This is a genomic window from Prochlorococcus marinus XMU1419, from assembly GCF_017695955.1.
GTDB lineage: Bacteria > Cyanobacteriota > Cyanobacteriia > PCC-6307 > Cyanobiaceae > Prochlorococcus_A > Prochlorococcus_A marinus_AD.
Genome location: NZ_JAAORO010000001.1, coordinates 115,344 through 172,139 on the forward strand (window position 1 = coordinate 115,344; position 56,796 = coordinate 172,139).

Sequence of the window (56,796 nt, forward strand, 5' to 3'; positions counted from 1 at the left end):
AAACAATGGTTAGAATATTTTGAACAGATTAAGTTGTTAACTATTGGACCTCAGACAACAAAAATATGTAACAAGATTTTTGGAAGAGTTGATAGTCAGGCACAAAAATATACTTTTGAAGGACTGCTAGATCTGGCAATTAATATTTTTAGTTAGAAAAATTTTTTGAATAGTTCTTTTCAACTAAATCCTTGAACCTATCAATATTGGCCTGTAATTCGTTTGTAACCATTTTGCCCAAGATATTTTCTTCCATAAAACGCGCAATCATTTTAGGGAGCTCATAAGTTATTGCTAAATTTACCGTTGTGATTTGATCAGCTTTACTTTCGAAAACTACTGATCCCTCAGTTGGTAAGCCCCCTATAGATTTCCATTTAAGTTTGCTTTTTTCGACCCTTTCTGTAATTTGAGCTTTCCATTTAAACCTAAAGCCATTTGCAGCCAAAGTCCATTCTGTTAAATCTGGTAATGTATTAGTCTCTTCATCAACTGTTTTTACAGATTCAATCCAGCTCATCCAAAGTGACATTGAGTCTAAATCGCTCCATGTATCCCAAACATTTTCAAGAGGCGCATTAACTACTGTTATTACGTCATGTTTTAGCCAAGTACCCATCAATTAACTCACAGCAAGATTTTTTGCTAATTCTGCTTTCTTTTCTAAAATTGCAGCAGCTGCTAAATGACCACTCATTGTAGCTCCCTCCATAGAGTCTATGTAATCTTGTTTTGTATAACTACCAGCCAAGAAGAAATTAGATATAGATGTTTTTTGATTAGGTCTGAAAGGTTCCATACCGGGAGCTTCTCTATAGAGTGATTGCGGAATTTGTACTACATTACTCCAAAGCAATTTAAGGTTTTTTGAGGATGGGAATAAACGGCGAACCTCTTTATCTATTTCTTTTGTGATTCTTTCTGTGGATCTTCCAATCCATTTATCGCCAGGAGTTAAAACACATTGCAGGAGAGATCCCATATCTTTTCTTCTGTAATCTGCTGGACTTGCTAGTGCTAAATCAGCAAAACAACTGAAAGAGGCATCAGCAGAATAAAGAAGGTTATCTAGTCCAATTGGTTCGTTTCCAGTATTATCTTTTTGTAATTCAGTAACCCAACCGTCATACCTTAATTGGATTGTGGCAACAGCAACAGCTCTAAGTTTTTTTAAACCTTCAAATTCTTTAAATTGGTACCATTCTTTTGGAATTATTTTTTTTATTCCAGGAACATCACAGGCAGCTAAAAATTTATCTGCAAACACTGCCTTAATGCCTTCAGGAGAAGATATTTTTAATTGATTAACTGAATAAGAGGAAGATTCCTTTTCATAAATGATTTCTTCTACCTTATGGTTAAGATATATTTTTGCCCCTTTATTTTTAATGTAGTCGACAATAGGTTGAGTTAACCACTTATGTGGAGAACCTTTTAAAAGATTCAGTTTTGAGGCTTCTGTTTTTGAGGCAAACATCATGAAGATAGTTAGCATACATCTTGCTGAAATATCTTTACAATTAATAAAACCTAAAGCATATGCGATAGGATCCCACATTCTTTCTAAGCTTTTTTCACTTCCACCATGGTTTAAAAACCATTCTTTAAAACTAATTTTATCTAGATCTCTAATTATTTTCATTGCGCCTTCATAATCTATCAATCCTCTAACAATTGGGCTTGTCCCTAAAGCTAAGGCGTTTCTGAATTTATCTATCAAAGTAAGTTGTTCGGTGGTAAAAAAAGCTTTTAGTCCATTAAATGGAGCACCTAATGGGAATCTAAAATCTAAAGACTTCAAATTCCCACCATTATTGATAAATAGATGAGTATGATCTTTCGGAAGTAAATTGTCTAAAGCTCCCACTTTTTTCATTAATTTAAAAAGATTTGCGTAATTGTAAAAAAATACATGTAAACCCATTTCAATGTGGTTGCCATCCTTATCTTCCCAACTTCCTACTTTACCTCCCCAAAATGACCTGCTCTCGTAAATTTCTACTTCGTGCCCTTCATCAACTAAATTGACTGCTGCTGTAAGACCAGCTAAGCCTGAACCAACTATTGCAATTTTCACTTTTTCTTAAAATTATAACAAATCAAGTTTGGATAATGTTTGTTCTATGCATCCTATCGATTAAGTTTTTATATTATAGATAGTACAAATCCTTTGTTTATGGAAAATGTAGAAGTTAAACAAGAAATAAAAAATTCTGACGATGGCAAAGGTATCTTAATTACGAACAATGCTATAGAACAAATTTCAAATTTATTGAAGGGCCAAAGTGATAAAAAAGCACTAAGGGTAGGAGTAAGATCAGGCGGTTGTAGTGGGATGAGTTATACGATGGATTTTATAGGAACTAATGAAATAAATCCCGATGATAAAGTTTATGATTATTCATTAAAAGCTGATCAAAGCTTTCAAGTAGTTTGTGATCCCAAAAGTCTCTTATATATTTACGGAATGCAATTAGATTTTAGTAAGGAATTAATTGGAGGGGGCTTTAATTTTGTAAATCCCAATGCTTCCCAAACTTGCGGTTGTGGAAGCTCCTTTGCAGTTTAATAAATAATGAATAACGAAATTAATCCTATCGAAGAGGATTTTAATGCAGCTCTATCAAGATATAAAGCAGGGCAAGATTTAATTCCAATCGTTCGAGATTTTCAAAAAATTATACAGCAAATTCCAAATCATTTTGCTGCCTGGACTTGTTTATCATGGCTCCAATTACTTTTAAAAAATAATGAAGAAGCTTTGTCAGCTGCCAGACAAGCTGTTCGATTAAATCAGCAAGATCCACAAGCAAGAATGAATTTGTCTTTAGCTCTTTTGGCAACCAATAATAAAGGTGTTAGGGATCATATTGAGTTAATAAAAAAAATGTCTATTATGATGCCAGATGTGAAAAGTGAGTTGAAAGAATCTGTTGAAGACGGATTAAGTAGATATCCAGATTGGCCTGAGTTAACCAAAGTTAAAAAATGGTTGGAATTTTAAATTCTCCGAAATTTTGTCATCAGAAATGACTGAGAAAAACAATCAAAACAATTTAAAACAAATTATCGATAATTTGTTATTAATAAATTTATTTACAGTAATTTTTTTTGCAATATTTTTTGTATTTGCAATAATTATGCAATTAAATGGGATATTTATTTTTATAAATTTTATTCAGATAGTTTGGAACCCTCTTATAGTCCCATTGATAACAATTCTTATTATTAGTGCTTTAGTAAACGGAATTAACTCTTGGTGGAGGCGTAAATTGCTTTCTCAAGAAAAGGATATTTAAAAGCATAATTTTTGAGTTTACTGCTTATTACTTTTTGTCCCTCTAATACAACTTTTGCTCCATCTCCTAACAATATTTTTAAAACAGCTCCAGGCACTGGAAGTAAATTTGGTCTATTTAGACATTTTCCTAAAGTCTGAGAAAAGTCTTTCATTAATACTGGATTTGGTGCAACAGCATTAAATACTCCCGAATACTTTTTATCAATTAATGCTTGATTAATTAATGCACATAAATCAGTTCTATGAATCCAACTCATCCATTGCTTACCATCTCCAATTGGACCACCTAATCCAACTTTAAATATAGGGAGCATTTTTCCTAATGCTCCTCCATCTGCTTCTAGAACAATCCCAATTCTAAAAATAACTAATCTTGAGAAAAATGGTTTTTCAGCAGCGACTGCTTCCCATTTTTTGCAAAGATTAGCTAAAAAGTCTTTTCCTCCAATACTATTTTCAGAGAATTCACCAGAAAAACTTGTACCGTAATAACCTATTGCTGATCCATTTATAATGACTTTTGGGTTGATTTTGAAATTTTTTAGGGTCTTCATCATAAATTTCGTGGTATTAATACGACTATTTTCAATCTCCTTTTTTTGTGAATCAGTCCATTTTTTTTCTGCTATTGGTTCTCCCATCAAGTTAATAATGCCATCTGTCTCTCTTAAAATATTTAGAAGATTTTCGTTATTCCAGTTTTTTTCTTTTGATAAATCTATTTGAAAAAATTTAAACTTATTGAAATCTAAATCTATATTTAATTTATTTATGGGTTTTCTACTTACAATGTACATTTCGTGATTTTCATTAAGTAGTGATGGTACTAATTCTTTACCAATAAATCCAGTGCAACCAAGTAGTAAAAGACGCATATCATTTAGATGTTTGTAATTTAAGGCTATTAAATTTTTGAGACGTTTGTAATTATTATTCCGGTACAAATTTTTTTAAATATTTTTCAAACAAGTTTTTGTATAATATATTTCAAATTGCTTTGATCAATTTATTATGACAGATTCTATTCCAAAGGTACCTCTCAAGAAAGGAAGCTTAGTTTTTGTTGATAAAGAAAATTATATAAAAAGTATCGAGGCGCTAGCCAGTGATAATGATCTACCTAATTATGTCTTTGAAGGTCCTGGAGAGATTCTTTCAGTCAAAGACGAATATGCTCAGATTCGATGGCGCAGACCTGTTCCAGATGTTTGGTTGAAATTAGATCAACTTAAAGAATATACTCAATAAAATTTTATATCTAAAATTTTTACTTCTTTTTCTCTTTAGACATTTTTGATTGGATTCTTTTTGCTTCTTTGATCATTTCTTTACCATCAAATAAGTACTTATCCACGTATCCTTGTGTATATCTATCAAATTCTGACAGTGCATCTTTAACTTGTGAAAAACAGTGATAAAGATCGAGGCCTAAAGCTGAAATTGATTTTGGAACTATTTTTTTGTTATAAATTTTTTCAACTTTTTCTATTTTCTTTTGCGAAAGACTTACGTAACTGCAAAAACTTTCCATTAATTGGTCATCATATGGATCCGCAGATAGTTCTTTTATTTCGTTGTTCAAAGGTTTAATTATTTGACTAATTAATCTATTGATTGGAGTGTAAATTTCTTTAATCCATGTTTCAACTTCTTTGTCTTTAATTGAAGAATTATTTTTTTTTGAATTAAATTTCTCTTCCCAATTTTCATTTAATGAATCAAATGATGAACTGGAAGAGAAAAAACTGCTATCGTATTGTTTTTTTTTGATAGGGTCATTTAGAGTTTCCCATGCATTTTGTATTGCAAGAAATCTTTCTTTCTTGCCTCCTGCATCAGGATGATGTGTCTTAACTAAAGAGCGATATGAAGATTTAATTTCACTTCTGGTTGCATTTTTTTTGAGACCTAATTCTTCATAAAAATTTTTTTCCATTTTTATAAATTATGCATTAAAGATAACCATCTTTTCTAGCTTGAATTGAGGTATTAGTTTCAAACATTGCTGTTGATAAATATCTTTCTCCAAAACTTGGAAGAATAACTATCAATCTTTTGTTCATTAGTTCTTTTCTTTTAGCGATTTTTATCGTTGCTGCTAAAGCTGCACCGCTGCTGATGCCAGATAAAAGACCTTCCAATCGAGCTAATAAACGCCCATAATAAAATGCTTCATCGTCATCTATTTTAATAATTTCATCAATAAATTTAGTATCAAGTACTTTCGGAACAAAACCTGCTCCTATTCCTTGAATCGAATGAGAGCCTGCGTTTTCTCCGGAAATCACAGCACTTTTTTTGGGCTCTACAGCATAAATTTTGCAATTTGGATTAACTTTTTTCAAAAAACGCGCACAACCAGTAATTGTTCCTCCTGTCCCTACTCCAGTAACTAGTCCATCTAAATTGTTATTTGATTGGGACCATATTTCTTGCGCCGTTGTTCTTTCATGAATATCAGGATTAGCAAAGTTTTCAAACTGATTAAATTGATAGCTATATGGAATGGTTGAAGACAACTCATTAGCTAAATCTAAAGCTCCTTTCATTCCATCTTTACCTGGTGTTAGCTGTAATTCAGCTCCATATGCTCTCAACATTGCCCTTCTCTCAATACTCATTGTATCCGGCATAGTTAATATCAATTTATAGCCTTTTGCTGCAGCAACCATTGCTAATGCGATGCCAGTATTTCCACTTGTTGCTTCAATTAACGTTGTTTTATCCGGTGTTATCAATCCTTCTTCTTCAGCTTTACTTAACATTGAATAAGCTATCCGATCTTTAACGGACGCTGATGGATTGAAACTTTCTAGCTTGGCTATTATTTCTGGATAACAATCAAAATACTTTCTGATTCGATTTAATTGAACTAACGGGGTATTTCCAACTAGAGAAGTTATATCATTTGCTATTTCCATGATATGACTTTTAAAAATGCAAAATTAATCTCCTAATATCCATATTAATTGCATTTAAAGATCTTTTATATAATTTTCTCAAAAGAATTTAATTTAAATAACTTCTTGCGTAAAAATATTTATTATTATAGAGTTAATTTTTGTAATGATTATGTATTCGCTGGAATTAAGTCTGAGATATTCACCTTTTCCACTTTCAATTCAGAAGAAAGAATTGGATGATGTTAAACGAATTTATGATGAAATAAAAAGTTCTATGAATGAAACTTTAGAATCCTCAAACTTGATCGAATTGAGGTGTGACAAAGTGCAAGATAAATTAATTGCTGTAAGAGCTAAAGAAATCATTTCTGTTCAGATATATGAAAAATCGTCAGTTGCAGGAGGAGCTAAAAAACCAGGATTTTCTCTCAACATAGATTGATAGAATTAATGCGCGATCCCCTTGAAAATGAAATACCTCATGTTAATTTCAAAGATGTTTCTTTTTCATATCCTGGAAAAAAAGAAAATTTAATTTTTAAATGTAACTTCTCAATAAAAAAACCTGGATTTTGGATGGTCGTAGGTAAAAACGGGAGTGGAAAAAGTACTCTTTTAAAATTAATTAATGGAATGATCGAACCCCAAAAAGGTATCATTTTTTCTAAAGCAAATATTGGCATGGTGTTTCAAAACCCTGATCATCAAATATTGATGCCAAATTGCAGGAGTGAACTTCTGATAAATATTAATCAAAATATAAGTCAAAATGAAATTAATAAAAAAATTGAATATGTGCTTAATCAGGTAGGAATGACTGGTTTTGAAAAAAGACCAGTTCATACTTTGAGCGGTGGACAAAAACAACGCTTAACTATTGCATGCGCTCTTATTAGTAATAGAAATTTTATTCTTTTAGATGAGCCTACAGCGTTACTCGATCAAACCAGCCAATTAAAAGTTTTACAAACTATTAAAAAACTTACAAGTAACCATAAAAAACCTTTATCAGCTTTGTGGATTACTCATCGTTATGAAGAATTAACTTATGCTGATGCAGTAGCAGAATTGAAAAATGGTTTTTTATCTAGCTGGCAAGAACCATCAAAATTTCAATATAATTAATTCTTGTACTTGTCATAAGGTACTTTAAAGAGCTAAATTCACTTTATATTCCTCGGTAGCTCAGCGGTAGAGCGATCGACTGTTAATCGATTGGTCGCAGGTTCGAATCCCGCCCGGGGAGTTTATAATTTTCAAAAAATTTTCTAAAGTTACCCCATAAAGGTGACTTTTTTATTTTTTAATCTTTTTTGTAAAATAGTGAATAGCCGAAGATATAATCAAGAAATTTGATACAATATTAAGAACAGTATATAGAACATCAAAGTTAATTTAATAATCCCCTATAAACCGTTATTAAGAATTATAAAAAAAATTTTATTAGAACAGTAATTAGAACAGTAATTAGAACATCTACTAACTTCTCGATACAAGCAAAAAAGTTCTTTGATTGAATTTCATATTTTTTAAAATTAGGACATATTTTTTTGTATCGTTTGACTTACTACACTTTTCAGGAAATTCTAGTCATCCCACATATCCTTTTTCTCTTGATCGAAATTATTCCTTTCAAGTAATTCTATTCTTTGTTTCTGAGAATCTATTTCTGTTTCAATTACGTTTTTGTCATCAATATATTTTGTTTGTATTTCTAAAATAATCATTTCAAATTGTTCTCCAAAAAAACCTGACATTTCTCTCCATGCTTCCATTTCCTCTTCTTTGTCAATAGTATCGTTGATCTGATGAGAAATAATTTCTAGTACGTATTGTTTAAGTTCTTGATGACTCATCGATTCAACTTTTTTTTGAATATAAAGTTCTTTAAGATTCTCTAGTTGTTTTTTTGATAAATCAGAATAGATAATCTGCTTCTTTTTCATAGACATTTAAATTTTTTTCAATATAGTCAAAATTATTATTTTAAACATTCTGGATAAATAAACTAAATTAATTCCTATTTAACAATTGAAAAACTCCATTCAATTTAATTTTTATGTATCTTACATTGGCAATTTGAATTGGATAATCTTTCAGATTTAAACAGTATTTGTTTCTAATAATCCTTTGATTATTAAGAAAAAGTAAATAGAATCGAAAGAAATTCTAAAATTTCCACTTTTTTAAAATTTGGAATTTCTATCTAATCCCTTGCTATAACAAAGTTATTTGATAAATCTAATTGATAAAATTGTTTACACTAATTCAGCAATCTTTATAAATTCTTGAGAGAATCATAATACTAAAACTTAATTTTAATTTAATAGTTTATAAATATGAAAATTTCAATCCTCTTAATTGAAGACGATCGTGATATGCGTGATTTGGTGGCTAGGCATCTAGAACATTCTGGTTTCGATGTCCAAAAAGCTGAAGATGGAATTAAAGGACAAGCATTAGCTCTTCAATATTCACCAGATTTAATACTCTTAGATTTAATGCTACCTAGTGTTGATGGATTAACTTTATGCCAGAGACTAAGAAGAGATGAAAGAACATCAAATATACCAATTTTGATGATAACTGCATTAGGCGGTCTTAAAGATAAAGTTACTGGGTTTAATTCTGGAGCAGATGATTACATTACTAAACCATTCGACCTAGAAGAATTACATGTACGTATAAAAGCTTTATTAAGAAGGACCAATAGAGCGCAATTGAATTCAAGTAATCAGCAAGAAATATTAAATTATGGCCCTTTAACTCTTGTTCCGGAAAGATTTGAAGCTATCTGGTTTGAATCTCCTGTTAGGTTAACTCATCTTGAATTTGAGCTGCTACATTGTCTCTTGCAGAGGCATGGTCAAACTGTATCGCCAGCATTAATACTAAAAGAGGTTTGGGGATACGAACCTGATGATGATATTGAGACAATAAGGGTTCATATTAGACACTTACGCACTAAGCTTGAACCTGATCCACGTAAACCTATTTATATAAAAACTGTATATGGTGCTGGGTATTGTCTTGAGTTACCTATTGGTTCTCAAGTGGAAACTGCTAAGCAAGAATTTATTCAAGCAAAAAATCCTGATTTGATAAATTCTGCAGTGGATTAACCTCGTGTATTTTCCATTGAAATTTTTAAAAAAGTAATCTCCCATGCCAGTCTTGGTTGAATATTTTTTCTTAAGAGGATCTTTAAATTTTCAAGTTTTTTAATTAAACCGATATTTTTCGTTTTTCTCCACCAAATAGTTTGAATTAAATTTACTAAACAAATCTGTTGAAAAATTTCTAACTTTTCAGATATTGATTTAGATATTTCTAATATTTCCAAACTATTTTTTATTGGAGAATCCATTTTACTTATTATTTCATTTGAAAAATCATTCAAAATTTGAATATTTTGCAATAATTGATTTGGAGATCCATTTGCAGAGTTTATTAAATCTTCAAATTTTAATTTTGTATGAATATTTAATTTAGAATTATCTAGATATTCTTTCAAAATAGACTTTATTTGTATACCAGAAAAAGATCGAAATCTGACGATTTGACACCTTGAGATGATCGTATCTAAGAGAAGGTTTAATTTAGACGTTAGTAAAATGAAAATGCCATTATTAGGTTCTTCTAAGGTTTTTAAAAGGCAATTTGAGGCAGCTTCGTTTAAGAGGTGTGCATCAATAATTAAAACAATTTTTTTTTCTGAGTTTATTGATTTTTGACTAAGAAAAGTTTTGATATTCCGTATTTGAGCAATTTTAATAATTTCAGACCCACTTTTTATTGTTTTTTCAAGATCGGAACTTCCTGAATTTTTAGATTTATAAAGAGAATCAGGTTCAACAATTAAAAAATCAGGATGGTTATTGTTTGTAATTTTCTCTTCAACATTTTCTTTTGGCGAAGACTGTTTGAAAATCTCTTTTATAAATTGCAGAGCAGTTTGTTTCTTTCCTAATCCTTCTGCACCATAAAATATATATCCATTAGCAAATGTTTTGTTTTTAATTATGTTGTTAAGACAGATATCGACTTCTTCATGCAAGAAAAAATTATTTTTTTTAATCTCAATCATTTGTTATCAGAAAAATGGTTTAGCAAAGTCTCTTTAATTTGATTAGAAATAGTTTTAATATTTTGTGAAGCAGATATTACTTTCCAGTTTTTTTGTTTGGCAATTAGTTTGAAGCCTTCATTTACTTTTTCTAAAAATCTCATACCTTCTGATTCTATTCTGTCTGGGATTTCATTTTTTCTTCGGAATATGCTCTCTTCTGGAGAAATTTCTAAAAAGAAAGTGAGATCAGGATATTCTCCTTGACATACAATAGATTCAATATTTTGAATTATTTCTAAATTTATATTTCTTCCATACCCTTGATAAGCCAGGGTCGAATCGGAAAATCTATCACTTATTACCCAATCATTGTTATTTAATGCAGGTGAAATAATTTTGGAAACGTGTTCAGCTCTATCCGCTGAATAAAGCAATAATTCCGCAAGAGATGAAGGCTTGTTTTTTTCATTATTATCAAGGATCAGTCCTCTAAGTTTTTTCCCTAAAAGACTGCCTCCCGGCTCTCTAGTTGTGATTAATTTAGACCCTTTCTTTATTAGACCACTATTAGGAAGCCATTTAGATAGTTCATCTATTTGGGTTGTTTTACCACATCCATCAATACCCTCAATAACGATAAATTTTCCTTTCATTTAATCCAAAGATAAAGCATTAATTACAACTGTAATTGAGCTAACAGCCATTAATAATGCTGCTAATGAGGGAGTAAGAAGAATACCGTATTTAGGGAACAAAATGCCGGCGGCTAAAGGTATAGCTAGTAAGTTGTAACCAAAAGCCCATGTTAGATTTTGCTTGATTTTTCTTATGGTTTTTTTTGCAAGATTTAAGGCGTAGGGTAATCCATTTAGTTGATCTCCCATCAATACTACATCTGCATTTGCCTTAGCTATTTGAGTACCTGATCCTACTGCAATTCCTAAGTCTGAGCATGCTAAGGCTGGGACATCATTAATACCATCACCAATCATTGCTACTTTACTATTAATTTTTAAATTTTCTATAGTCTTAAGTTTCATTTCAGGAAGAAGATCCCATTTTACTTCTGTTTCTTTACAACCAATTTTTTTTGCTAAAGCTAAAACTGTTTGTTTCCTATCTCCACTTAAAATATTAATTTTAAATTTGTTTTCTCTTAAATTTTGTACTGTTTTAATTGAATCATCTCTGAGTAAATCTCCTAGGAAGATAAAGCCTAATAACTTATCTTTGATACTTACTCCAATAATAGTGTTCGTTTTTGTCTCTTCATTTTCAATAACTTTTTTTGCATCACTATCAATAATTGTTCCTTTACTTAAAAGCCATTCAATATTTCCAATATTAATAAGTCCATCAATTGACTCTAGTTCTCCAGAAATACCTCGACCTGAATAAGTAAAAATTTTTTTTATGGGAAATAAACTTAAATTTTGTTTTTTTGCCTCCTGAATTAAGGCATTTGCGATTGGATGTCTGCTTTCCTTTTCTAAACTGGCAGCTATTCTCAATAAGAATGAATTATCATAATTATATTTGTAACCAACAATGAAAGGCTTACCTTTTGTCAATGTACCTGTCTTGTCAAAAATAATGTGATTAATTTTTGAAGCCATCTCAATTTTGTCTCCGCCTTTAAATAAAACTCCTTTTTTTGCTGCTTTACCTGATGCGACAGTTATTACAGTTGGGGTGGCTAAACCTAATGCACATGGACAAGCTATTACTAAAACGGCAATTGATAATTGAATGGCTAAACTAAGGAAATTGTCAGCATTACTACCAAGCGAACTATGAAGTGTATGGTTTGAGTGAGTGAAGAATTGATGATTATGACTTAATAAATCTGGCCAAATTTTTCTTGCACACATCCACCAAAAGAAGAAAGTTAAAGTAGCAAAAATAAGTACAAAGTAAGTAAATTTGCCTGCAATTTCATCTGCAATTCTTTGGATCCGAGGTTTTCTAGCGTTTACAGACTCAATAAGGTTTACAAGTTTTGCAAGAGAAGAATCCCCTCCGACCTTTTGAACTTTAAGTCTAAGAGTTGAATTAAGATTTAAAGATCCACTAGATAGATTTTCGCCTTCTTTTATCTCGATAGGTTTGGATTCTCCAGTAATATGTGAAACATCAACATATGAATTACCTTGAATAACAATGCAGTCAGCAGGTACTCTATCTCCTGCTAAAACTTGAATCTCTTGATCAGGTCTTAAAGTGTTAACTCTTATTGATTTGATTTGATTATCTTCAGTGTAGATATTTGCCATTTCAGGTTGAAGATCTAATAACTCTCCAATGGATGAACCAGTTTGGTATCTTGCTCTTTCCTCTAAGAAACGCCCAATCAATATAAAACCTAAAAGCATAACTGGTTCATTAAAAAAACAAGGAAAACCAGTAGCAGGAAATATTAGGGATAGAAGACTCGTTGTATATGAGCTAGTTACTCCAAGAGCTACTAAAGAATCCATATCCGGACGATTCTTAATGAATGATTTAAATCCATTAATAATTATTACTCTGCCAGGAAATAATAGAGCTAATGTTGCTAATGAAGCGTGAAAAAATATATTACCTAATATTGGAGAATTTATATATCTTCCTTCTGCTAGATGACCTAAACCTGAAAATAATAAAAGCAATAAAGCAAAAGTTAATTTTTTCCATTGATTATTCCACTTCTTTTTTTTTTCTAATTCTGTCTTATTTATTTTTTTTGAAAAATCATTTATGTAAATCTTTGATGGGAATCCATTCTCTTTTAGATTTTTGAGAACTGTTTCTATTTTTATATGATTCTGGGTAATTTCAAAATATGCACTTTCAGTTAGTAAGTTAACAGAGACATTTTCAATACCATCGGAATTATTTAATATTTTTTCAACAGTACTCACACAACCTCCACACTTCATCCCTTTAATGCTTAATTGAATACTTTCCATATTTTTCACGAATGAAGCAAATTAATACTTGACCTTTTTTTTAACTATAATAATAAATGTAATAGACTTTTTAAATAGTTATTTTTTAAATTACTATATTAATTTTATTAGTTTTAGCGCGGTGCCTAGTAATCAAAACAGAGACAATTTTATCGACAAAGCTTTTACTGTAATTGCTGAATCAATAGTAAAAATAATGCCTATTGCAGAGAAAGAAAAAAAAGCATATATCTATTATAGAGATGGCCTAGCTGCTCAAAATAATGGGGATTATTCTGAAGCATTAGAGTATTACAAAGAGAGTTTACTACTTGAAGAAAATAAAATTGATAGGGGTGAGACTCTAAAAAATATGGCAATAATATATATGAGTAATGGTGAAGAGGATCTGTCTATTGAAACTTATGAAAAAGCATTATTAGAAAATCCCAAACAGCCATCATGCCTTAAAAATATAGGTTTGATTTATGAAAAAAGGGGAAGATATGCAGAGCAAAATGGAGATTTAGATCAGAGAGATATTTGGTTTGATAAAGCTGCCGAAGTCTGGTCTAAAGCAGTGAGATTATATCCAGGAGGTTATCTAGATATTGAGAATTGGTTGAAAAACTCAGGAAGAAGTTCAATCGATATGTACCTCTAATTTTTTTAACCTGATAAAGAATAGTCGACTGCTTCTTTAATATTGGATATCTCTTTGATATTTATTAAATTTTGAAAATTATTATTTAGTTCATCATCTAGTTTTGGCACTACGATATTTTTGATCCCTAGTCTTACGGCTTCCTCTATCTTTGTTCGAAGGTTATTCGATTTTCTAACCTGACCGCTCAAACCCAATTCCCCAATAAATGAGCTATCTGCCAGAGGAGGAATATTTTTCAAACTTGATAAAATTGATATTGCTACACCTAGGTCAGATGAGGGATCATTTATCTCAAAACCACCACCAGTAGCTATATAACAATCAAATTCAGATAATTTTATACCTACGTGTTTTTCAATAACAGCTAGAATTTGATGTAATCTATTTGTGCTAATTCCAGTTGTAGTTCGTCTTGGGTTACTATAGAAAGTTTTATTGACTAGTGCTTGTATATCAACTGCTAATGGTCGAGTGCCCTCATTTGTAATCGTAGTTGTTACACCTGAAATATTTTCTTTATTTGTAAAAATTGAACTTGGGTTTTTAATCTCTCGTAAGCCCTCTTCAAGCATTTCAAAAATCCCAATTTCAAAGGTTGATCCAAATCGATTCTTTATACTTCTTAGTAATCTATGAGAGGAAATATTATCTCCTTCAAAGTTTATTACTGTATCAACTAAATGCTCTAGAGTTTTAGGACCAGCTAAAGCACCATCTTTGGTTACATGGCCAATTATTAGAAGAGCGATATTATTGTCTTTGGCGAGATTTTGCAATTCAGATGAACATGCTCTAACTTGAGAAACCGATCCTGGTGAACTCTCCATTTCATGATTATGGATGGCTTGAATACTATCAATAATTGCGTAACTCGGATTTATACGTTTGATCTCTTCAATAATTAGGGATAAATTAGTTTCTGCAAAAATTTTCAAATCAATACTGCTTTGATTTAATCTTTCCCATCTAATTTTTACTTGTTCTAAAGATTCTTCTGCAGTTATGTATAAAACTCTCTCATTGAGAGATATTTTTCCTGCTGATTGAAGAACTAATGTGCTTTTACCTATACCTGGTTCACCTCCAAGTAAAACAACAGATCCGGGTACTATTCCACCTCCAAGAACTCGATCAAATTCTTTAAAACCACTTGTAAATCTTGATATTTTTTTTGATGAAATTTCATTAAACGGTATAGATTTCTTAATACTTTTAATATCTTGATGTCTAGATCTCTTGCTTTTAATTTCTTCTACAATGGAATTCCATGAGTTGCAATTTAGACATTTTCCAAAGTATTGAGAAGTTTCAGTACCGCAATTTTGACAAATAAAGGTCGAAAAGTTGCTAGACATTTAGTTTCTCAATAATGTAATTGAACTGGAATGTTTGGGATATTGCCCCTCTACAAGTTAGATTAGGATAATAATAAATTCTCTTACTGATTAGCTAATAGAAACATATGGCTTTATCTAGTCAAACCAAAGAAACAATACTGGTCGCTGATGACGAGGCAAGTATTAGAAGAATTCTGGAGACACGTCTTTCCATGATTGGCTACAAAGTTGTAACTGCAAGTGATGGTAAAGAGGCACTTAAGTTATTTAAAGATTATGAACCCGATTTAGTTGTGCTTGACGTAATGATGCCAAAGTTAGATGGATATGGAGTTTGTCAAGAATTAAGGAAAGATTCTGATGTTCCAATCGTTATGTTGACTGCATTAGGAGATGTTGCAGATAGGATAACAGGATTAGAATTAGGAGCAGACGATTATGTAGTTAAACCATTTAGTCCAAAGGAACTAGAGGCTAGAATTAGGTGTGTTCTAAGAAGAATTGACAAAGAACAAATGCCTGGGATGCCTAATTCAGGTTTAATTTTAGTCACAGATATAAAGATTGATACAAATAGGAGACAAGTGTTTAAAAGTGATGAGAGAATTAGACTAACTGGTATGGAATTTAGTCTTTTAGAGCTTTTGGTTAGTAGGTCAGGAGAGCCATTTAGTAGAGGAGAGATATTGAAAGAGGTTTGGGGATACACACCCGAAAGACACGTAGATACAAGAGTAGTTGATGTACATATATCGAGATTAAGGTCAAAACTGGAGGCTGATCCAGCAAATCCTGAATTGATATTAACAGCAAGAGGTACAGGATATCTTTTTCAGCGTATTGTTGATATTGCACCTTTTGATGGGAAGTAGATGGGGAAAGAAACTTTACCTAAAATTAACAAGTCCAGAGCTATCAGAAGATTAGTTATTTGGTATAAAAGAAACTCAGCCGTAACTTCAATAGTAGATACTGCTGCTAGTTCTGCCGCAACGGCTAGTAATGTTGCTAGTAATGTTGCAGGAAATGTTGCAGGAAATGTATTTTCAAGCGCTGAATCTGTTGTGAATACTGCTAGCAGTGTGGTTTCAAATGCCAGTTCATTGGCCAAGAATACATTGCAGCCATTAGTTTTTGATCCATTAAAAAGGTTGCAAAATAGCGATAATATTTTAGATAAAGAAGGGGAGTCGCAATCAAATAGGATTTGGATAGCAGTCGATGGCATGGGTGGAGACTATGCTCCAGGTCCAATCCTCGAGGGTTGTCTCGAAGCGATAAGTAGATTTCCAATAAATATAAAGTTTGTTGGCAATATTGAAAAAGTTAAAAATTCAGCAGAAAAAATTGGTTTAGAAGAATTAGTTGAAAAAGAAATAAAAAATAATCGTCTTGAATTAATTGATAGTGGAGAACCTATCGGAATGAATGAAGAGGCTACAGCGGTTAGAAAAAGGAAAAACGCGAGTATAAATGTTGCTATGGATTTAGTAAGAAAAAATAAAGCACAAGCTGTTTATTCAGCTGGTAATTCAGGAGCAATGATGGCTTCAGCCATATTTAGAATTGGTAGATTGAAAGGGATTGATAGACCTGCTATAGGGGCATTATTTCCAACAAGGGATCAAACTCGTCCCGTATTAGTTTTAGATGTTGGAGCTAATACCGACTGTAAACCAACTTATCTTCATCAGTTTGCACTTTTAGGTAATATTTATGCAAAAGATGTCTTGCAAGTGAAAAAACCAAGAATTGGCCTTTTAAATATTGGAGAAGAAGAATGCAAAGGTAATGATTTATCCTTAAAAACATATGAATTATTATCTGCTGAAAAAAGTTTTGATTTTGGAGGTAATTGTGAAGGTCGAGATGTTTTGTCAGGTAATTTTGATGTAGTAGTATGTGATGGGTTTACCGGGAATATATTATTAAAATTTCTTGAATCAGTGGGAGGCGTATTATTAGATATCTTACGATCAGAGCTTCCAAGAGGGAGGCGGGGAAAAGTTGGTTCAGCTTTTTTAAAAAGTAATTTACTCAGAATAAAGAAAAGATTAGATCACGCTGAACATGGTGGTGCCTTATTACTCGGGGTAAACGGTATTTGCGTAATAGGCCATGGTAGCAGTAAGTCTTTATCAGTAGTTAGTGCTCTTCGCTTGGCTCACTCGGCAGTGAACCATAACGTGATGGAAAATTTAAATCAACTTCAAAAGCTTCAAGTTTTAAATTCTTAAAACATATTGCGTCAAATTTATGTTTGACTTATATAAGTAACAAAAAAAATTCTTTTGGAAGGAATCAAGCTTAATCAGATTGGAGTTTCATTTAAAGGAAGTGGAAGTTATGTACCTGATCAAATATTGACCAATCAAAAAATTAGCCAAAAAGTAGATACTAGTGATGAGTGGATCAAATCCAGAACTGGCATTGCTGAGAGAAGAATTTCTAGTTCAGGAGATAATGTCACTGAAATGGGCTATAAAGCAGCAAAAACTGCGATATCAATGGCTAATTGGGACATTGAAACTATTGATTTAATTATCTTAGCTACCTCTACTCCACATGATTTATTTGGTTCAGCACCGTCTATTCAAGCTAAATTGGGTGCCAATAATGCTGTGGCTTTCGATTTAACTGCAGCATGTAGTGGTTTTTTATTCGCTTTAATAACAGCCTCACAATTCTTAAAAGGGGGTAGCTTCAAAAGGGCACTTGTTATAGGAGCAGATCAATTGTCAAGCTTTGTTGATTGGAATGATAGAAGAAGTTGTATTCTCTTTGGAGATGGTGCTGGTGCATTAGCAATTGAAGCAATAAGTGAATTTGATAATTTTATTGGTTTTGATATGCAAACTGATGGAGAAAGAGGTTCTTTTCTTAATCTTCCATCAAAAAATAAAATGGATTCCATAATTGATAATGTTAATTTTTTAAGTGGAGGTTTTTCTCCAATTCAGATGAACGGTCAGGAAGTTTATAAATTTGCAGTTAGAGAAGTCCCCTTAATTCTTGATAAGTTATTTAGAAAAACAAATATCAGTTCTGATGAAATTGATTGGCTTGTGTTGCATCAAGCTAATCAAAGAATATTGGATTCTGTAGGAGAAAGGTTAAAAATTTCTAGAAAAAAAATTCTTAGTAATTTAGAAAATTATGGAAATACTTCAGCAGCAACAATTCCACTAATGATGGATGAGGCCATAAGAAATAATAAAATTAAACAAAATGATATTATTGCTACAAGTGGATTTGGGGCTGGGTTAAGTTGGGGTGCAGCCCTCATTAAATGGGGTTAAACACGAAATAGGATCATTATGACAGTTGCATGGGTATTCCCTGGACAAGGTTCACAAAAAATTGGAATGGCAAAACAAATTGAAAATTTGCCAGGCACAAAGGAAAGATTTAGTTATGCCTCTGAAATATTTGAGAGAAATTTATTTGAAATTTGTGAGTTAAATGTTGAACCAATAAATCCTCTTAGTGATTTAAATAATACAAGCAATACACAAATTTGTCTTTTTTTAGTTGAGTCAATTTTATTAGATGCCTTAAAGAATAATGGTTTAAAACCAAATTATGTTGCTGGGCACAGTTTAGGAGAAATTACGGCACTATATTGCGCAGATGTTTTTTCATTCCAAGATTGTGTATCACTAATAAAAGTAAGATCTCAATTAATGTTGAACGCTGTGAAAGGATCTATGGCTGCAGTAATTGGGTTTGATAGAAATCAACTTGATTTATTAGTAAAAAAAATTGATGATGTTGTTATTGCTAACGATAATAGCTCTTCTCAAGTTGTTTTATCAGGATCTGATGAAGCATTAGATAATTTATCTAGAGAAATTTCTTGCAAAAAATTTCTGAAGTTAAATGTCTCAGGTGCATTTCATTCACCATTTATGAATGAGCCTTCAGCACAATTTTCTGAGTACTTAAAGCAGATTAAATTTAAAAATCCCTCTTTTCCAGTAATAAGTAATTATGAACCTTCGCTTTGTAGCGATCCGAATGAACTTAAAATTAGATTAGAAAATCAAATGTGTAATGGGGTTCGGTGGCGAGAAACAATGGATTTAATGGCAAAAGATACTGATCTTCATATTGTTGAAATTGGCCCCTCAAATGTACTTAGCGGTTTAGGGAAAAGACATCTTAAGGATGTAAAAATTTCTCAAGTTTCATCTTCTGATCAAATAAATTATTAATTTGAATGAAAAATGATATTTATCAAAAATTAATCTATCAATTGGTTAGTAAACTTATTGTTTTACCTGTTTATAAATTTCTATTTCGAGGACATTTAATAGGTAGAGAAAATATTCCGCAAAAAGATTCTTTTATAATGGTCTCTAATCATGGTTCTTTACTGGATCCTCCTTTATTAGGACATGCTCTTGGACGTAATATATCATTTATGGCTAAAGCAGAGCTTTTTAAAATACCTTTTCTTGGATTTATTATTAAAGCTTGTGGAGCTTATCCTGTAAAGAGGGGAATTGCAGATAAAAATACCATCCAAATAGCATGTAAAAAATTATCAAATAACAATTGTATTGGCATTTTTATTGATGGTACTCGCCAAAAAAATGGGCAAGTTAATAAGCCAAAACAAGGCGCTGCATTATTAGCTTTTAAAAATCAAAAATTATTATTGCCAGTTGCAATAGTAAATTCACATAGATTAATACGATTTAAATTCTTCATTCCTTGCTTTTCAAAAATAGTTATTAAAGTGGGAAAACCTGTACAGCCGCCTCAAAACTCATCAAAAGATGTTTTAAAATCTGTAACCATGAACCTTCAAGATAATATAAATAATTTGATTGGATGAATAATTAGTTGAAAGGAGAAATAGGATAAAGTGGAGAAACTTTTTGCCATGAATTTACATTTGCGTTTAAAAAATTTTTATTCGATAAATCTAATAATTTTGTTAAATCTTTTTCTTCATCATGATTTGCTTCAAAAAAAAGTTCTTTACTTTCTAATTCTTTAATAAGTTTCGGTAAAACCGTTTCTCGAATGACTAAATCTGCATTGTTTTCGTTATGAAAAATCTCATATTTGCCTGCAATAAATCCCTCTCGATTTAATTTTTTGTAAATCCAGAATGATTTTTTGTTAGCAAGAATATTATTTTTTAATGCAATTCTTTTTGCCATTATTTCAAATGAACTAAAACTGTCTAATGGACAATTTAATTGTTGCGAAATTGTTCTTGCTAAAACGACGATAAGTCTTGAGGCATTAAAATTTGCCGGCCCTACACTGACAGCTATCTTATTTACTTTTTGTAAGTTTTCTATTGAAATAAATTTATTAAAATCAACTATTAAGTTGTTGCATAAGTTCTTATCAAATTCTTTGATGAATAATTGATCAGATGCATGATTATCGTTCTTTCTGTATCCAAATCCAAAAGAATTATCTGTGCTGTGTATCGCTAATGTAGGTATGTTATGTCTTCGTTTGGGATTGTTCGTCATGTATTACTTTTAAGTAGGCAATTTCATGCCTGGATAGTATTTAGACCATTTACCAAATTCGTTCGTAAAACTTTCACAAGATTGGACATCCCAATCAGTTTTGTAAGTGCCATTCTTATCTTTAATTATACTGACATGGATGAATGGCTTTTTTGCTTTAAAATCAGGTATATCGCAAATATGATCAACACCATGATTATTTTCGACATCATGATAAGTAATACATCTATCTACCCATTTACAGTTGATGCAAATGCACATACTGAATAAATAAAATGAAAAATAATATTCTCACCGATCATACACTAATAATTGAAAAATTAGAAAGAAGTATAAAATTCTATAATTTGGATCCTATTGTATCTTTTTTACCTAAGGGATCATATTTAGTTGGTGGTTATATAAGAAATATTATTTTAGGAAGAGTAACGGAAAAGGTTGATGTTGATATTGTTGTACCTTTAAATGCTATTAAAATTGGAAAAAAAATTGCAGAAAATCATAAATTAAAATTCGTAATTTTAGATAAAAAAAGAGAAGTGGTAAGAATTATTTTTAATCATATTTCAATTGATATTGCAAATCAGAGTTCTTCTACTATCCAAGGAGATTTGTCCAGCAGGGACTTTTCAATTAATTCAATTGCTTTCTTATTTGATAAAAAGTGTTTATTTGACCCATTAAATGGCCTAAAAGACCTAGAACTTTCATTGCTGAAAACTTATTCAGAAATAAATTTGCTTAATGACCCTTTAAGAATATTGAGATGTTTTCGATTCGTTGCGGAGTTGAATTTTAAGATTGATTTAAAATTAGTAACTTTTATAAAAAAAAATAAAGCAAAATTATGTCTTGTTGCTCGAGAGAGGATAAATTATGAAATACAAAAAATATTAAATGGGGCAAATGCTCTTGAAGCCTTAATATTGGTAAAAAAAATGAACATATTTGAATCTGATTATTTATATAAAGATTCTTTTTTTTTGGATTTAGAGGAAATTGATTATGAGTGCCTTAATCAAGATGAAAAAGATAAATTCTTACCACTATTCTTTGTTGGCCAGATTTTAGATGTTGTATCTTTAGAGAAACTTAAATTTAATAGAGCTGAAATAACAAAAACTAAATTATTGAGAAAGTGGCATGTTTTTTTGAAGAAAAAAAATGTTTCTAAGTTAAATGAATTAGATAGGTTTAAATTACATCAAGAATTAGAAATGTTTCTTCCATCTTTTATTTTTTACTTACCTCAAGATTTACGCCTTGATTGGCTTAGTAGATGGCGTGACAAGGATGACAAATTATTTCATCCCTCAAATTATCTTAATGGTGATGTTATAAAAAAAATTTTTAAAATAAATGATGGTCCTATATTAGGAGAGCTTTTGCAATATCTCTCAAAGGAACTCGCATATAAAAGATTGAATAATTTTGATGAAGCTATTTATAAAGCAAAGCAATGGATTGAACAAAATGCGCCAAAATGTGATTAAATACACATAGCTTAGTTTTGTTTAGAAGTTCAGACTTCAAAATCATTTTTAAAAAATTTATGAGCATTCGTATCTACATTGGTAACTTACCACAAGAATTTAATCCAAAAGAATTTGATTCAATTATAAAATCAGTTTCTGACTCGATAAGATTTAAAGCAGTTCTAGATAAGGAAACTAAAGAATGCAGAGGCTTTGGTTTCGCAACAACGAACAATGAAGAGAATGCTAGTTTACTAATTCAAAAATTAAATGGTTTTGAATTTAATGGTTCAAAATTAAGAGTTGAGCTTTCAGAGAAGAAAGATTCTGCTTCAAATAAAAAAAATAGTGGAAGCTTCAATAAGAATAAGAAGAGGAAAGACTTTAAGAAAATTGTTCATAGTGATGCACCTAATCTTCAAGCGCCTGATCCAAGATGGGCTGGAGAATTATCTAAATTAAAAGATTTGTTGGCTAATCAAAAAACACCTGCTTAGTTATTTAATTCGAGAAATTAAAAAAGATATAGGAATTTCAAAAGCTTTTACTGAATTTTTTACAAAAGCTCTGTTGTTAAAAACATCATAATCTAACCTTTCAATAGAGTCTAATATTCCTCTGTAGAGACGTAAAGATGTCCATACTGGCCATCTTGCATCTGAACTTAACCATTTTATTCCATCTTCAGACTTTTGGAACCAATCGCGAGCTCTTATTAATTGAAAGTTCATAAGTGCCTTCCACTGATTGTTTATTTCCCCTTTTAAAAGTTCTTCCTCAGAATAGTTAAATTTTTCAATATCCTCTTGTGGGATATAAATCCTACCTCTTTGTCTATCTTCTCCTACATCTCGTAAGATATTCGTTAATTGATTTGCTATACCCAAAGCTATGGCTGCATCTGATGGGTCGGGCTTGGCACTCCATGGCGCAGAAGTATAAGCGCTATCAATCCCCATAACATTTTGCGTCATTAAACCAACAGTCCCTGCTACTCTATAGCAATAAAGTTTTAATTCTTCAAAATTTTTGTATCTGAATTTATTGAGATCCATCCTTTGACCCTCTATCATATCCAGGTAAGGTTTAATACTTTGTGGATAATTTTTGATCGTATCTAATAAAACTGCATCTAATTCGGATTTAGTATTGCCCCTGAATACATTCTTTGTATTTTCTTCCCATGCATCTAAATTATCTGAAAGTTCCTCTTTGGACTTAGTTGAAGCTTCTAAGCTATCCATTATTTCATCAGTTCTTCTACACCATACGTAAATAGCCCAAATGGCTTTTCTTTTTTTTAGTGGCAGTAGCAGAGTGCCCAAGTAGAAAGTTTTAGCCCATTCTTGGGTTTCTTTACGGCAGATCTCATATGCTTGATCTAGTTGAGAAATTGAATTTTTCAAAAAGTTTTAACTAAATTTAAAATTACTGGAATGTTTCTAAGAAACATTTTGAGGGATTTTGGAATGCTCTTTGTGAATTGATTCCGCGCATAATTTACCACTTAAAACAGCTCCTTCCATAGATGCTAAATATTTTTGCATTGTATAGTCGCCAGCTAAGAAGAAATTTTTAATGGGGGATTTTTGGCTTGGTCTAAACTCTTGGCATCCAGGAACTGCCTTGTATACAGATCTTGGAGTTTTGACTACTTTATATTTTCTTAATTTAGTTTTGTCATCCCCCATGAAATGTGTTGGGAATAACTTTTTAAGTTCTTCCATAGTGGCATCAACAATATCTTGATCACTTTTATTTATCCACTCTTTTGCAGGAGCAAAAACTAATTCTAGCATTGATCTATTAGGATCTTCATATTCTTTACATGTAATACTCATATCTGCATAAACACTAAGAAGTGGTGATCTGCTAAACAGTAAATGGTCAATATCTGTTAATTTTTTGTCAAACCATAAGTGGATATTAATAACTGGTACACCATTTAACCCATCTAATTTTGAAAAAGTGTCTAGACCTTTCCATTGTTTAGGAATTATTAATTTGAAAAGATCAACAGGCATTGCGCTAACATAGGCGTCAGCTGTTATTTCTTTCTTTTCTTTTTCATTTAATGAGGCAACAGTAAAACTTTTAACAGTACTATCTTCATTTAGATTAATTTCCCTTAATGGACTATTCATGTGCACTTCACCACCGCGAGCTGTAATATAATCAACCATTGGTTGGCAGAGTCTTTCTGGAGGAGCTCCGTCAAGGAATGCCATTTTCGAGCCATTTTTTTCTTGTAAGAATCTATTTAAAGCTGTCAATAAAACGGTAGATGATATTTCATCAGGCCCTATGAAATTTAAAGCTTTACTCATTGCTATAAAAACTTCATCGTTAACTCTTTCAGGAATATTGTGTTCTTTTAGCCAATCTGTCCATGATTTTGTATCACATTTTTCTAAGTACTTTTGACCTCTCAACATTGCAGGTACTAAACCCAATCCAAAGAGGATTTTTTCATTCCATGAAAGCATATCATTATTACTTAATATTGCCGAAACTCCATTTGCGGGAGCTGGAATATCGGGGAAGTCAAATCTACTGTATGTCCCTGGCTCTGATGGCTGATTAAAAATCATTGAATGGCTTTTCCATTGAAGTCTATCTTCAATATCTAATTCTTTAAATAGTTGCAACATATTAGGGTAAGCTCCAAAAAATATATGTAAACCGGTTTCGTACCAGTCTCCATCTTCATCTTTCCAAGCAGCAACTTTACCCCCTAGAACATCTCTAGCCTCTAAAACAATTGGAATGTGACCATTATCTACTAGATATTTGGCACAGGATAAACCTGCTAAACCGGCACCAGCAATTACAACACGCATTATAAAATCAAGAAATAAATAAACACTTACTAATAAGCTACATTAAAGTTAGAACATTATATTTTTTTTCGTTGATTATTTTGTAAAATTATGGAAAAAATGCTTTTAAAATCAACTACTCGACATGTAAGGATTTTTACTGCAAAAGTTGTTGATGAAGAATTACAGTTTCACCCCAACAAACTTACACTTGATTTAGATCCCGATAACGAGTTTATTTGGAGTGAAGATGCTTTAAAAAAAGTTAATGAAAGATTTAGTGAATTAGTTAAAGAAAGATCAGGAAAGAATTTAGATGATTACGAACTTAGGAAAATAGGTTCAGAATTAGAGGGTTTAATTAAATATTTGCTTCAAAATGGGCAATTGAGTTATAACCCTGATTGTAAAGTAATGAACTACTCAATGGGTTTACCAAAGACAAATAAAGTATTGTGAAAAGACCACCCTCAAATAGAAGGCCTCGGAGCGGCTCAAATAGAAGTTATTACTCTTCAAATCCAAGAGAAAATGATTCTTATCGACTAAGAAATAATAGTTTGCCTTCTTCTTCTGAACAAAAGATCAACTTTAATACTGGAACTATTGCCGTTCTAGCAGGGGTATTAATTCTTGGAGTTGGTATTGGGAGCGCAATTACTAGTACAACTGATGGCGGACAGGGAAATATTGCTAGTCAACAACAATTAGATATGGCTGTTCCAGATCCTGAATTTTGCAGGCAATGGGGCGCAAGTGCATTTGTTATTGACGTTGAAATGTATACAACACTTAATCCATCCACAAGTTTTGTTACTCAACCAGCTCTACAACCAGGATGTGTAATTCGAAGGGAGAATTGGACAGTTTTGCAAAAACAAGGAGCGATTAGTAATGAAGACGTAAGAGAATGTAAGCAAAGAATGAATACTTTTGCTTATATTGGATCTATACGCGATAAACCGATAGTTAAGTGTGTTTATCAAACTGATGTCAACGAAAATAAATTTATAATAAAAGGTGATGGACAAGCCGAAGATGGAGGAGTGGGAATTAATAAAGAGGCGATTCAGTTCTGATTAAATTTATATTTGCCTTAATGGGCTCTCTAAACTAGCAAATTGAGGTAATATATTTTTTTTAAAAACCTCTGATGCCCTAGAAGTATATCTTGATGGATTTGTAATTAATTTTAGTTCTCTTTTTACTTCTAAGTCAGCAACAAATGCTTTGTGGATTGTTCCGGCCGCCAATTCTCTTTCAATAGAAACAACAGGTAAAAACGAAGCCCCTAGACCTGACTGAACTGCATTCTTTATCGCTTCAAGAGAGTTAAGTTCCATTTCTATTTTTAATCTTTGAATGTCTAGTCCAGAATCTTGAAGAAGTTTATCAACAACTTTCCTTGTTGTAGATTGAGTGTCTAATGTTACGAAGTTTAATTTGTATAAGTCTTCTTTTAAAAGTTCTTTTTTGTTAGATAGTTTATGTTTAGAGGGTAAAACTAGTGCTAATTCATCTGTTGCATATGGAATAACTTGTAGCAAATTTTCTAAATCACTTGGCAATTGTCCTCCAATAATGGCTAAGTCAATTTGTCCATTAGCAACACTCCATCCGGTTCTCCTAGTGCTATGAACTTGAAGTTGAACAGACACATCAGGATATTTTTGTCTAAAAAGCCCTATCATCCTTGGCATTAAATAAGTTCCAGTTGTTTGACTGGCTCCAATGATAAGAGTCCCGCCTTTTAAACTATTCAAATCTTCAATAGCTTTACAAGCTTCGTCGCATTGATTCAATATTCGTTCACAATATTCAAGCAGAAGTCTTCCTGCTTCAGTTAATAAAGCTTTTCTACCACCTCTATCGAAAATTGTAATCTCAAGTTGTTTTTCTAAATTTTGTATTTGTAAACTCACTGCAGGTTGAGTGACATAAAGTAGATCAGCAGCTTTTTTAAAGCTTCCTTGTGCTGCGATAGCTTTTAATATTCTTAATTGGTCGAGTGTAAATGGTAATTCTGGCATCTATTGTGCCTGCTATTATTTATAATTCTAATGCTTAGAAGTATTCTTGTTAAGAACAAAATTATTTGAATAGCCGAAACCTATGGAGACACATAAAACATCTGTAGAAATATTATTGTTGATTTTAATTTTTGCAGTAATTCATAGTGGCGGAGCTGCTTTAAGAATTAAAGCAGAATCAATTATAGGACCAAGATTATGGCGGTTATGCTTTGTTTTTTTTAGTTTGCCATCAGCAATTGTTTTAATTAGTTACTTTCTAGTACACAGATATGACGGAATAAGACTATGGAATTTTCAAGGGAATAGTTTTGTTTTTGTAATAGTTTGGTTTTTAACGGCAATAAGTTTTTTATTTTTATATCCCGCTACTTATAATTTGTTAGAAATTCCCTCAGTTTTAAAACCTAAAGTGAGAATTTATGGGACAGGAATAATGAGAATTACAAGACATCCGCAAGCTTTTGGTCAGATAATTTGGTGTTTTGCACATACTTTATGGATTGGGACAACATTCACATTAATAACTTCTTTTGGATTAATTTTGCACCATCTTTTCGCAATATGGCATGGCGATAGGAGATTAGCTAAAAGGTTTGGAGAGGAATTTGAAAAGTTTAAAAAAAATACTTCCATCATCCCATTTATGGCAATAATTGAAGGGAGGCAAGAATTAAAAATTAAAGAATTTTTTAGGCCATCTCAGCTTGGTATACTAATTGCAATAGGCTTACTTTGGTGGTCCCATCAATATATAAATATTGCTGTTCAAACATTTAATTCATCATTTTTGTCTGAATTTTTCAATTGACAGTCTAAAATCGTAAATATAAGTTTTAAAAAGATGCCTCAAGCCTCAGAAATTGCCTGGTTAATTCCCGTTTTTCCACTTATTGGGGCGGTTATTTCTGGTTTGGGACTAATAAGTATCAATAAGAAAATTAATAATTCTAGAGAAATAGTTTCTATAGGTCTTATTTCTTTTGTTGGGATTTCGGCAGTAATCAGTTATAAGGCTCTGATTGAGCAAATTAATGGTTATCAATCTGTTGAAAAATTATTCGTATGGGCTAATGCTGGAGATTTCACGATTCCAATGGGTTTTGTTCTTGATCCCTTGGGTAGTGTAATGCTTGCATTGGTAGCTACCATAACTTTGCTAGTGATGATTTATTCTCATGGTTATATGTCTCACGATAAAGGTTATGTAAGGTTTTTTACTTATTTAGCTTTATTTAGTAGTTCAATGATGGGATTAATAATTAGCCCAAATTTGTTAGAAATTTATGTTTTTTGGGAATTGGTGGGTATGTGTTCTTACTTATTAGTTGGTTTTTGGTACGACAGAGATGGAGCAGCACATGCGGCTCAAAAAGCATTTGTTGTTAATAGAGTTGGAGATTTTGGATTATTACTAGGAATTCTTGGTCTATTTTGGGCAACAAATAGTTTTGATTTTAATGAAATAGCAACTAGTATTTCCCAATCAGTATCTGATAATTCAATACCTATATGGGCTGCTTTACTTCTTTGTTTTTTAGTTTTTTTAGGGCCAATGGCAAAATCTGCCCAGTTCCCTCTACACGTGTGGTTACCTGATGCAATGGAGGGACCTACGCCAATTTCTGCACTTATTCATGCAGCTACAATGGTTGCCGCTGGAATATTTCTAGTTGCTAGACTTCAACCTTTGTATTCAATATTTCCCTCTATTCAGTTCATCATTGCTTTAGTTGGTACAATTACTTGTTTTTTAGGAGCTTCCATAGCTTTAACCCAGATGGATTTAAAAAAGGGGTTAGCTTACAGCACTGTTTCTCAGCTTGGTTACATGATGCTTGCAATGGGTTGTGGAGCTCCAATTGCTGGAATTTTTCATTTGGTTACTCATGCTTGCTTCAAAGCAATGTTATTTTTAGGATCTGGCTCTGTAATTCATGCAATGGAAGAAGTTGTAGGTCATCAGCCAGTACTTGCACAAGATATGAGATTGATGGGCGGTTTGAGAAAAAAAATGCCTTACACATCTATGACATTTTTAATAGGTTGCATAGCAATTAGCGGGATTCCTCCTCTAGCAGGGTTTTGGAGTAAAGACGAGATACTAGGAAATGCGTTTATATCATTTCCAGCTTTTTGGTTTGTAGGCCTTCTAACGGCCGGCATGACCGCCTTCTATATGTTTAGACTTTATTTCTTAACGTTTGAAGGTGATTTCAGAGGGGAGAATAAAGAACTACAAAGAGAGCTTTTAATAGCTTCAAAGGTCAATCTAGATAAAGATAACGAAGAAGAGCATGAAGAGCATGGTTCCATCCATGAGTCTCCCTGGTCAATGACATTCCCATTAGTATTTTTAGCTGTACCCTCTGTAATTATTGGCTTTATGGGACTCCCATGGGATAGTAAATTTGCAACTTTGCTAGATCCTGAAGAAGCGGAGATTGCGGCAAAAGCTTTTGAATTGAAAGAATTTTTGCCTTTAGCAATAAGTTCAGTCCTTATCGCATCAGCTGGAATCATTATTGCTTTTCAAGCATATTTCGTTAAAAAAATAAATTTGTCAATTTTATTTGCAGAAAGGTTTCCAACTGTTAATCAATTTTTATCAAATAAATGGTATTTAGATGACATCAATGAAAAACTTTTTGTTAAGGGCAGTAGAAAGCTAGCTAAAGAAGTTTTGGAAGTTGATTCTAAGGTTGTTGATGGCGTCGTAAATCTTACTGGACTTGTAACCCTTGGTAGTGGAGAAGGCTTAAAATATTTTGAGACGGGTAGAGCTCAATTTTATGCTCTTATTGTTTTTGGAGGGGTGATTTTATTAGTTGCTATATTTGGCCTTCAATCTCCTCAAGTAACTTAATTACAATTGTGTGTCTTCACTGTCTATTGGGTGAAAAAATACAGATAATTTCTAGACTTTATTTAAGATAAATTTCTTATTAAATTGAGTACTTATTTTTCTGCACATCTTGCTACACAAATGTTAGGAACTCTTGGAGCTGGGTTGTCCACTTTTCCTTGGCTATCAGCTTCAATTTTGTTCCCAATTGGTAGTGCCTTCGTGATACCCTTTTTCCCAGATAAAGGAAATGGTAAAGAGGTTAGATGGTTTGCATTGTCTATTGCATTAATAACTTTTTTGATAACTGTAGGTTCTTATATTAATGGTTTTGATATTAGTAATGAAAATGTTCAACTTAAAGAAAATATAAATTGGCTTCCTGATTTAGGGCTTACTTGGTCAGTTGGTGCTGACGGTATTTCTATGCCGCTAATATTATTAACTAGTTTTATAACTGCTTTAGCGGTTTTAGCTGCATGGCCAGTCAAATTTAAACCAAAGTTATTTTTCTTTTTAATATTAGTAATGGATGGTGGGCAGATCGCTGTATTTGCTGTACAAGATATGCTTTTATTCTTTCTAACTTGGGAGCTTGAATTAATACCCGTATACTTACTATTAGCAATATGGGGCGGAAAAAATAGACAATATGCAGCAACAAAATTCATTATTTATACAGCTGGCAGTTCTATATTTATTCTTCTAGCTGCATTGGCAATGGGTTTTTATGGTGCAGAAATTCCTAACTTTGAGTTTTCGCATTTGGCAGCTCAGGATTTTAGTCAAAAATTTCAAATACTTTGTTATGTGGGTCTCTTAATTGCATTTGGGGTAAAACTTCCAATAGTGCCTCTTCATACTTGGCTGCCAGACGCTCATGGAGAGGCTACAGCTCCAGTTCATATGCTTCTGGCTGGAATTTTATTGAAGATGGGAGGATATGCTCTTTTAAGATTTAATGCACAATTGTTACCCATTGCTCATGCTCAATTTGCCCCCTTGTTAATAGTACTGGGTGTAGTAAACATAATTTATGCTGCACTAACTTCTTTTGCGCAAAGAAATCTCAAAAGAAAAATTGCATACAGCTCTATTAGTCACATGGGTTTCGTTCTTATTGGAATAGGAAGTTTTAGTAGCCTTGGAACAAGCGGTGCAATGCTTCAAATGGTAAGCCATGGATTGATCGGTGCTAGTTTATTTTTTCTCGTTGGAGCCACGTATGACAGAACAAAGACTCTTAAACTTGATGAAATGAGTGGTGTAGGACAAAAAATGAGAATCATGTTTGCCCTTTGGACTGCTTGTTCCCTCGCCTCACTTGCTTTGCCAGGCATGAGTGGATTTGTTTCCGAATTAATGGTTTTCACAGGATTTGTTACTGATGAGGTTTATACGCTTCCCTTTAGAGTAGTTATGGCATCTTTAGCTGCTATAGGCGTAATACTTACTCCTATTTATCTACTCTCAATGCTAAGAGAAATTTTCTTCGGTAAAGAAAATCCTAAATTAACCGAAGAACGAAAACTTATCGATGCAGAGCCTAGGGAAGTTTATATTATTGCTTGTTTACTATTACCGATAATCGGAATAGGTTTATACCCAAGATTAGTTACTGAAAGTTATCTTGCATCTATTAATAATTTAGTCGCTAGAGATTTAACTGCAGTTAAATCTTCTATGAAAACAAATATTTTCTCAGGAACTAAAAAAAGTCAAATCTTAAAAGCACCAACAATATAATTTCTTAAATTAATGCAATATTGTTTGGCATCAAATAAATAAGGAGATATCTTATGAGTAGATTTTGTTCATCTTAAAATAACCTATTCAAATCCCATAGATAAGCAACAATTAGGTCCTAGATTACTGATTAAGTTTCTTCAAGACGCTGCTGGGAAAGGTGATCTTGATCCGTGGGATATTGATGTAATAAGCGTAATTGATAGTTTTCTAGAGCAATATTCACATTCTTTTCAAAACAATTTAAATAGTTATGGTTCATATCATAAGGATTTATCTGAGACAAGCGAAGCATTTTTTGCCGCTTCTGTTCTAGTTAATTTAAAGGCTCAAGTTTTGGAATCTGATGTTTTTAAAGAAAATTCGTCAGATTTTGATGATGATTTTGGTGTGGATGATCAAGATTGGATTGATCAAGAATTTGATATCCCAAAATACCCGGAAAAATATTTAAGGAGAAGATCGATAGCACAACCAATTCTTAAAAGAACTACAACATTGGGTGAATTGGTAAGTCAATTAGAATCGATTGCTGAAGTTATAGAAACCCAAGATCTTCTTCTAATGAAGAGAAAAAGAAATAAAAAATATTCTGATAGGGCTTTAATTTCTCAAGTGAAATCGCTAGCACATCGCGAGAAACTACCAGAAACCACTAAAGCATTAGGAAAATTTATTGATGGGTGGGAAAAAGCATTGCAGTGGACTGATTTTGAATATTTAGTTAAAAAATGGCAAACAGTTGTAAAAAATGATTTAGATAAAGATCGTCTTGGAGTTTTTTGGGCCTTGTTATTTTTATCATCAGAAAACAAAATTGAAATTAAACAAATTAATTCCTTATACGGCCCAATTCATATCAAAAGGATAATTCCTGATGGAGGGTTAGCTCAATTGCCTATAGAAAATCTCGAAGTAACAAATTCCTCTTCCACAGCTGCTTAGCAGCTTAATAGCAATAACGTATAATCTTTAAAAAGAGGTTTTGAATTCATGAAGGCAATGATACTTGCGGCGGGAAAAGGTACACGTGTTCAGCCCATCACTCATATCATTCCAAAACCAATGATACCGATTTTACAAAAACCTGTCATGGAGTTTCTTTTAGAGCTTCTGAAAGAGCATGGTTTTAAAGAAATAATGGTTAATGTTTCTCATCTTGCTGAAGAAATTGAAAATTACTTTAGGGATGGTCAAAGATTTGGTGTGGAGATTGCATATAGCTTTGAAGGTAGAATTGAAGATGGAGAATTAATAGGAGATGCTTTAGGTTCAGCAGGTGGATTAAAAAAAATTCAAGATTTTCAAAAATTCTTTGATGAAACTTTTGTTGTACTTTGTGGCGATGCTTTAGTAGATTTAGATCTAACTGAAGCAGTTAAGAAACATAAAGAAAAGGGAGCAATTGCAAGTTTAATAACCAAACAAGTGACTAGAGATCAAGTATCAAGTTATGGCGTAGTTGTCTCAGATGAAAATGGTCGAATAAAGGCGTTTCAAGAAAAACCATCTGTTGATAAAGCTTTAGGAGACTCTATAAATACAGGGATTTATCTTTTTGAACCTGAAATTTTTAATTACATACCATCAGCTGAAAAATTTGATATTGGTGCTGATCTCTTCCCTAAACTTGTTGAAATGGATTTACCATTTTTTGCACTACCAATGGACTTCGAATGGGTAGATATCGGGAAAGTCCCTGATTATTGGAGCGCTATTCGTAATGTGTTACAAGGAAAGGTTAGACAAGTAGAGATACCTGGGAAAGAAATTAAACCTGGAGTTTTTACTGGATTAAATGTTGCTGCTAATTGGGACGCAGTTGATATTACTGGGCCTGTATATATAGGTGGGATGACAAGAATAGAAGATGGAGCAACAATTATAGGACCTACAATGATTGGTCCGAGTTGTTGTATTTGTGAAGGTGCAACTATTGATAATTCAATTATTTTTGATTATTCAAAAATTGGTAAGGGAGTTCGACTCGTAGATAAATTAGTATTTGGTCGTTACTGTGTTGGCAAAAATGGAGATCACTTTGATTTGCAAGATGCATCTTTGGATTGGTTAATAACAGATTCTAGAAGATCTGATATGACTGAGCCCTCTCCCCAGCAGAAGGCAATGGCAGAATTATTAGGGACTGATTTGATTAATATTCCAGATTAATATTAGCTCTTTCAAGAATCTCAGGGATTAAATTTTCCGCTTTAATTGCCATTAAATGAATACCATTTGCGATATTAATGAAATCTCGGGCTTGTTCTGAAGCAATTTGTATCCCTTCATCTAGGGGGTTTTTAGCATCTTTAAGACGATTTAAAATATTTTCAGGAATGTTTGCTCCAGGGACGTATTTGTTTATGAATAAAGCATTCTTATAAGATTTTAGAAGGAAAACACCAGCAATTACAGGTATTTCAAGAGGATTAGCAATTTTTTCACAAAAATCTATTAAATTTTCTTTTTCCATAACCATTTGAGTTTGTATGAATCGAGCTCCAGCCTCCTTTTTCTTTCTAATTCTGTTGTTTAAACTTTTTTTATTTCTGCAACTTGGATCTGCTGCTGCTCCTGGGAATATAAATGTTTTTTTGTCAGAAAGTTCTCCAAAAGTAGGGTCAATTCCTTTATTGAAATCTTGAATTTGTTTAAGCAATCTAACTGACTCAAACTCATGCACTGCTTTAGTGTTTTGTTGATCCCCGCTTTTTACAGAATCACCTGTAATGCATAAGATGTTTTTAATTCCTAAAGCATTTGCCCCGAGAATGTCTGATTGTAAAGCAATTTTATTACGATCTCTGCAAGATATTTGCATCACAGGTTCTATCCCATTTTCCAGTAATAGTTTGGACATTGCCAAGCTGCACATTCTCATTACAGCCCTGCTTCCATCTGTAATGTTAACAGCATGTACCTTATCCTTTAAAAGTTGTGCTATCTTAAGAGATCTTACGGGGCTTCCACCTCTGGGCGGCATTAACTCTGCCGTTATTACCTTAGATTTTTTTTCTAAAGTCTTCTGAAGTTTTGATTTCAATTGCTTTTTTCCCGACTTGGTTAACAAGTATAATGAGATTGCTAAACTTAATTAATATAAAAAAGGAACTGTTTAAATGCAAATGGTTGATGAAGAAGTAAACAACATTGATATGATGGGTCTCTCAACAAGAGAGATGGAAATCATTGATCTCGTAGCTGACGGGCTAACAAATCAAGAAATTGCAGTAAAACTTACTATTAGCAAAAGAACTGTTGATAATCATGTAAGTAATATGTTTACAAAAACGGGTTCTAAAAATAGAGTAGCACTTTTAAATTGGGCAATGGATAATGGAAAGATCTGTAGAGATGGATTTAACTGTTGTTCTCTTCCTGACTCTGATCAAGATTAGTACTTAATTTTCTTTTTGTATCATTAGCTAAATCCATTAAACAATAATTTGTAGAACCTAATTCGAAAAGTTCAGCATATGCAATGCAAGCATCTTTGTCTGAGTCAACAAATCTCAATATTCCTTCTTTGTCGTAAAGACCATACATTTGAAGAAAATAATATTAAACATAAAGAAAATATAAAGGAATTGTGGTTACTTTGACTAGCTATTTTTGAGAGTTGTCAAATACCTCTAATTCCATTTTGAAAAAGGTTTATTAGCAAGACTTAAATTGGAGTAACGTATCAGTCCAGTAATTTCCTTGGATATAAAAGATGGAAGACTTAAATCTTCCTCTTCATTGGTAAGTTCGATTTCGGCAATTTCCAGTGGATAATTATCGTCTTTAAAACAATCTATAATCCAAGATTTTTTTTCAATTTCTAAAAAGAATCTTTCTTTCTTTATTACATTTTTAATATTTGACATTATTGTTTCTCCGTCTTTTCGTGGGATTGTGTATTCAAATTCATAATTAGTAAAACTTTCAATATGTTTTTTTAGTGCTATTTTAAATTCTTTACCTGTAAACCTTATCCTGATAATCCAACCATCTAGATCTTTTGATAGATAACCTTGTTCAATAAAAATTTTTTTAGTTATAAACTTTTTCCAATTATCATTTTTTATAAGAAAACGTCTTTCTATTTCAAGGACCATTTAATTTTTTGGACTTTTCAGAGATAAATCGCCTTTCCAATCAAGTTTTTTTATTAAAGTATTGTAATAGCTAGTGCTTTTTTTAAACCTTATTATTTTGCAGGGTGATTTACCTTTTTTAATCTCACAATAATAGGTTTCCTTAATGGTCATACATTTTGAACCGTCTCTCCACAATTTAATTTCACCTTGGCTTTTGTTTATTGGTTTAATAATTACTTTACTAGTATTGGGTATAACTATTGGTCTACTTGCTAAACTCATTGGGCATATAGGATTAATTATCATTGCATCTACACTAGGGTGAACTATTGGACCACCTGCAGCCATTGAGTATGCTGTTGAACCAGTAGATGAAGATATGATCAATCCATCACCTTTGTATTCATTCACTTTCTCGTTATTTATCTCAATTTGTATTTGATTGGTGGGAGAAATATCCTCTTCAACAGATTTAAAATAAAAATCATTTAAGGCATCGTAGCTTTTTATAATTTTCTTCTCTGACCGTGTCCCGCTTACACAAACATTACAATTTAATCTATTTCGTAAGTCAATAATATATTCTTCGTTTTCAAGGATTTCGATAAAAGATTTGTCAAATAAAAAATCTTTTTCTTGAGTAAGAAACCCTAAATTACCACCAATATTAATGCTTAATAAAGGAATATCATAATCTCCTAATGCATTCGCACATTTTAGGAAGGTCCCATCCCCACCAAGAACTAAGCCAATATCTGGTTGTGATTCTGAATTATAAAGATATTTTTCAATTTCATCTTTATGAAAATCACTTTCAATTCTGTTTGATCTGATATTTTTGCTTTTTAGAACTTCTTCACAGAATTTGGCAGCTTCTAGAGCTATAGAACTATTTGAACGATATACAATAAGCACTAATGAAAGTTTCATTTAATGCTTTTACCATTTTAATAAATTAAAACTTTCCATATCTACAGTCACCCTATTCCTATAAAGAGATAATAATATAGCTAGTCCAACTGCTGCTTCTGCTGCAGCAACAGTAATCACAAAGATAGTAAAAACTTGTCCTTGAATTAAATTATTATCAATATAGGAGGAAAAAGTCATTAAGTTTATATTTACCGCATTGAGCATTAATTCAATGCTCATGAGAACTCTAACTGCATTCCTGCTATTTAATAATCCCCAAATACCAATGCAAAATAATGCTGAGGATACTATCAAAAAAGATTGAATAGGAATTGATTCTAAATTCATCATAAGGAAGTTGAAAATTTAATTTTTATTTGTAAGTAATGGTTCTGATGATTTTTCAATCAACTCTTGATCAACAGGTAATCCTGTCGAAATATCTTTGCTCATTACATCTCTTCTAGCTAAAACTATAGCCCCAATCATTGCCATTAAAAGTAAAACTGAAGCTACTTCAAATGGGAGTAAATAATCACTAAATAGATGTTCACCAATTCTGATAGTTGATTCTTCTCCTATAGAGGTTTGAGGACTAGATAAGCTCCATACATCGGTCAAATCAACTCTTATAAGGAGGCTAAGTAGGGTTAAACATATCGATGTTGATATTATTCTTCTCGATTTGATGTCATTGATGGGCTTTAAATCTTCTTTTTTATTGACAAGCATTATTGCAAAGATTATTAAAACATTAACTGCACCCACATAAACTAAAACTTGCGCTGCGGCAACAAAACTTGCATTTAAAAGAAGATATAATCCTGCCACACTCATAAAAACTCCTCCTAGAAGAAAGGCAGAATAAACAATACTTTCGAGCAACACAACACCAAGTGCTCCAATAAGGATAACTAAAGAAAGAACTGTAAAACAAATAATTTGAGTTGTTATTGCAATAGACATAAATTAATAGAAATTAATTGTTTGGACTAGAAACTTTATCTTTATTTTCGTTGGATTCAGGTCTCATCCAATCATAGACTTCTTCAGGTAATTTACCAACTCTAGTATCTGAAGCTGGGATTTCATGAGGGTCCATGACACCTTTAGGAAGATATGCAAGTTCTCTTAGAGGTTTGACTGAGGGATCTGTTGTGACGTTTGTGGGTAATCTACCAAGTGCAATATTGTCAAAATTAAGATTGTGCCTGTCAAAAGTAGCTAATTCATACTCTTCGGTCATTGATAGACAATTGGTCGGACAATATTCAACACAATTTCCGCAGAATATACAAACTCCAAAGTCAATAGAATAATTTCTAAGTTCCTTTTTTTTGGTTTCTTTATTCATTACCCAATCAACTACGGGTAGATTTATGGGGCATACTCTCACGCAAACTTCACAAGCAATACATTTATCGAATTCATAATGTATTCTTCCTCTATACCTTTCAGAAGGTATTAATTTTTCATATGGATATTGAACAGTTACAGGTCTTCTTCGAAGATGATCAAAAGTTACTGATAAGCCATTATATAAATATTTACCAGCATTTAATGCTTCTTTAATATAGCTATTTATTTGTTGAAGGAAATTTTTCATTTTGAAGAATTCACTTAATAATTTTATTTTAGTGGATTAATTTTAAATTTAAGTATTTTTACTTAAAATCTAACCACCAAAGAATTGCGGAAAAGTAAGTTTTAATCCTGCAGTTATCAAAAGATTAGCAAGAGAAATTGGAAGAAGAAACTTCCATCCTAGATCTAATAGTTGATCTATTCTTACTCTGGGAGTTGTCCAACGTAATAATATTGCAATGAAAACTAAAAGATATGCCTTCAAAACTGTCATTACGATTCCAATCGATGCAGTAAAAACTTGTATGAGGGGTGCATTAATGGGCAAATTTAGAAACTTCGCTATTAACTCAACTGGAATAGGAAAACCCCATCCTCCCAAATAAAGTATTGATACTAATAAAGCTGAAAGGATTAAATTAATGTAACTGCCAAGGTAGAACAATGCGAATTTCATTCCTGCATATTCAGTTTGATATCCTGCAACTAATTCTTCTTCAGCTTCAGGTAAGTCAAATGGAAGTCTTTCACATTCTGCAAGAGCGCAAATCCAAAAAATTATAAAACCAACTGGTTGTCTCCAAATATTCCAACTTAATATTCCAGCACCACTTTGTTGGTTGACAATATCAATAGTACTTAGAGAATTTGTCATTAGTACGATAGCCAATACAGATAGAGCTAGAGGTATTTCATAACTTATTGATTGAGCTGCTGCTCTTAATCCTCCTAATAATGAGTATTTATTGTTTGATGCATATCCGCTCATAAGAAGTCCAATTGGCTGGATACTGCTTAAAGCGATCCATAGGAAAATTCCAATACCAACGTTACTTATCAAAAGGTTTTTTCCAAAAGGAACAATTAGCCATGAGAGAATAACTGGGACAAGAACTAATATAGGCCCTGCAGTAAAGAGGACTCCATCTGCTTTAGCAGGAATAATATCCTCTTTGACAAGTAATTTAAGACCATCTGCAATTGGTTGGAGGACGCCAAGCGCTCCTGCATATTCAGGACCTATTCTTTGTTGAGCAGCAGCTGATATTTTTCTTTCAAGCCAAACTGTTACTAAAACGCCAACAACTGCCGCTACTAAAACCAAAAGCATAGGTAGAGGAAGCCAAATTAAATGAGCAATTTCACTAGAAAAACCAAAACCTTTTAAAAGTTCATTAAAACTATATTCGAGATCTAATCCGTATTCCAAAATTTTTTGTTATTTACTTAATAGATTAACTCTTCACAAACAATATGTGTGTTTTTTTATGAAAAGCTGCAAATATTATTCTCTATTTTCTAGGTTGATCCAATTTCTTGGTTCTGAACCTGTATAGATTTGTGACGGTCTGAAAATTCTATTTGCTCCAAGTTGCTCTCTCCAATGAGCTAACCAACCTGCCACTCTAGATATGGCAAAAATAGGAGTAAATAAATCACGAGGAATACCAAGTTTTCTATAAACAAGACCAGAATAAAAGTCCACGTTAGGGAATATACCCTTAGGTCCAAGTCTTGGGATTGCCTCTGCCTCCAGTGATTTAGCCACTTCATACATTTCATCTGCTCCAAATCTAATAAAAAGCTCTTCTGCAAGTTTTTGAAGAATTATTGCTCTTGGGTCTTTAACTTTATATTCTCTATGGCCGAAGCCCATTATCTTACTTTTATTTTTTATCGCGTTATCTAAAAAAGACCCGGCATTTTCTGGGGTTTTAATCTCTTCTAACATTGCGATCACATCCTCATTTGCTCCTCCATGCAGTGGGCCAGCGAGGGTCCCTACTGCAGAGGCGATGACAGCATATGGGTCTGTAAGAGTGCTCGCAGTTACTCGAGCGCTAAATGTACTTGCGTTTAAACTATGTTCGGCATGTAGAATTAGACACCTATCAAAAACTTTAGCAGCTATAGGATCTTGTTCTTTTTCGGTCAGCATGTAAAGAAAATTTGATGAGTAGGTTAAATCATCTCGTGGTTGAATGGGATCTTGTCCTTTTCTTATAAGTTGAAACGCAGCAATCATAGTAGGTATTTTTGCTATTAGTCTTATTACAGCGTTGTAAATGTAATTAGGATCATCTATTGCTCTACGTGAATAGAAAAGCCCCAAAGAAGCGGCACTAGATTGAAGAGCGTCCATAGGATGACCCGTTGCGGGAAAACATTTCATCATATCTCTGACTCTAAAACTTAACCTTCGATGCATTTGAACTTCTTGTTCAAAATCTCTCAGTTGAATAGCTGTAGGCAATTCACCCCAAATCAATAGGTAAGCAGTTTCTAAAAAACTGCTTTTTTTGCATAGTTCTTCAATGGAGTAGCCTCTGTACAATAATTTACCTTTATTGCCGTCAATATCACAGATAGATGAATTAGTAACTGGGACACCCTCTAATCCTGGTTTTAAAATTAGTTTGTTGCTATCCAAATCCTTAATTCGATACTAAATAGTTATAGATTAAAGATAGTCAAATAATTTTTAATTAACCACAAGTTATTAACTTCACAAAAATTTCAATTGATTGTCTTTCAAAGTTTTTTTAATGAATTTATTAAAGTATTTTTAATATTGTTTCTGTATAAAGAATTGGATTTTTTTCAGGAATAGATTGCCTAATGATTTCTATAGATTCATCATTAGAAATTTTTAAAATATTTTTAATGAGAAAATTAAGATCTTGCAAATCAGTAAAATTTTTAATTGTATTAGAATTTTCATCTTTGATGTCAACTTTTGCATAAAGAAAAGTAGATCTATCTTTGTTACTTTTTAGGTTTAAAAATTTTTTTGAGATTGATTCTAGTTTTTTACCATTTATTAAATGGTTACTTATGATTTGTAAATCTTTTGATTCTATTGAAAAGATATTTTCATAAGTTAATTCTTTTATAATATTTTCTTTTTCTTCAAGAATATCTTTAGAATAAATCGAGTAGATGTCTTCATTTTGTTTCAAAGTATATTTATTAAAATCTTTTAGTTTTTTCAAAGCACTGAAATCAAATTGATCTTCATTATTTTTTTCAAATGCAATAAGCCAATCTTTTTTTGAATTGAGAATTAAGATGTTTTGATTTGCATTATGATTAAGATCTTCAAAAAAACTTTGTTCAAAATCATTTATTAAAGGTTTAATGAATTTGTCAAAACTTTTTACATTGCTAAAAATTGAAACTTCAGGATTATCTTTATTATTATTATCTTGATTTATTAGCTTATCGTAAGTAAAAATATCAAGATTTTTTTTATTATTAAGCAAATATGATTTTAAAAACAAATGTTTATTTTTTAAATCAAATGTTGTAGCTATAATATCTTCATTATTCTCAGTAAAAATTTCTTTATTAAAAAATATGCTTTCCGGAAATTTTTTCGTAAATAATAGATTTTTTTCGTTTTTTAGTCCAGAAAGTTCTCCTTCATATTCAAATTTTTTTTCTTTAAAATGATAACTTGAGTTAATACTATTTTTGATTAAGTTTTTATCTGATGAAGCAATTACATAATTATCTTCGGTCCGATATATAAAGTTAAGGAAATTCATTTTATCTTCTCTATTAATTGAAATTAATTCATCAACTTGATCAATTTTATTAGGCAAATGTAATAAATCATCTATTGTTTTTTCTGGCTTAATTTTAAAAACAATCAAAATATCATCTTTAAGTTTTTTATTGTTCTCAAAAGTTGAGATTATAAGTTCATTATCATAAATATCTTCAAATTTGTTTTTACCTAGATCTATACCTAAGTAATCGAATATAGAATCTTTTATTAAAAAAAAGTTATCTTGATTTTTTGAATTTTTATCTTTTTCATTATTGTTAATAATATCAAAACTATCTAAATTTGAAATAAATAATAATTTATTTTTTTCAGGAATATACTTTAGGATATTTAGTTGCTCAATATTTGTACTTTGTTCTTTATTTTTATTAGCAGAAATTTTTTTAAAACCAAAAAAAAGTAATAAAGAAAATAATAGTATTATTGCTATTATTCTAAGTTTCATTATCAATGTTTATTTTTATTTTTAACAATAAATTTCCCACTGCAACTTAATTTATTAAATTGTAAATAACAAATAATTTATCCTCTCAATTGGGAAATTATCCAAAATCTATAAATGCCTCTAATCTCAATGATTGGTTGAATTCTGAGAAAGAAGATCCAGTTTTGATTGATGTAAGAGAACAGTCAGAGCTTGAACTAGCTCGTTTCTCAAGAAAATTTATACATATACCAATAAGTAAAGTCACATCTGAATACGTTAAAGAAATATTTGCTGATTTATTAGACAGAGAAATTGTTGTAAGCTGTCATGCAGGAATAAGAAGTTATAATTTTTGTCAATGGTGCTTAGATAATAATATTGTGAGCGAAATATGGAATTTGGAAGAGGGTATTGATGGATGGAGTAGATATATTGACCCATCAATTCCAAGGTATTGATTAAATATCTAATGAAGATGCAACAGTATTAACATCTTTGTCACCTCTTCCTGAGCAATTGATAACTATATGAGTATCTTTTTCAAGAGTCGGGCATAATTTATCCAGCCATGCAAAGGCATGGGCAGTTTCAAGTGCCGGAATAATTCCTTCAAGTTCACTAACAAGTCTCAAAGCATCTAAAGCCTCTTGATCTGTGACTGATCCATATTCAGCTCTACCTATATCTTTTAAATGGCTATGTTCAGGCCCTACTCCTGGGTAATCTAAACCTGCACTTATTGAGTGAGCTTCTTGTACTTGACCATTATTATCTTGTAAAAGAAGACTCATTGATCCATGCAAAATTCCAACTGATCCTTTAGTGATAGTTGCGGCATGTTTGTCAGTATCAACTCCGCTTCCAGCAGCTTCAACACCAATTAGTCGTACAGATGTTTCTTTCACGAAAGGATGAAAAAGGCCCATTGCATTTGATCCACCACCTACACAAGCAAGTAAAATATCCGGCAAAGTCCCAAATGATTCCAGACATTGATTTTTAGTTTCTTCTCCAATAACTGCATGAAAATCTCTCACAATCTTCGGGAAAGGGTGCGGACCTGCAACTGATCCTAAAATGTAGTGTGTCGTTTCTACATTAGAAACCCAATCTCTAATGGCTTCACTAGTAGCATCTTTAAGTGTTGCAGTTCCCGAATTTACAACTTTAACTTCAGCTCCTAGAAGTTTCATTCTGAAGACGTTAAGTGATTGTCTTTTTATGTCTTCAGCACCCATATAAATAATACATTTCAAGCCAAATCTCGCACAAACAGTAGCCGTAGCAACTCCATGCTGACCCGCTCCAGTTTCTGCAATTATTCTTTTTTTGCCCATTCTTATTGCTAATAAAGCTTGTCCAAGGGCATTATTAATTTTGTGAGCACCAGTATGATTTAAATCTTCTCTTTTGAGCCATATTCTTGGAGTAGCTTGTTTAGTTTTGTAATGTTCAGTAAGTCTTTTGGCTTCATAAAGTGGAGTTTCTCTTCCTACATAAGTCTTAAGAAGATGATTTAATTCTTCTACAAAAAGTTTATCGTTCCATGCATTTGATGCAGCTGTTTCAAGTTCAAAAAGAGCAGGCATTAGAGTTTCAGGAACATATTGACCACCATATTTTCCAAATCTCCCCTCTTTGGAGGGTTGATTTAAATCGTCATTTTTATAGTTTTGATCTTCGCGAGAAAATGTACTTACCACTTTTTCTATAGAATAAGTATTAACTAACTATAGATTATATTTAAAATAATGGGAAAAAAGAATTGGATCGAATTTGATAATCAAGAAAAAAAGTCTGTAGAAACAGCTAAGCTTGATACTCTTAATAAAAGATCAAAAATAAATATTTCAAAACAAAAAAAAGGTAAAAAGGGCAAGACTATAACTTTAATTGGAGGTTTAGGAACTCAAGATGAAATTTTATTAAAAGAATTACTAAAAAAAATTAAAGTTTTTTGTGGTACGGGAGGAACATTAGTTGATAAAAATATCCAGTTACAGGGTGATATGGTATCGAAATCAATTGACTTTCTTCGTAAAGAGGGTTTTCATAATTTATGAAACAAGGGTTAGGATAGGTTTTTAATTTTGATGATCCAAAAAATGAAAGAACAAGATCAAACAAAGTCAACCAATATAAAGTGGCACAATTTAACTATTGATAGAGAAAAGTTGGAGAAAATGAGAGGTCATAAAGGTATGGTTATCTGGTTTACAGGTTTATCTGGTTCTGGTAAGAGTACTTTGGCAAACGCTTTAAATGAAGTACTACACTTAGATGGCTTTTCGACCTATGTTTTGGATGGAGATAATATTAGACATGGTTTATGTAAAGATCTTGGGTTTTCGGATGAAGATAGAGAAGAAAATATAAGAAGAATTGGAGAAGTTGCGAATTTATTTATGAATGCTGGGATAATAACTATTACAGCTTTCGTTTCTCCATTTATTAGCGATCGAGATAAGGTGAGAAAAATTATTGGATCTAAGGATTTTATTGAAGTTTATTGTTCTGCAGATATCACAGTTTGCGAAAATAGAGATACTAAAGGTCTTTATAAAAAAGCTCGTTTAGGAGAAATTAAGGAATTTACAGGCATTTCTAGTCCATATGAAGCTCCTAATAATCCAGAAATTGTTGTTGATACAGGTTTGTTAGATTTAAATGATTCCATTGAAAAAGTTATCAACTACCTTAAAAAAGAAAACTTTCTTAAAAAGGCCTAATGTAAATATAGGTGTCATTTTTTTTGAAGATAATTGTCAGCTCCAATAGTTGATAACTTACTATTTTTATTTCTTACCTGTGTATGAAGATTTTCTCTGAATTCTTTTAAATTTTTCTTTATGGATTCATCAAATAAACTGATTATCTCTATTGCCAATAATCCAGCATTCTGGCCTCCATTAATTGCAACTGTTGCGACTGGAATCCCAGCTGGCATTTGAACAATTGATAGAAGAGAGTCAATCCCCTTAAGGGCCTTACTTTCTACTGGTACTCCAATTACAGGAATGCAAGTTATGGATGCCAGCATTCCTGGAAGATGAGCAGCACCACCAGCACCGGCAATTATTACTTTTATGTTTTCTGATTCTGCATTTTTTGCATATTCCATCATTTCAATAGGTGTTCGATGTGCAGAAAGTATACAAACTTCAGTTTTTATTCCAAATTCTCTTAAAATATCAATAGCAGGTTTCAATGTTTCTAGATCTGAATCACTACCCATTACGACAGCGATTTTATAAATATTTTTAGAATTCAATTCTGACAAAATAACAAATCAATTCTTTCCTATAATGGCGTGCAATTAATTTGGCGCCAGTTAGTTAATATAAAAAGAATAAATTTTCATAGAAAACTATGACGTCTAATAAGATTATTGAAAAAAGTGAAGTTAGGGATTATTTTAATGGCACTGGCTTTGAAAGATGGAATAAAATTTATAGCAAATCTGATGAAATTAATACAGTTCAGAAAAATATTAGGAAAGGACATCAAAAAACTGTAGACGATGTGGTCTCATACATCGAAAATTATCCTGAACTAACAAAAAAAAGTTATTGTGATGCAGGATGTGGTGTAGGAAGTCTGTCTATACCTTTACTAAGACTTGGCATAAAAGAACTACAGGTGAGCGATATTTCTTCTGAAATGATTAAAGAAACAAAAAAACGTATCAAGGAGTTAGGTTTGACTAAAGGTAAAATAAAATATGAGGTTTGTGATCTTGAAAAATTAAAAGGATTATTTGATGTTGTAGTTTGTTTAGATGTATTTATTCATTATCCTCAACCGATTGCTGAAGAAATGGTCCAACATCTATGCGATTTAAGCAAAGAAAAACTAATCGTTAGCTTTGCTCCTTATACTCCGGTTCTTGCTGTTCTAAAAAATATTGGGAAATTATTTCCTGGGCCAAGTAAAACTACAAGAGCATATACATTAAAAGAAGAGGGCATTATTAATGCTGCTAAAGAAAGAGGATTTAAAGTGGTTAAAAAGAAATTAAATAAAGCTCCTTTTTATTTTTCAAAACTAATTGAATTCGAGAAAATTTAATAATTTATTTTACCAAATGATTTTCAAGTGCATAACGAACCAATTCTGTTCGGCTAGATGTACTTGTCTTGATAAAAAGTCTACTTACATATTTTTCAACATTTCTAATAGATGTTTCAAGCTGCCTTGCAATTTCCTTGTTCATCAGCCCTTCTGCTACTAGTTGCAGTACACTTGCTTCTCTTGGAGTAAAAGTAGGAAGATTTAATTTATTTTCTGAATTAGTGGGATTTTGGTCTGTGAGCATAGATTTTATTTCAGTAATTTGCTTCGCCATTTTGCTTACATCAATATCCGCGAATCGTGCGGCTTCTTTAAGTAAACGTTCTTGTCTGTTGATTACGTTTTTTACTCTTGCAGCTAATTCATCAGGGTCGAAAGGTTTGGAAATATAATCATCAACTCCTGCGAGATAACCTTCTGTTCTGTCTAGGGTCATTCCCTTTGCAGTTAGAAAAATAACAGGAGTTCCTCCTAATTTTTCATCCTCTCTAATTTTTTCTAATAAAGCATAACCGTTAGCTCGTGGCATCATAATATCGCTTATTATTAAATCAGGAAAAACTGTTTGAGCTTTTTCCCAACCATCCTCTCCATCAACTGCAATAAATATTTCAAAGCCTTCATCTTCTAGAAATGTTTTAACAGCTGTTCTTAATCCGGGCTCATCATCAACTAATAAAATTCTTGATTTTCTTACCGGTTCATTATTTATTTGATTAATTTCATTCATTTTTTGAATTCTTTAATTTGATTTTCTAGTAATAAAGAGAATTTTATATACTAAATACAATGCTATCAACTCCTATACTACTAGATTATCAATCTTCGACTCCTTGCTCTAAGGATGTTGTTGATTCTATGAAACCTTTTTGGAGTGAGATATTTTCTAACCCTGCAAGCAAATCTAATTTGGCTGGAATCAAAGCAAGCGCTATATTAGAGGCCTCAAGAGAAAAAATAGAACAAAATTTATTTCTTAAGAATAAAAAAGTTATTTTTACAAGTGGCGCAACAGAGTCTAATAACCTAGCTTTATTGGGTTTTGCGAGAAATTACTATAAAAAAACAGGAAATTATGGACATATTATTACCTTAAAAACGGAGCACAAAGCTGTACTTGAACCACTAATCCAACTAAAAAAAGAGGGATTTCAAGTTACGGAAATTAATCCTGAGAAAGATGGATTAATTTCAGAAGAACAATTCAAAAAAAATATAAGAGAAGATACATTTATGGTTAGTGTTATGTTGGCAAATAACGAAATAGGAGTTATTCAGCCTATAGGGAATATTTCAAAGATATGTAAATCGAGAGGAATAACTCTCCACTCTGATTTTGCACAATGTTTAGGGTATATCGAGTTAGAAAATCTTTTATCAGATGTAAATATGATAACGATGAGTTCTCACAAAATATATGGTCCTAAAGGGATTGGACTTCTTTTGATTGATAAAGGAATTAATCTTGAGCCTTTAATTGTTGGCGGAGGTCAGGAATATGGTCTCAGGTCTGGTACATTACCTCTTCCTTTAGTAGTTGGCTTTGCTAAAGCAATAGAGATAGCAGTTTCTAATCAAAAAAGTAATGCTGAGAAATTACTTTTGTATAGAAATAATCTTTTGGAGGGTTTGTTAGAAAATAATTCTGGTTTATTAATTAATGGCTCAATAGAAAAAAGATTACCTCAAAATTTAAATTTCACTGTCTTGGATTTAAACGGAGCAAAGTTTCATAAAGTTTTAAAATCAAAAATAATTTGTTCTAGTGGATCTGCATGCAGTAATGGTGAACCATCTCATGTTTTACTAGCCTTAGGTAGATCTTTTAAAGAAGCAGAATCTTCAATAAGGTTAAGTATTGGATTAAGTACTAATTCAAAAGAGATAAAAGAAGCAATTCAAATTCTTACAAATACGATCAAATCATTACGTTAGAAATTATTAGCTTCTTAATTGAGCAATTCTTAATTTTCCACTTCTAGCTCTTCTATTTAGTTCGACTTCTTGTTCGGATGGTGTGATTGGCTTTTTTGTGAGATTTTTTATTCTTTGATCATTCTTAAAAGAATTTTTAACTAACCTATCTTCCAGGGAATGAAAACTAATAATAGAAATAATTCCCCCCGGTAGAAGCCAATTAGGGACAACTTGCAAAAATTTTTCTAGTACTTCAATTTCTTTATTAACGGCAATTCTTAGTGCTTGAAATGTTCTTGTTGCTGGGTGTAATTTTTTATATCTTTGTTTTGGTGGGAAGCAGCCGGCAATAGAATAAGCTAACTCTTTTGTTCCAGAATATTTACCATTTTCCTTCAAATCCATTTTTATTTTCCTAGCAATCTTTCTTGATAGTCTTTCATCTCCATATTTATAAATTAGGTTAGCTAGATCTTTTTCATTTAAATCTTCAATTAAATTCTCTGCATTAACCTCAAGAAAAGGATTCATCCGCATATCAAGTGGACCATCTTTTTGGAAACTAAATCCTCTTTTAGGATCATCAATTTGGTTACTATTTACTCCAAGATCTGCAATCACAAAAGAAACTTTTTCTTTTGGTATAAATTCCGCAAAATTTGAAGCCTTTATATCAATCCTATTTTTAAATTCATCAAGTTTTTTTGATGCTGATTTTCTTGCGAATGGATCTTGATCAAGGCCAATTATTTTTAAATCCGAATATTTTCTCAATAGATGATAAGAGTGCCCGCCTCCGCCTAAAGTTGCGTCTATTCCTTTAAATTGGTTGTTATGTATTAATGGGTAATGCTCTAATGAGGCCATAATCTCATCTGTCATAACTGATTTATGATTGAAAAAAGATGAATCAGATAGGTCAGTTTGCATAACTTTCGACTAAGATTTGTTTAGAAGTTAAATTTCGAATGGCTCAGCTAGAGACTAGAACAGAACCAATGGTGGTCAATTTTGGACCTCATCATCCCTCAATGCATGGGGTTTTAAGGTTAGTTGTAACTCTAGATGGTGAGAATGTCATTGATTGTGAGCCAGTAATTGGATATTTACATAGAGGAATGGAAAAGATAGCTGAAAATAGAACAAATGTAATGTATGTCCCTTATGTAAGCAGAATGGATTATGCAGCAGGAATGTTTTATGAAGCTATTGTAGTAAATGCTCCTGAAAGATTAGCTAATATTCCAGTTCCTAAAAGAGCAAGTTACATCAGAGTTCTTATGCTCGAACTTAATCGTATTGCTAATCATCTTTTATGGCTTGGTCCTTTTTTAGCAGACGTGGGAGCTCAAACTCCATTTTTCTATATTTTTAGAGAAAGAGAAATGATTTATGATCTCTGGGAAGCTGCTACTGGACAAAGGCTAATAAATAATAATTTCTTTAGGATAGGTGGTGTCGCATGTGATCTTCCATACGGATGGTTAGAAAAATGTATAGACTTTTGTGATTGGTTCGGTCCTAAAATAGATGAATACGAAAAATTAATCACAAATAATCCAATTTTTAGAAAAAGAATTGAAGGTCTCGGAACAATACAAAGAGACCAGGCAATTAATTGGTCTTTGTCTGGGCCAATGCTTAGAGCTTCTGGAGTTTCCTGGGATTTAAGGAAAGTCGATAGTTATGAATGTTATGACGATTTTGATTGGCAGATTGCTTCAGAAAAAGAGGGAGATTGCTATGCGAGATATCGAGTAAGAGTTGAAGAGATGAGACAATCACTGAGCATCATTCGCCAAGCCTGCGAAATGATTCCAGGAGGTCCAACAGAAAATTTAGAAGCTCAAAGAATGGCGGCTGAAGATAAGAAAAATGAAATATTTGGTATTGACTATCAATATGTAGCTAAGAAGGTTGCTCCAACGTTTAAAATTCCTAACGGAGAATTGTATACAAGATTAGAGTCCGGTAAAGGAGAAATAGGTGTATTTATTCAAGGAAATAATGAAGTTACCCCGTGGAGATTTAAAATCAGAGCAGCTGATTTAAATAATCTGCAAATATTGCCTCATATTCTTAAAGGTGCCAAGATCGCAGATATTATGGCAATCCTTGGTTCAATAGATGTCATTATGGGATCTGTTGATAGATAAGTTCTTTAAATGAAACCCGCTGATTGGTTAATATTGCAGAAGAAGGTAAGATTTGGTGATTGTGATTCTGCAGGTGTAATTCATTTTCACAACTTATTAAAATGGTCGCACGAAGCCTGGGAAGAGAGTATTGAAATTTATGGGATTCCTTATCAAGATATTTTCCCGGATTTTTCTATACGTAAATCTCAAATTATTTTCCCCATAGTAAATTGCGAAGCAAACTTTCTTGCGCCTATAAAAATTGGAGATTTTTTAAAAATAAAAATTACCCCTCATAAAATTAATACACATTTGTTCCAAGTAAATAGCTTTTTTATAAAAAATGGAAATAAAGTAGCAGAAGGAAAAATAATACATTGTTCCATAGATGTTGATTCAAGAAATAAAATAGAACTTCCCGATCAGTTAGAAAGGTGGATAGAAGCTTCAAATGTAAGTGCAAATTTAAAAGAATGCTAATTCTTATTTTTTAAATTTATAGTTTATTTTTAACAATCCACTTTTCAGGTTTTTCATGTTTAGGCCAACTTTGGGAAAATTTTTTTAATAAATTTAAAGAATTTTCAATTTTTTTATGATTTGTAAGTTCTCTAAATTCAATAATTATATTAATTTTATTTCCCCATAATTTGTCGGATACTTTTGAAATATTGAATTTATTAATTGGGATATTTTCTTTAATAATGAAAGCATTTAATCGAGTTTCAATTATTTTTGGAAAAACGATTTCTCCTCCTGAATTAAAAGCTTTATCACTTCTTCCAAGAAATTTTAAATATAAAGAATTATTGATTTGATTAATTTCACCTAAATCACCGGTTTGCCACCACCCTTTTTTATTTTTGAAATTTTCAGTTTTTGAAGAGTCTATTATTTCGATTCCAATTCTGGCTGATTTAATCTCGATTATTCCTTGTGTGTTAATTCTTATTTGTGTATCAGGTAGTATTTCTCCAACATTTTCAAAACCCATTAAGAATTCTTTTGGTTTTAAACTAGTAACCATTGCTGCTGTTTCAGTTGAGCCGTAACAAGGTGCTAATTTTATTTTTTCTTCTATACATTGTTCTGCAGTTTCGCCTGAGATAGAAGCTCCACCTACCCAAATTAGATCAAAAATTTTTAGCCAACTAATACCATCTTTTTGAGCTAAAAGTCTTTGTAATTGGGTAGGTACTAATGATGTAATTAGATGTTTTTTGTTTTTTTTAGATTTAATTGTAAAAAGTAAAAGTTCTCGAGTTTTTTTTATTAAATTTGGAGAAATATTAATACAATCACATCCCCAAGTTTGACTTCTAACAATTGGCATTAAGCCACTTATATGGTTCAGGGGTAAAGTATTTAAAATTAAGCAGTTTTGTAATTCAAATCCTTGTTCAATAAGCCATTGGCCTGATGTAAATGCAGATAATTTAAGATTATCTAAATGGTGAAAACATTTTCTTGGTTTTCCAGTACTGCCACTACTGTTTAAAATAATTGCGGGCCCATTTTCAGTAATTGAATTTAATATATCTTCATCTTTATAAAATTTGTTTTTTACATAAATAATTTTCTTCTCTCTAATTTTTTCAATAATTTTCTCTACAGATTGAGTTTCATTATTTTCAACTTCAATAGTATGAATTTTATTTTTCATAGTTGATCCCATATCTTTTTTGCTTCATTTAAAAATAGAAACGAATTAGGGAATTTATTTATTGCTAAACCAGGAACTTTTGGAGTTGGTCCTTGTAATTGTAGAGACGATAAATGATAAAGCCATCTCTTCCCTATTCCAGTTTCAAATGAAGTACTTATAGATATTAAAGCTTTTTTATTTTCTAATTCTCTTAGAAGCTTAACTGGATTATTTTCTTGAGAAGGCCTTCGAATTTGCCAACCCTTCCACTCATCAATCAAAGTTGGAAATTTTAAAAGTGATTCGTCTAAGGCTATCGGGATTTTTTTGTTGAGTTCTTTCATTCCTTCAATATCATCAACACAGAGAGGTTGTTCTAACCAATCTATGTTTTTGTTATCTTTCAAAATATCAGCCCATCTATTAGCAATCTTTCTACCCCAAGAACCATTAGCATCTATTCTTAACTTAATATTATTGCTTATTTGGCTTAAAATTTCTTCTAAATTTGCTTCTTCCTCATGGTTATCTCTTAATGCTAATTTCCATTTTATGGTTACTGGTTTCCCAATTTTTGATTGTCTTTTTTTAATTATATCTAGCTCTGAAATTACATTTTCAGAATTTAAAAGTATGGCTGTTTTATCGATTTCATCAAAGGCATAGTTTTCTTTAAAAATTATTTTTCCATTTATCTCAGCTAATGCAGAATTTATTGCAGATTGAATGCATGGGTGAAAATTATTTATTTGTTCAGATAAATTAAATACTTCTACATTCTCAGGTATCATATTTAGTTGTTTTGCACATTTTTTTAAGTCATCTTCTAGAAGTGGTGAAACTTCTCCAAACCCAATTTTTTTATCATTACTTGTTAATTTAATTATCCAACCCAGTTTTGTAAGATAAGTGGTTTTAGAATTTTTTACTTTTGTGGATAACTTAAAGCTATAAGATTTTTTTTTAAATATTATGTTCATTTATTAAGTAAGTAATTAAATATTAATCCTGTGATTAAGCCAACTCCATTAAGAGTTTGAAATTTTATTGCGACGAATTTGGAATTTTTTATTGCAGAAGGTTTTTTATAATAAGACTTTAATAAATTTATAAGTCTTATTGCTTGAGGAAAACTAATAAAATAAAGGATACAAAACACTGGAATAAATCCAGTAACTATAGTTAAAAGTTGAAAAATATATATTGTAAAAATTATCCAAGGCACAAATTGAGAACCTTTTTTTGCTCCTAGGCGAACTAAAGGTGAATTTTTCCCATGCTTTTTATCTTCAGAAATTTGATGAAAATGAGAACAAAATAATACAAGAGTTGTTGCTAATGAAGGTCCTGAACCAAGTAATAAAGAAACTTTCCAGGGAACATTTTCTAAGTAAATATTAGAAGGATTTAAAGCAATTAAGACTGCAGAGTAGGCGAAAGGTCCAAATGCAAGCCAGCATAATGGTTCTCCTAAGCCTTGATAGCCAAATCTAAAAGGAGGTCCTTGATATAAATATCCTAGGAAGCAGCAAGATGCCACTAAAATCAAAATGTTGATACTTGTTGATACTGAAATAATTGAAATTATTAATAAACCAATAACTAAAGATGTATATGCAATAAACGAAATTATTTTTTTATTTTTTATAAGATTTACAATTGAATGGAATTTAAATTCATCGATTCCTGTTTCTGCGTCGAATAAATCATTAGTTAGGTTTTCCCAAAGTAATATAAAAATTGCAGCTAAAGTAAATGCGATTAAATTATAAATTTTTACCTTTTCATATTGATTGAGTATATAAGCCCCTGTTATTAAAACTGGAAGTATGGCAACAGAATAAAGAGGCCATTTTATCGCTTGTTTCCATAATTTTTTTTTATCTTCGTCCATTTTTATTTAACTCACAAAATTCGATCATTATTAAATGTAGTTTATAAATTGAGTTACATTTTTTACTTTATTGCATGATTTTTAGTTATTTTCAATAAGTAATGAAAAATGATTTAAACTTAACAGATTTTTTAAAAGATGTATTTTCCTCTTTCGATAAGAAAGTAGAAAATTCTGGATTAGTAAGTATTTGTGTTGAGATTCCTTGTATTGATTTATTACAAGTATATGAATTGTTTATAAATAAATATCAGTTTTCTTCATTCTGGGAGGAATCTAATGGTATTTCATATATTGCTTTTGAGAAATGTAAATATGTTACTTTGGATGGTCCTAAAAGATTTGAGGTGGCAAAAGAGTTTAATTCTGAGAATTTTAAAAATTTAATTAACTTAACTAATGAATCACATAATTCTGCACTTTCAAAAATAATTTATTTATTTTCTTTTTCTGAAAACTTGAATAATAAGAATTTATCTTCTGATGTCCCTTCTTTGGAAGCTATTTTACCAAAAATATTAATTATTCAAAGTAATAAGAATTGCTGGTTAAGAATCAATGGTCATGTTGAAGGTAAATCATCATTAAGAACATTAATTGAAGAAATATGGACAATTAGAAATAAAGTTATTAATTCTGAGCCAGAATTAATAAAATCATCTAGCTTAAAAAATAGTTTTGATTTACCTATTATTGACGATTTCTTACACTCCTTAGAAATTTCTAATACAAGTTTGAAAAAAGTATTAAATAGAGGAATTCAATTAGTAGAAAAAGGTATTCTCGAAAAGATAGTTTTAGCGAATAGGATTAAAATAAAATTTAGAAATAAATTAGATTTAGTAGAAATTTTAAAAAGATTTAAAAAGAATCATCCAAATACATGCAGATATGTTTGGAAAAGAAATAGTAAGGATATTTTGTTTGGAGCATCTCCAGAAAAATTATTTTGTTTTACTAAACCTAATTTAACTTTGGAGGCTCTTGCAGGAACTATCTCTACTAATTCAAATTACAAGAAACTCCTAAAAAGTACTAAAGACTTAAAGGAACATAATTATGTAACAGAGTATTTGATTAAATGTTTAGAAGTTTCAAAAATAAAAAACTTTGAAAAAAGTGATATTAAGGTAAATTCATTTGGAGATATTTCTCATTTGCAAACACTCATTTCCTCTAGAGTTGAAAATATATGTCCTTTTGAATTGCTTAAAAACTTGCATCCATCTCCTGCTGTTTGTGGTTACCCAAAAAATGTAGCGTTGGATTGGATAAACACTCTTGAGTCTTTCCCTAGAGGAAATTATGCTTCTCCAATGGGTTGGGTTGATTCATCAGGAAATGCTTCATTTCTTTTAGCAATAAGAGGAGCTAGGTATATTGAAGAAAATATTGAATTTACTGCCGGTTCAGGTATAGTTTCAGGCTCTGTTTTAGATAAAGAAATAGATGAGATTAAATTAAAATTTGAATCTATAGTAAAACAAATATTTTTCGCTAAAAATCCTAGATAATTTCCACTAATTTTTCAATAACTTCCTCTGAAACATTTTTATTGGATAAATTTTCTATTTCTCTTAATCCTGTTGGACTGGTTACATTAATCTCGCTAAGCATTCCATTTATTACATCAATACCGACAAAAAATAAACCTTCATCTTTAAAGTGTTTAGATAACTCTGAGCAGATACTTTTTTCTTTTTCTGTTAATAAGGTTGGTTCAGCCTTACCTCCCATTGCCAAATTACTCCTAAAATCACCTCCTTGAGGAATCCTATTTATAGATCCAATTGCTTCACCATTTACAATAATTATTCTTTTATCACCTTCTACAACTTCAGGAATAAACTTTTGCATCATAACAGGCAATTCTTCTTGAGAAGTTATTAATTCAATGATTGATTTAATGCCTGGGGAATTTTTATTAATCCTGATAACACCTTGACCACCTTTTCCTCCTAGAGGTTTTATAACAACTTCATTATTTATATTTGCAAAATTAATGAGATCTTTTACCTTACTCGCAACTATTGTTGGTGCCATTAAGTGACTGTATCTCAAAGCACCTAACTTTTCATTCCATGCCCTTAATGATGAAGGTTTGTTAATTACTTTTACTCCTTTTCTTTCGGCAACTTCTAAAAGATGGGTTGCATACAAATAAGCCTCATTTACAGGAGGATCTTTTCTCATCCAAATGCAATTAAATTCGGCGAGAGGAATGCAATCATTCTCTTTGAAAGAAATCCACGGATTGACTTCAATTTTTACGGAAGATGCCCATACTTCATCACCTCTAGCTTCAAGGTCTTGAGGCGTACAACTCCAGATTTCAATATTTTTTTTGGATGATGCTTGCATTAATGCAGCAGATGAATCTTTTAGAGGATTTATATTTTTTATTGGATCTATTACAAATAGAAATTTCATAAGATCTAGTTTAATAATGTGTCTAATTTATTTTCATTTTCTAATGTGTAGAGATCGTCGCAGCCTCCAATACCCTCGTTATCTATAAATATTTGTGGTAATGTTCTCCTACCATTTGCTCTTTTAGTCATCAATGCTCTGGCATCTTCATCGCCATCAATCTTATATTCTGTAAAATTTATATTTTTTTTCTTGAGTAGAGATTTTGCTCGAATACAGAATGGGCAATATTGCCAAGTATAAATTTCAACTTTGGACATTTTTTTAAAATAATACTTAGTTTATACTATTAAACAAAAGTGCCTGTTAGATTATACATAACGATTAAACTCTATTTTGATAGATATTACAGATTTCAAAAAAGATCTTTCGGAACTAACAGAGCGCCTGGGTAATGCTCAGGATTGTCTTTGACGTTCCAAAATTAAAAGCGAAAATGAGGGAGTTAGAGCAAATTTCTGCTCAACCTGCATTTTGGGATAATCAAGATGAAGCGAAAAAACAAATG

67 protein-coding genes and 1 tRNA gene (2 of these 68 running past the window's edge) are annotated in these 56,796 nt (G+C 31.6%); 34 read left to right on the top strand and 34 right to left on the bottom strand.

What is annotated here, in order from left to right; all coding sequences use genetic code 11:
- Positions 1-156: the end of a uroporphyrinogen-III synthase gene (locus tag HA151_RS00600; RefSeq protein WP_209105644.1), read on the top strand. It extends 642 nt beyond the left edge of the window; 156 of the gene's 798 nt are visible here — the last part of the coding sequence; its start codon lies off the left edge, out of view; its stop codon occupies positions 154-156.
- Here HA151_RS00600 and HA151_RS00605 read toward each other — a convergent pair.
- Complete coding sequence (locus HA151_RS00605; protein WP_209105645.1) at positions 149-619, bottom strand: SRPBCC family protein; 471 nt, start codon at positions 617-619, stop codon at positions 149-151. The two genes, HA151_RS00600 and HA151_RS00605, sit on opposite strands and share 8 nt — an antisense overlap.
- Before the next feature lie 3 nt (positions 620-622).
- Entirely contained in the window at positions 623-2,077 is a 1,455-nt protein-coding gene (zds, locus tag HA151_RS00610; RefSeq protein WP_209105646.1) for a 9,9'-di-cis-zeta-carotene desaturase, read from the bottom strand.
- 99 nt (positions 2,078-2,176) lie between these two features.
- Between zds and HA151_RS00615 the strand changes: the two genes are divergently transcribed.
- The 3 genes from HA151_RS00615 to HA151_RS09290 are packed head-to-tail and all read left to right on the top strand — an operon-like array spanning position 2,177 to position 3,299.
- Positions 2,177-2,569, top strand: a complete 393-nt coding sequence (locus HA151_RS00615) for a HesB/IscA family protein (RefSeq protein ID WP_209105647.1) — start codon at positions 2,177-2,179, stop codon at positions 2,567-2,569.
- 6 nt (positions 2,570-2,575) lie between these two features.
- Positions 2,576-3,004 (top strand): tetratricopeptide repeat protein, encoded by a 429-nt coding sequence (locus tag HA151_RS00620; RefSeq protein ID WP_209105648.1) that lies wholly within the window; start codon positions 2,576-2,578, stop codon positions 3,002-3,004.
- 25 nt (positions 3,005-3,029) lie between these two features.
- The gene (locus HA151_RS09290) at positions 3,030-3,299 is read left to right on the top strand and encodes a hypothetical protein (RefSeq protein ID WP_245151539.1); all 270 of its coding nucleotides are present in this window, start codon (positions 3,030-3,032) and stop codon (positions 3,297-3,299) included.
- On the opposite strand, the gene HA151_RS00625 is transcribed toward HA151_RS09290, so the two are convergent.
- Positions 3,250-4,176 carry a TIGR01777 family oxidoreductase gene (locus HA151_RS00625; RefSeq protein WP_209105649.1) on the bottom strand — a complete coding sequence of 309 codons (927 nt, stop codon included), beginning with the start codon at positions 4,174-4,176 and terminating at the stop codon, positions 3,250-3,252. The two genes, HA151_RS09290 and HA151_RS00625, sit on opposite strands and share 50 nt — an antisense overlap.
- 136 nt (positions 4,177-4,312) lie before the next feature.
- Here HA151_RS00625 and HA151_RS00630 point away from each other — a divergent pair, with 136 nt between their 5' ends.
- On the top strand, positions 4,313-4,549 hold the full coding sequence (locus HA151_RS00630; RefSeq protein WP_209105650.1) for an NAD(P)H-quinone oxidoreductase subunit O: 237 nt from the start codon (positions 4,313-4,315) through the stop codon (positions 4,547-4,549).
- 19 nt (positions 4,550-4,568) lie between these two features.
- Here the strand turns inward: HA151_RS00630 and HA151_RS00635 are convergent, their stop codons facing one another.
- Positions 4,569-5,237: a J domain-containing protein gene (locus tag HA151_RS00635; protein WP_209105651.1), complete on the bottom strand. Its 669-nt coding sequence runs from the start codon at positions 5,235-5,237 to the stop codon at positions 4,569-4,571.
- A gap of 16 nt (positions 5,238-5,253) precedes the next feature.
- Entirely contained in the window at positions 5,254-6,222 is a 969-nt protein-coding gene (gene cysK / locus HA151_RS00640; RefSeq protein ID WP_209105652.1) for a cysteine synthase A, read from the bottom strand.
- 151 nt (positions 6,223-6,373) lie between these two features.
- On the opposite strand from cysK, the gene HA151_RS00645 reads away from it, so the two are divergent.
- The 3 genes from HA151_RS00645 (at position 6,374) to HA151_RS00655 (ending at position 7,450) form a co-directional block, all read left to right on the top strand.
- A complete protein-coding gene (locus HA151_RS00645) occupies positions 6,374-6,646 on the top strand; it encodes a hypothetical protein (RefSeq protein WP_209105653.1) in 273 nt (90 codons plus the stop codon).
- An 8-nt stretch (positions 6,647-6,654) separates the two neighbouring features.
- Complete coding sequence (locus tag HA151_RS00650) at positions 6,655-7,329, top strand: ABC transporter ATP-binding protein (protein WP_209105654.1); 675 nt, start codon at positions 6,655-6,657, stop codon at positions 7,327-7,329.
- Positions 7,330-7,378: 49 nt separating this feature from the next.
- Positions 7,379-7,450, top strand: a tRNA-Asn gene (locus tag HA151_RS00655).
- A gap of 340 nt (positions 7,451-7,790) precedes the next feature.
- Here HA151_RS00655 and HA151_RS00660 read toward each other — a convergent pair.
- Positions 7,791-8,150 carry a DUF7326 family protein gene (locus tag HA151_RS00660; protein ID WP_209105655.1) on the bottom strand — a complete coding sequence of 120 codons (360 nt, stop codon included), beginning with the start codon at positions 8,148-8,150 and terminating at the stop codon, positions 7,791-7,793.
- A gap of 393 nt (positions 8,151-8,543) precedes the next feature.
- On the opposite strand from HA151_RS00660, the gene HA151_RS00665 reads away from it, so the two are divergent.
- Positions 8,544-9,326 (top strand): response regulator transcription factor, encoded by a 783-nt coding sequence (locus HA151_RS00665; protein ID WP_209105656.1) that lies wholly within the window; start codon positions 8,544-8,546, stop codon positions 9,324-9,326.
- Here HA151_RS00665 and HA151_RS00670 read toward each other — a convergent pair.
- From HA151_RS00670 to HA151_RS00680, 3 genes are read right to left on the bottom strand one after another with little or no spacing between them, the layout of a single operon-like run.
- A complete protein-coding gene (locus tag HA151_RS00670; RefSeq protein WP_209105657.1) occupies positions 9,323-10,291 on the bottom strand; it encodes a DNA polymerase III subunit delta' in 969 nt (322 codons plus the stop codon). The genes HA151_RS00665 and HA151_RS00670 overlap by 4 nt on opposite strands.
- On the bottom strand, positions 10,288-10,926 hold the full coding sequence (gene tmk, locus HA151_RS00675) for a dTMP kinase (protein WP_209105658.1): 639 nt from the start codon (positions 10,924-10,926) through the stop codon (positions 10,288-10,290). The genes HA151_RS00670 and tmk overlap by 4 nt, the downstream gene beginning before the upstream one ends.
- On the bottom strand, positions 10,927-13,221 hold the full coding sequence (locus HA151_RS00680) for a heavy metal translocating P-type ATPase (RefSeq protein ID WP_209105659.1): 2,295 nt from the start codon (positions 13,219-13,221) through the stop codon (positions 10,927-10,929).
- A 121-nt stretch (positions 13,222-13,342) separates the two neighbouring features.
- Between HA151_RS00680 and HA151_RS00685 the strand changes: the two genes are divergently transcribed.
- On the top strand, positions 13,343-13,864 hold the full coding sequence (locus HA151_RS00685) for a photosystem I assembly protein Ycf3 (RefSeq protein WP_162512861.1): 522 nt from the start codon (positions 13,343-13,345) through the stop codon (positions 13,862-13,864).
- A 5-nt stretch (positions 13,865-13,869) separates the two neighbouring features.
- Here the strand turns inward: HA151_RS00685 and radA are convergent, their stop codons facing one another.
- Positions 13,870-15,222, bottom strand: a complete 1,353-nt coding sequence (radA, locus tag HA151_RS00690) for a DNA repair protein RadA (protein WP_209105660.1) — start codon at positions 15,220-15,222, stop codon at positions 13,870-13,872.
- A 107-nt stretch (positions 15,223-15,329) separates the two neighbouring features.
- Here radA and rpaB point away from each other — a divergent pair, with 107 nt between their 5' ends.
- From rpaB to HA151_RS00715, 5 genes are read left to right on the top strand one after another with little or no spacing between them, the layout of a single operon-like run.
- Positions 15,330-16,076 (top strand): response regulator transcription factor RpaB, encoded by a 747-nt coding sequence (gene rpaB / locus HA151_RS00695; RefSeq protein ID WP_209105661.1) that lies wholly within the window; start codon positions 15,330-15,332, stop codon positions 16,074-16,076.
- Positions 16,077-17,441, top strand: coding sequence for a phosphate acyltransferase PlsX (gene plsX, locus HA151_RS00700; RefSeq protein ID WP_209105662.1), 1,365 nt, complete (start codon positions 16,077-16,079; stop codon positions 17,439-17,441). It begins immediately after the preceding gene.
- 54 nt (positions 17,442-17,495) lie between these two features.
- Entirely contained in the window at positions 17,496-18,503 is a 1,008-nt protein-coding gene (locus HA151_RS00705) for a beta-ketoacyl-ACP synthase III (protein WP_209105663.1), read from the top strand.
- 18 nt (positions 18,504-18,521) lie between these two features.
- Positions 18,522-19,418 carry an ACP S-malonyltransferase gene (fabD, locus tag HA151_RS00710; protein WP_209105664.1) on the top strand — a complete coding sequence of 299 codons (897 nt, stop codon included), beginning with the start codon at positions 18,522-18,524 and terminating at the stop codon, positions 19,416-19,418.
- Positions 19,419-19,423: 5 nt separating this feature from the next.
- Positions 19,424-20,044: a lysophospholipid acyltransferase family protein gene (locus tag HA151_RS00715; protein ID WP_209105665.1), complete on the top strand. Its 621-nt coding sequence runs from the start codon at positions 19,424-19,426 to the stop codon at positions 20,042-20,044.
- Between the two features lie 4 nt (positions 20,045-20,048).
- On the opposite strand, the gene HA151_RS00720 is transcribed toward HA151_RS00715, so the two are convergent.
- On the bottom strand, positions 20,049-20,699 hold the full coding sequence (locus HA151_RS00720) for a molecular chaperone (protein ID WP_209105666.1): 651 nt from the start codon (positions 20,697-20,699) through the stop codon (positions 20,049-20,051).
- A 9-nt stretch (positions 20,700-20,708) separates the two neighbouring features.
- On the bottom strand, positions 20,709-20,960 hold the full coding sequence (locus tag HA151_RS00725) for a Ycf34 family protein (RefSeq protein WP_209105667.1): 252 nt from the start codon (positions 20,958-20,960) through the stop codon (positions 20,709-20,711).
- Between the two features lie 14 nt (positions 20,961-20,974).
- On the opposite strand from HA151_RS00725, the gene HA151_RS00730 reads away from it, so the two are divergent.
- Positions 20,975-22,192, top strand: coding sequence for a CCA tRNA nucleotidyltransferase (locus HA151_RS00730; protein WP_209105668.1), 1,218 nt, complete (start codon positions 20,975-20,977; stop codon positions 22,190-22,192).
- Between the two features lie 59 nt (positions 22,193-22,251).
- Positions 22,252-22,671: an RNA-binding protein gene (locus HA151_RS00735; RefSeq protein WP_209105669.1), complete on the top strand. Its 420-nt coding sequence runs from the start codon at positions 22,252-22,254 to the stop codon at positions 22,669-22,671.
- Here the strand turns inward: HA151_RS00735 and HA151_RS00740 are convergent, their stop codons facing one another.
- Positions 22,672-23,580, bottom strand: a complete 909-nt coding sequence (locus tag HA151_RS00740; RefSeq protein WP_209105670.1) for a phytoene synthase — start codon at positions 23,578-23,580, stop codon at positions 22,672-22,674.
- A 36-nt stretch (positions 23,581-23,616) separates the two neighbouring features.
- A complete protein-coding gene (pds, locus tag HA151_RS00745; protein WP_209105671.1) occupies positions 23,617-25,014 on the bottom strand; it encodes a 15-cis-phytoene desaturase in 1,398 nt (465 codons plus the stop codon).
- A 90-nt stretch (positions 25,015-25,104) separates the two neighbouring features.
- Between pds and ndhM the strand changes: the two genes are divergently transcribed.
- Positions 25,105-25,452 carry an NAD(P)H-quinone oxidoreductase subunit M gene (gene ndhM, locus HA151_RS00750; RefSeq protein WP_209105672.1) on the top strand — a complete coding sequence of 116 codons (348 nt, stop codon included), beginning with the start codon at positions 25,105-25,107 and terminating at the stop codon, positions 25,450-25,452.
- On the top strand, positions 25,449-26,072 hold the full coding sequence (locus HA151_RS00755) for a DUF3172 domain-containing protein (RefSeq protein WP_209105673.1): 624 nt from the start codon (positions 25,449-25,451) through the stop codon (positions 26,070-26,072). Before ndhM ends, HA151_RS00755 begins: the two co-directional genes overlap by 4 nt.
- Positions 26,073-26,078: 6 nt before the next feature.
- On the opposite strand, the gene HA151_RS00760 is transcribed toward HA151_RS00755, so the two are convergent.
- Positions 26,079-27,023, bottom strand: coding sequence for a LysR family transcriptional regulator (locus HA151_RS00760; RefSeq protein WP_209105674.1), 945 nt, complete (start codon positions 27,021-27,023; stop codon positions 26,079-26,081).
- 82 nt (positions 27,024-27,105) lie between these two features.
- Here HA151_RS00760 and HA151_RS00765 point away from each other — a divergent pair, with 82 nt between their 5' ends.
- From HA151_RS00765 to HA151_RS00785, 5 genes are all read left to right on the top strand, one after another.
- On the top strand, positions 27,106-27,834 hold the full coding sequence (locus HA151_RS00765) for an NnrU family protein (RefSeq protein WP_209105675.1): 729 nt from the start codon (positions 27,106-27,108) through the stop codon (positions 27,832-27,834).
- Positions 27,835-27,867: 33 nt separating this feature from the next.
- Positions 27,868-29,889 carry an NAD(P)H-quinone oxidoreductase subunit 5 gene (locus tag HA151_RS00770; RefSeq protein ID WP_209105676.1) on the top strand — a complete coding sequence of 674 codons (2,022 nt, stop codon included), beginning with the start codon at positions 27,868-27,870 and terminating at the stop codon, positions 29,887-29,889.
- A 120-nt stretch (positions 29,890-30,009) separates the two neighbouring features.
- Entirely contained in the window at positions 30,010-31,614 is a 1,605-nt protein-coding gene (locus HA151_RS00775) for an NAD(P)H-quinone oxidoreductase subunit 4 (RefSeq protein WP_209106114.1), read from the top strand.
- 96 nt (positions 31,615-31,710) lie between these two features.
- Positions 31,711-32,559, top strand: a complete 849-nt coding sequence (locus HA151_RS00780) for a segregation/condensation protein A (protein ID WP_209106115.1) — start codon at positions 31,711-31,713, stop codon at positions 32,557-32,559.
- Between the two features lie 48 nt (positions 32,560-32,607).
- Positions 32,608-33,786 carry a nucleotidyltransferase family protein gene (locus HA151_RS00785; protein ID WP_209105677.1) on the top strand — a complete coding sequence of 393 codons (1,179 nt, stop codon included), beginning with the start codon at positions 32,608-32,610 and terminating at the stop codon, positions 33,784-33,786.
- On the opposite strand, the gene HA151_RS00790 is transcribed toward HA151_RS00785, so the two are convergent.
- Positions 33,770-34,660 carry a methylenetetrahydrofolate reductase gene (locus HA151_RS00790; protein ID WP_209105678.1) on the bottom strand — a complete coding sequence of 297 codons (891 nt, stop codon included), beginning with the start codon at positions 34,658-34,660 and terminating at the stop codon, positions 33,770-33,772. The genes HA151_RS00785 and HA151_RS00790 overlap by 17 nt on opposite strands.
- A gap of 76 nt (positions 34,661-34,736) precedes the next feature.
- On the opposite strand from HA151_RS00790, the gene HA151_RS00795 reads away from it, so the two are divergent.
- On the top strand, positions 34,737-35,015 hold the full coding sequence (locus HA151_RS00795; RefSeq protein WP_209105679.1) for a helix-turn-helix domain-containing protein: 279 nt from the start codon (positions 34,737-34,739) through the stop codon (positions 35,013-35,015).
- Here the strand turns inward: HA151_RS00795 and HA151_RS00800 are convergent.
- The 9 genes from HA151_RS00800 to HA151_RS00840 form a co-directional block, all read right to left on the bottom strand.
- A complete protein-coding gene (locus HA151_RS00800) occupies positions 34,978-35,163 on the bottom strand; it encodes a hypothetical protein (RefSeq protein WP_209105680.1) in 186 nt (61 codons plus the stop codon). The two genes, HA151_RS00795 and HA151_RS00800, sit on opposite strands and share 38 nt — an antisense overlap.
- 86 nt (positions 35,164-35,249) lie before the next feature.
- Complete coding sequence (locus tag HA151_RS00805) at positions 35,250-35,717, bottom strand: CYTH domain-containing protein (protein ID WP_209105681.1); 468 nt, start codon at positions 35,715-35,717, stop codon at positions 35,250-35,252.
- Positions 35,718-36,629 carry an NAD(+) kinase gene (locus HA151_RS00810; RefSeq protein WP_209105682.1) on the bottom strand — a complete coding sequence of 304 codons (912 nt, stop codon included), beginning with the start codon at positions 36,627-36,629 and terminating at the stop codon, positions 35,718-35,720.
- A 9-nt stretch (positions 36,630-36,638) separates the two neighbouring features.
- A complete protein-coding gene (nuoK, locus tag HA151_RS00815) occupies positions 36,639-36,959 on the bottom strand; it encodes an NADH-quinone oxidoreductase subunit NuoK (protein ID WP_209106116.1) in 321 nt (106 codons plus the stop codon).
- Positions 36,960-36,977: 18 nt separating this feature from the next.
- A complete protein-coding gene (locus tag HA151_RS00820; RefSeq protein ID WP_209105683.1) occupies positions 36,978-37,577 on the bottom strand; it encodes an NADH-quinone oxidoreductase subunit J in 600 nt (199 codons plus the stop codon).
- Positions 37,578-37,590: 13 nt separating this feature from the next.
- Positions 37,591-38,217 (bottom strand): NAD(P)H-quinone oxidoreductase subunit I, encoded by a 627-nt coding sequence (ndhI, locus tag HA151_RS00825; RefSeq protein WP_209105684.1) that lies wholly within the window; start codon positions 38,215-38,217, stop codon positions 37,591-37,593.
- 69 nt (positions 38,218-38,286) lie between these two features.
- A complete protein-coding gene (gene nuoH, locus HA151_RS00830) occupies positions 38,287-39,405 on the bottom strand; it encodes an NADH-quinone oxidoreductase subunit NuoH (RefSeq protein WP_209105685.1) in 1,119 nt (372 codons plus the stop codon).
- 75 nt (positions 39,406-39,480) lie between these two features.
- Positions 39,481-40,626, bottom strand: coding sequence for a citrate synthase (locus HA151_RS00835; protein ID WP_209105686.1), 1,146 nt, complete (start codon positions 40,624-40,626; stop codon positions 39,481-39,483).
- Positions 40,627-40,750: 124 nt separating this feature from the next.
- Positions 40,751-42,211 (bottom strand): hypothetical protein, encoded by a 1,461-nt coding sequence (locus HA151_RS00840; RefSeq protein ID WP_209105687.1) that lies wholly within the window; start codon positions 42,209-42,211, stop codon positions 40,751-40,753.
- 89 nt (positions 42,212-42,300) lie between these two features.
- Here HA151_RS00840 and HA151_RS00845 point away from each other — a divergent pair, with 89 nt between their 5' ends.
- Complete coding sequence (locus tag HA151_RS00845) at positions 42,301-42,651, top strand: rhodanese-like domain-containing protein (RefSeq protein WP_209105688.1); 351 nt, start codon at positions 42,301-42,303, stop codon at positions 42,649-42,651.
- Here the strand turns inward: HA151_RS00845 and trpB are convergent, their stop codons facing one another.
- Complete coding sequence (gene trpB, locus HA151_RS00850) at positions 42,652-43,896, bottom strand: tryptophan synthase subunit beta (protein ID WP_209105689.1); 1,245 nt, start codon at positions 43,894-43,896, stop codon at positions 42,652-42,654.
- A 48-nt stretch (positions 43,897-43,944) separates the two neighbouring features.
- On the opposite strand from trpB, the gene HA151_RS00855 reads away from it, so the two are divergent.
- Entirely contained in the window at positions 43,945-44,256 is a 312-nt protein-coding gene (locus HA151_RS00855; RefSeq protein WP_209105690.1) for a translation initiation factor SUI1, read from the top strand.
- A gap of 42 nt (positions 44,257-44,298) precedes the next feature.
- Positions 44,299-44,922 (top strand): adenylyl-sulfate kinase, encoded by a 624-nt coding sequence (gene cysC / locus HA151_RS00860; RefSeq protein WP_209105691.1) that lies wholly within the window; start codon positions 44,299-44,301, stop codon positions 44,920-44,922.
- Between the two features lie 14 nt (positions 44,923-44,936).
- On the opposite strand, the gene purE is transcribed toward cysC, so the two are convergent.
- Positions 44,937-45,473: a 5-(carboxyamino)imidazole ribonucleotide mutase gene (purE, locus tag HA151_RS00865; protein WP_257473227.1), complete on the bottom strand. Its 537-nt coding sequence runs from the start codon at positions 45,471-45,473 to the stop codon at positions 44,937-44,939.
- An 89-nt stretch (positions 45,474-45,562) separates the two neighbouring features.
- Here purE and bchM point away from each other — a divergent pair, with 89 nt between their 5' ends.
- Complete coding sequence (gene bchM, locus HA151_RS00870) at positions 45,563-46,261, top strand: magnesium protoporphyrin IX methyltransferase (RefSeq protein WP_209105692.1); 699 nt, start codon at positions 45,563-45,565, stop codon at positions 46,259-46,261.
- A gap of 4 nt (positions 46,262-46,265) precedes the next feature.
- Here bchM and HA151_RS00875 read toward each other — a convergent pair whose 3' ends face one another.
- Positions 46,266-46,994 (bottom strand): response regulator transcription factor, encoded by a 729-nt coding sequence (locus HA151_RS00875; RefSeq protein ID WP_209105693.1) that lies wholly within the window; start codon positions 46,992-46,994, stop codon positions 46,266-46,268.
- Positions 46,995-47,053: 59 nt separating this feature from the next.
- Between HA151_RS00875 and HA151_RS00880 the strand changes: the two genes are divergently transcribed.
- Complete coding sequence (locus tag HA151_RS00880; protein WP_209105694.1) at positions 47,054-48,199, top strand: cysteine desulfurase family protein; 1,146 nt, start codon at positions 47,054-47,056, stop codon at positions 48,197-48,199.
- A 6-nt stretch (positions 48,200-48,205) separates the two neighbouring features.
- Here the strand turns inward: HA151_RS00880 and rsmH are convergent, their stop codons facing one another.
- The gene (rsmH, locus tag HA151_RS00885) at positions 48,206-49,111 is read right to left on the bottom strand and encodes a 16S rRNA (cytosine(1402)-N(4))-methyltransferase RsmH (RefSeq protein WP_209105695.1); all 906 of its coding nucleotides are present in this window, start codon (positions 49,109-49,111) and stop codon (positions 48,206-48,208) included.
- 38 nt (positions 49,112-49,149) lie between these two features.
- On the opposite strand from rsmH, the gene HA151_RS00890 reads away from it, so the two are divergent.
- Both HA151_RS00890 and HA151_RS00895 read left to right on the top strand, forming a co-directional pair.
- Positions 49,150-50,337, top strand: a complete 1,188-nt coding sequence (locus HA151_RS00890) for an NAD(P)H-quinone oxidoreductase subunit H (RefSeq protein WP_209105696.1) — start codon at positions 49,150-49,152, stop codon at positions 50,335-50,337.
- A gap of 9 nt (positions 50,338-50,346) precedes the next feature.
- On the top strand, positions 50,347-50,799 hold the full coding sequence (locus tag HA151_RS00895; protein WP_209105697.1) for an acyl-CoA thioesterase: 453 nt from the start codon (positions 50,347-50,349) through the stop codon (positions 50,797-50,799).
- A 16-nt stretch (positions 50,800-50,815) separates the two neighbouring features.
- Here HA151_RS00895 and HA151_RS00900 read toward each other — a convergent pair whose 3' ends face one another.
- From HA151_RS00900 to menA, 3 genes are read right to left on the bottom strand one after another with little or no spacing between them, the layout of a single operon-like run.
- Positions 50,816-51,982, bottom strand: a complete 1,167-nt coding sequence (locus tag HA151_RS00900; protein WP_245151540.1) for an AMP-binding protein — start codon at positions 51,980-51,982, stop codon at positions 50,816-50,818.
- The gene (locus tag HA151_RS00905; protein ID WP_209105699.1) at positions 51,979-52,944 is read right to left on the bottom strand and encodes an o-succinylbenzoate synthase; all 966 of its coding nucleotides are present in this window, start codon (positions 52,942-52,944) and stop codon (positions 51,979-51,981) included. The genes HA151_RS00900 and HA151_RS00905 overlap by 4 nt, the downstream gene beginning before the upstream one ends.
- Entirely contained in the window at positions 52,941-53,858 is a 918-nt protein-coding gene (gene menA, locus HA151_RS00910; RefSeq protein ID WP_209105700.1) for a 2-carboxy-1,4-naphthoquinone phytyltransferase, read from the bottom strand. The genes HA151_RS00905 and menA overlap by 4 nt, the downstream gene beginning before the upstream one ends.
- A 101-nt stretch (positions 53,859-53,959) precedes the next feature.
- On the opposite strand from menA, the gene HA151_RS00915 reads away from it, so the two are divergent.
- Positions 53,960-55,372 (top strand): chorismate-binding protein, encoded by a 1,413-nt coding sequence (locus HA151_RS00915; RefSeq protein ID WP_209105701.1) that lies wholly within the window; start codon positions 53,960-53,962, stop codon positions 55,370-55,372.
- Here the strand turns inward: HA151_RS00915 and gshB are convergent.
- Positions 55,365-56,288: a glutathione synthase gene (gene gshB, locus HA151_RS00920; protein WP_209105702.1), complete on the bottom strand. Its 924-nt coding sequence runs from the start codon at positions 56,286-56,288 to the stop codon at positions 55,365-55,367. The genes HA151_RS00915 and gshB overlap by 8 nt on opposite strands.
- Positions 56,289-56,293: 5 nt before the next feature.
- Positions 56,294-56,548: a glutaredoxin 3 gene (grxC, locus tag HA151_RS00925; protein ID WP_209105703.1), complete on the bottom strand. Its 255-nt coding sequence runs from the start codon at positions 56,546-56,548 to the stop codon at positions 56,294-56,296.
- A gap of 76 nt (positions 56,549-56,624) precedes the next feature.
- Between grxC and prfB the strand changes: the two genes are divergently transcribed.
- A protein-coding gene (gene prfB / locus HA151_RS00930) for a peptide chain release factor 2 (RefSeq protein ID WP_209105704.1) occupies positions 56,625-56,796 on the top strand; the annotation gives its coding sequence in 2 pieces (ribosomal slippage) (positions 56,625-56,699 and positions 56,701-56,796; 1,122 coding nt in all); it runs 951 nt beyond the window's last position.

Bases quoted from the DNA above. Each gene is read 5' to 3' on its own strand.
- HA151_RS00720 (WP_209105666.1), bottom strand. From the start codon at position 20,699: ATGACGAACAATCCCAAACGAAGACATAACATACCTACATTAGCGATA.
- HA151_RS00895 (WP_209105697.1), top strand. From the start codon at position 50,347: ATGAAACCCGCTGATTGGTTAATATTGCAGAAGAAGGTAAGATTTGGT.
- cysK (WP_209105652.1), bottom strand. From the start codon at position 6,222: ATGGAAATAGCAAATGATATAACTTCTCTAGTTGGAAATACCCCGTTA.
- HA151_RS00900 (WP_245151540.1), bottom strand. From the start codon at position 51,982: ATGAAAAATAAAATTCATACTATTGAAGTTGAAAATAATGAAACTCAA.
- ndhM (WP_209105672.1), top strand. From the start codon at position 25,105: ATGGAAAAAATGCTTTTAAAATCAACTACTCGACATGTAAGGATTTTT.
- HA151_RS00730 (WP_209105668.1), top strand. From the start codon at position 20,975: ATGAAAAATAATATTCTCACCGATCATACACTAATAATTGAAAAATTA.
- HA151_RS00670 (WP_209105657.1), bottom strand. From the start codon at position 10,291: ATGATTGAGATTAAAAAAAATAATTTTTTCTTGCATGAAGAAGTCGAT.
- radA (WP_209105660.1), bottom strand. From the start codon at position 15,222: ATGTCTAGCAACTTTTCGACCTTTATTTGTCAAAATTGCGGTACTGAA.
- cysC (WP_209105691.1), top strand. From the start codon at position 44,299: ATGAAAGAACAAGATCAAACAAAGTCAACCAATATAAAGTGGCACAAT.
- HA151_RS00665 (WP_209105656.1), top strand. From the start codon at position 8,544: ATGAAAATTTCAATCCTCTTAATTGAAGACGATCGTGATATGCGTGAT.
- HA151_RS00770 (WP_209105676.1), top strand. From the start codon at position 27,868: ATGCCTCAAGCCTCAGAAATTGCCTGGTTAATTCCCGTTTTTCCACTT.
- HA151_RS00880 (WP_209105694.1), top strand. From the start codon at position 47,054: ATGCTATCAACTCCTATACTACTAGATTATCAATCTTCGACTCCTTGC.
- nuoK (WP_209106116.1), bottom strand. From the start codon at position 36,959: ATGAATTTAGAATCAATTCCTATTCAATCTTTTTTGATAGTATCCTCA.
- pds (WP_209105671.1), bottom strand. From the start codon at position 25,014: ATGCGTGTTGTAATTGCTGGTGCCGGTTTAGCAGGTTTATCCTGTGCC.
- rpaB (WP_209105661.1), top strand. From the start codon at position 15,330: ATGGCTTTATCTAGTCAAACCAAAGAAACAATACTGGTCGCTGATGAC.
- HA151_RS00905 (WP_209105699.1), bottom strand. From the start codon at position 52,944: ATGAACATAATATTTAAAAAAAAATCTTATAGCTTTAAGTTATCCACA.
- HA151_RS00890 (WP_209105696.1), top strand. From the start codon at position 49,150: ATGGCTCAGCTAGAGACTAGAACAGAACCAATGGTGGTCAATTTTGGA.
- HA151_RS00760 (WP_209105674.1), bottom strand. From the start codon at position 27,023: ATGCCAGAATTACCATTTACACTCGACCAATTAAGAATATTAAAAGCT.
- plsX (WP_209105662.1), top strand. From the start codon at position 16,077: ATGGGGAAAGAAACTTTACCTAAAATTAACAAGTCCAGAGCTATCAGA.
- HA151_RS00630 (WP_209105650.1), top strand. From the start codon at position 4,313: ATGACAGATTCTATTCCAAAGGTACCTCTCAAGAAAGGAAGCTTAGTT.
- HA151_RS00605 (WP_209105645.1), bottom strand. From the start codon at position 619: ATGGGTACTTGGCTAAAACATGACGTAATAACAGTAGTTAATGCGCCT.
- HA151_RS00795 (WP_209105679.1), top strand. From the start codon at position 34,737: ATGCAAATGGTTGATGAAGAAGTAAACAACATTGATATGATGGGTCTC.
- HA151_RS00620 (WP_209105648.1), top strand. From the start codon at position 2,576: ATGAATAACGAAATTAATCCTATCGAAGAGGATTTTAATGCAGCTCTA.
- HA151_RS00735 (WP_209105669.1), top strand. From the start codon at position 22,252: ATGAGCATTCGTATCTACATTGGTAACTTACCACAAGAATTTAATCCA.
- HA151_RS09290 (WP_245151539.1), top strand. From the start codon at position 3,030: ATGACTGAGAAAAACAATCAAAACAATTTAAAACAAATTATCGATAAT.
- HA151_RS00820 (WP_209105683.1), bottom strand. From the start codon at position 37,577: ATGTCTATTGCAATAACAACTCAAATTATTTGTTTTACAGTTCTTTCT.
- HA151_RS00680 (WP_209105659.1), bottom strand. From the start codon at position 13,221: ATGGAAAGTATTCAATTAAGCATTAAAGGGATGAAGTGTGGAGGTTGT.
- HA151_RS00785 (WP_209105677.1), top strand. From the start codon at position 32,608: ATGAAGGCAATGATACTTGCGGCGGGAAAAGGTACACGTGTTCAGCCC.
- HA151_RS00800 (WP_209105680.1), bottom strand. From the start codon at position 35,163: ATGTATGGTCTTTACGACAAAGAAGGAATATTGAGATTTGTTGACTCA.
- HA151_RS00650 (WP_209105654.1), top strand. From the start codon at position 6,655: ATGCGCGATCCCCTTGAAAATGAAATACCTCATGTTAATTTCAAAGAT.
- HA151_RS00805 (WP_209105681.1), bottom strand. From the start codon at position 35,717: ATGGTCCTTGAAATAGAAAGACGTTTTCTTATAAAAAATGATAATTGG.
- rsmH (WP_209105695.1), bottom strand. From the start codon at position 49,111: ATGCAAACTGACCTATCTGATTCATCTTTTTTCAATCATAAATCAGTT.
- bchM (WP_209105692.1), top strand. From the start codon at position 45,563: ATGACGTCTAATAAGATTATTGAAAAAAGTGAAGTTAGGGATTATTTT.
- fabD (WP_209105664.1), top strand. From the start codon at position 18,522: ATGACAGTTGCATGGGTATTCCCTGGACAAGGTTCACAAAAAATTGGA.
- HA151_RS00635 (WP_209105651.1), bottom strand. From the start codon at position 5,237: ATGGAAAAAAATTTTTATGAAGAATTAGGTCTCAAAAAAAATGCAACC.
- HA151_RS00765 (WP_209105675.1), top strand. From the start codon at position 27,106: ATGGAGACACATAAAACATCTGTAGAAATATTATTGTTGATTTTAATT.
- tmk (WP_209105658.1), bottom strand. From the start codon at position 10,926: ATGAAAGGAAAATTTATCGTTATTGAGGGTATTGATGGATGTGGTAAA.
- HA151_RS00840 (WP_209105687.1), bottom strand. From the start codon at position 42,211: ATGAAACTTAGAATAATAGCAATAATACTATTATTTTCTTTATTACTT.
- HA151_RS00660 (WP_209105655.1), bottom strand. From the start codon at position 8,150: ATGAAAAAGAAGCAGATTATCTATTCTGATTTATCAAAAAAACAACTA.
- HA151_RS00725 (WP_209105667.1), bottom strand. From the start codon at position 20,960: ATGTGCATTTGCATCAACTGTAAATGGGTAGATAGATGTATTACTTAT.
- ndhI (WP_209105684.1), bottom strand. From the start codon at position 38,217: ATGAAAAATTTCCTTCAACAAATAAATAGCTATATTAAAGAAGCATTA.
- HA151_RS00625 (WP_209105649.1), bottom strand. From the start codon at position 4,176: ATGCGTCTTTTACTACTTGGTTGCACTGGATTTATTGGTAAAGAATTA.
- HA151_RS00615 (WP_209105647.1), top strand. From the start codon at position 2,177: ATGGAAAATGTAGAAGTTAAACAAGAAATAAAAAATTCTGACGATGGC.
- grxC (WP_209105703.1), bottom strand. From the start codon at position 56,548: ATGTCCAAAGTTGAAATTTATACTTGGCAATATTGCCCATTCTGTATT.
- HA151_RS00915 (WP_209105701.1), top strand. From the start codon at position 53,960: ATGAAAAATGATTTAAACTTAACAGATTTTTTAAAAGATGTATTTTCC.
- HA151_RS00715 (WP_209105665.1), top strand. From the start codon at position 19,424: ATGAAAAATGATATTTATCAAAAATTAATCTATCAATTGGTTAGTAAA.
- gshB (WP_209105702.1), bottom strand. From the start codon at position 56,288: ATGAAATTTCTATTTGTAATAGATCCAATAAAAAATATAAATCCTCTA.
- HA151_RS00775 (WP_209106114.1), top strand. From the start codon at position 30,010: ATGTTAGGAACTCTTGGAGCTGGGTTGTCCACTTTTCCTTGGCTATCA.
- HA151_RS00855 (WP_209105690.1), top strand. From the start codon at position 43,945: ATGGGAAAAAAGAATTGGATCGAATTTGATAATCAAGAAAAAAAGTCT.
- HA151_RS00875 (WP_209105693.1), bottom strand. From the start codon at position 46,994: ATGAATGAAATTAATCAAATAAATAATGAACCGGTAAGAAAATCAAGA.
- menA (WP_209105700.1), bottom strand. From the start codon at position 53,858: ATGGACGAAGATAAAAAAAAATTATGGAAACAAGCGATAAAATGGCCT.
- HA151_RS00810 (WP_209105682.1), bottom strand. From the start codon at position 36,629: ATGAAACTTTCATTAGTGCTTATTGTATATCGTTCAAATAGTTCTATA.
- HA151_RS00645 (WP_209105653.1), top strand. From the start codon at position 6,374: ATGTATTCGCTGGAATTAAGTCTGAGATATTCACCTTTTCCACTTTCA.